Here is a 54,188-nt window from a genome sequence, read left to right as displayed (position 1 = left end):
AGGTGCCAGATCGTCATGCCGTGCCGTGGCAGGCTCCTCCCCGACCTCGCGCCAGTCGAACCCGCGATCGGAGGGGGCGTCGAACGCCTCGGCCCGGCCCGCGTCCACCTTGATCGCGCGCGTCCCGCGCATGACGCGCCGCCCGAAGGCGATCCGCACGCCGCCGCCCGGCATGGTCCGCGCGACATGCAGTGCAAGCGCCAGGTTCGCGGGCGCGTCGCTCTCCTTACCCCCCAAGGGCACCATCGAGCCCGTCAGCACCACGGGTGCTGCAAGGTCGCTCAGCAGGAAGGACAGCGCCGCTCCGGTCCAGGCCAGCGTGTCGCTGCCATGCAGGACGACCACCGCGTCGTAGCCGCCCACCGCCTCCCGCACCGCCGCCGCGATCCGCTGCCAGTCGGCGGGCATCATGGCGGAGCTGTCGAGCAGCGGCGCCAGCTCGCGCCAGCCGAACTCCCCGTTCGGCATCAGCGCGCGCACCCGGTCCTCGAACCCGGCTACGGGCGCGAGGCCCGAAGGCCCCGGCGCCATGCCGATCGTGCCGCCGGTATGGAGGATGCAGACCGAGCGCCCCATGCGCGCCGCCCCGGTGCTCAGCCCTTGTCCTTCAGCGCCATCAGCGCGGCGAAGGGATTGTCGGGATCGACCGGCTTTTCCTTGCGCGGCGGGCGGGCGCTGTGGGTCTGCGGCTTGCCGCCGCCCTTGCGCTCGGCCCGGCCGGGCTTGCCGCCGCCCTTGCCGTTCGGCTTGCCACCGCGCTTGCCGCGGTTCTGGCCGTCGCGCTGCCCATCCTGTTGGCCGCCGCGACCCCGGTTACCTGCATCGCGATTGCCGCGTCCGCGCGGCGCCCAGGTGAAGGTGTAGAACACCTCGACCTCGTCCGCGGCCTTGTCCGGCGTATCGGCGGGGGCCTCCTCGGGCATGTCGCCCGGCGCCTCCTGCGGCGGGGTTACGGGATCGGGGATGTCGGGCTGCGGAGCCTCCTCCGGCGTCGCGGGCGGCGTCTCGTCCGGCAGGTCGGGCTGCGGGGCCTCCGGCACGCCCGGCTGCGGCGCGTCAGGCGCGCCCGGCACACTGTCGGCCACGGCGACGCTCGCCGGATGGGCGTCGGGCGGGATCGCATCCGCCACCGGCTCGGCCGACTGCTCCGCCGGTTCGGCGACCACCGCCGCATCCGGGTCCAGCGCATCGGCGATGCCCTCGGCAGGGGCCACGGCCTTCACCTTGGGCCGCTCGCCCCGCTCCGCCTTGTAACCGAGGCCACCCATCAGATCCGCGAACTGCTCCAACGTCAGGCCGGTGATCGACAGCATGTCCGCCGTCCCCTCGAACCCGGCCCGCGTGTCCTGCCCGCGGATCATGTCGGCCAGCCGTTCCAGCATGTCGATGCGGATCGCCCGTGCGCCCGCCAGCCGGTAGCCGGCCATCGGATAGTACCCTTCGGGCGCATCCGCGACCGCGGGCACCGTCACCAGACCCGGCGGCGGCGCCTCGGGAAACTCGTCGAGCCCCTGCGCCAGGCTCCACAGCACCAGTCGCAGCCGCGTCGGCGCGGGCTTCAGCAGCAGGGGCTGGAACAGCGTGAACTGCCCGAAGCGCACGCCATGCTTGCGCAGCAGCGCCCGCGCGTCCTGCTCCAGCGACTTCACGTCGCCCGCCACTTCGGCGCGCGGCAGCACGCCCATGTTCTCCACGATCCGGTAGGCGATCCCGCGGGCGAGCCCCGTCAGCGCCTCGTCGTCGCGCAGCGCGATCAGCGGCTCGAACAGCGCGGTCACCCGCCGCTCGATCCAGTGGCCGAGACGACGGCGCACCTTCTCGGCGACCTCCGCCCCCGCCTCGTCATCGACGAAGACCTCGACCTGCGGGTTCAGCGCATCCGCGCCCTTCACCAGCTTGCCCACCGCGTGCTCGCCCCACATCAGGCCGCCCTGCTCGGTGACGTCGATCTCCTTGTCGGGGGCGTTGTAGAACCGGTCCGAGGCGAGGTTGTATTGCGGCTGCAGCGCGGCCAGCGCGGCGGAGCGCAGCGTCTTCGCCTCCTCGGCGCTGGCGGTCTGGTCGAGATGGAACCGGAACCCGGCGAGGCGGCCGACGAACTGGCCCTCCACGCTGACTTCACCCTTGTCGTTGACGTCGGCCACGAGGCCCTCCTTCTGCTTCAACCGGCGCATGAGGACACTCGTGCGCCGATCGACGAATCGTTGCGTCAGCGCGGCATGGAGCGCGTCCGACAGGCGGTCTTCTACCGCACGGGTCTCCCCGCGCCAATGCTCGGGATCGCTCACCCAGCCCTTCCGCTGCGCGACATAGGTCCAGGTCCGCACGAAGGCGAGCCGCTTGGACAGCGCGTCGATGTCGCCCTGCACCTTGTCGATGCGGCGCACACGCTGCGCCAGCCAGTCGTCGGGGATCGTCCCGCCCTCGTGCAGGAAGCCGTGCAGCCCCGCCAGCAAACTCGCATGCTCGTTCGGCGCGACCTTGCGGAAATCGGGCACCTGGCACACGTCCCACAGCAGCCGCACCTCCGGCCCGCCGCGCACCCGGTCCTGCATCTCGGGCAGGGCCCACAGCGTGCGCAACGCGATCATGTCGTCCGCCTCGCGCGCGCGCTGAAGGTCGGGAATGTTCGGCGAGACCTCCAGCGACTGGATCAGCTGCGGCACCGATCCGAAGGCGAGGTCGGAGTTGCGCCACTGCAGCCGCCGGATCGGGGCGAAGCGATGCTCCTCGATCGCCTCGGCCACGTCCGGGTCCAGCGGCTCCGCCTCGCCGGTCGTGCCGAAGGTGCCATCGTTGGTATAGCGTCCCGCCCGCCCCGCGATCTGCGCCAGCTCGTTCGGCATCAGATGCCGGAACCGCCGCCCGTCGAACTTCATCGTGCCCGCGAAGGCGACGTGGCTCACGTCGAGGTTCAGCCCCATCCCGATCGCATCCGTCGCGACCAGATGATCCACGTCCCCGTTCTGGTAGAGCGCAACCTGCGCATTGCGCGTGCGCGGGCTTAGCGCGCCCATCACCACCGCCGCCCCGCCCTTCTGACGGCGCAACAGCTCCGCCATCGCGTAGACCCCGTCGACCGAGAACCCGACGATGGCCGAGCGCGGCGGCATCCGGCTCGTTTTCTTCACGCCCACGTAAGTCAGCCGCGACAGCCGCTCGCGCCGGACGAAGCGCGCCTCCGGGATCAGGTTGCGAATGCGCTCGCGCATCGTGTCCGCGCCGAGGAACAGCGTCTCGTGCAGGCCTCGCGCGTTCAGCAGCCGGTCGGTGAACACATAGCCCCGGTCCGGATCGGCGCAGAGCTGGATCTCGTCCACGGCGAGGAAGTCGAGCGCCATGGGCGGCATCGCCTCCACCGTGCAGATCCAGTAGGCCGCGCGCGGCGGCACGATCCGCTCCTCCCCCGTCAGCAGGGCCACGACCGACGGGCCGCGCAGCGCGACGATCCGGTCATAGACCTCCCGCGCCAGCAGGCGCAGCGGGAATCCCATGATCCCGTTGCGATGGCCCAGCATCCGCTCGATCGCGTAATGGGTCTTGCCGGTATTGGTGGGGCCGAGAACGGCCGTCACGGTGCGGTCGCGGGTCATGAATCTCGCCGAGAGAGGAAGGTGTCAGGCTTCGGAGCCCAGGATCCGCGACAGCCGGTCGAGTGCTGCGTCCACAGCAGGCTGGTGCGGGTTGATGGCTTCGGCCATGCGGAAGGCGCGATAGGCGCGCGCCAGGTCGCCGGTCTCCTCGAGAATCAGTCCCAGTCCCGTCAGCGCACCGAAATGCTGCGGGTTCAGCGCCAGCGTGACCCGGATGTCCGCAAGGCTCAACCCGTATTCGCCCTGAACGTACCAGGCGGTCGCGCGCCCGTTCCAGGCTTCTGCGAATTCCGGGGCGTTCTCGATCGCGGCCGAGAAATGCTCGACCGCCCGGCGCGCGTCGCCCATTTCCAGCGCCGATTGTCCGCGCGCGACCAGCAGGTCCATCGACCGGCTGCCGGAGCGCGACCACCGGCGATAGATCTCCGCGACCAGCCCGTCCACGTCGCGCGCCTCGGGCTGCGACAGTTCCGCCAGCAATTCGGGCAGCGTCCGCTCCTGCGCGGCCGCCGGTCCGGCGAGGCCTAACGCCACGGCAAGGCTTGCAAGGGCGATTGATACTCGTCTCATGACCACTAAGGTAACACCGGAAATTTCAAATGCGAGGCCCGCCTCGCTCCCAATATCGAGAGGATAGCCCCATGAGCACCATCACCGACCTGGCCGTCACCGCCCTGCGTGAGAAGATCGGCGAAGACGGCTTTGACGGCGGTTCCGTCAAATTCGTGATCGAGGACGAAGGCGCGATCATGGTCGACGGCGACGGCGTGCGCGAGGAAGACGGCGAAGCGGACTGCACGCTGACCTCGGATGCCGACACCTTCCAGGACATCCTGTCGGGCGAGCTGAACCCGACCTCCGCCTTCATGGGCGGCAAGCTCAAGGTCGATGGCGACATGGGCCTCGCCATGAAGCTCGGCTCGGTCCTCGGCTGATCGCCTTGGAGATAGCGCCCCTTCACGACACGCTCGCCGATGCCCCCGCCGGGGGCATCGCGCAATTCCTGACCGCCCGCGACGGCACGCGCATCCGCGTCGCCCATTGGGAGGGCGGAACCCGCGGCACCGTGCTGCTGATGCCCGGCCGCACCGAATTCATCGAGAAATACGGCCTGACCATCGCCCGCCTGATCGGCATGGGCTTCGCGGTCGTGTGCATCGACTGGCGCGGACAGGGCCTCTCGACCCGCATCCACGGCACGACCGAGCTTGGCCATGTCGAGCATTTCGACGAGTACCAGCAGGACGTCGAGCTGATGATGCAGGTCGCGGCCTCGCTGCCCCGCCCGCTGCACCTCTTCGCCCATTCGATGGGCGGCTGCATCGGCCTGCGGGCGCTGATCCGCGGGTTGCCGGTGATCTCCGCGACCTTCTCCGCCCCGATGTGGGGCCTGCACCTGCCCGCCGTGCAAGGCGCCGTCGCGCCCTTCGCCGTGCGGATGCTGCGCACCTTCGGGCGCGGGCAGGACTATGCTCCCGGCGCGCGCGGGGCCAAGCACGTGAAGCTCGAAAGCTACGAGGGCAACCCGCTGACCACCGACCCCGAGCAATACGCCCGGATGCGAATGCTGGTGCGCGAGGTGCCCGACCTCGATCTCGGCCCGCCCTCCGTCGGCTGGCTCGCCGCCGCCTTCGACGAGATGGCCGCGCTCTACAACGAGGACCTGCCCCCCGTCCCGATGCTCGCCGGCTGCGGCACGGACGAGACGGTCGTGGCCTATTCCGACGTCGTCTCGCAGCTGGAACGCGCACCGGTCGGCGCCTTCCTCCCGCTCGACGGTGCGCGGCACGAGCTCTTCATGGAGACCCCAGCCCTTCAGGACCAGTTCTGGAGCGCCATAGAGACCCATATCCAAAAATGCGAGGCCATCGCCGCGGCTGAGGTCTGAGCCGCGCATCGCGGGGCCGCGGCGCGGCGATCTTCGTTTGGAGCGTGGCACTTTATGTCAGCCAAGTCCGTATGACCGACCCACGTCGCCCCTGCCTCAACCAAATCGCCGCGCCATGGGTGCGGCCCGGCGATGCGCGGCGGCTTCGCCTTGACTTCGCGCGGTCAGCCCGCCGCGTTCAAAACCTCCATCGCCGCCGCATGAACCTCCCGGTTCGCCGCCGCGATCACCCGGCCGCCGCGATGCGCCGGACCACCCTGCCAGTCCGTGACGATTCCGCCCGCCGCCTCGACCACGGCCATCGGCCCCTGGATGTCGTAGGGCTGCAACCCCGCCTCGATCACCAGATCCACTGTCCCCAGCGCCACCAGCCCGTAGGCATAGCAATCGAGCCCGTAGCGCACCAACCGCGCCTGCCGCGCGACCCGCGCGAAGGCCGCGCCCTCCTCCTCCGTGCCGACCTCGGGGAAGGTCGTCATCACGATCGCCTCCGACAGCGCCGAGGTCGCACGCGTCGCGAGAGGCCGCGAGAACCCGCCCTTCTTCAATTCGGCACGTCCCAGTCCGCCGACGAACCGCTCCTCGATATAGGGCTGGTCGATCATCCCGAAGAACGGCGCGCCGCCGTCGTTCAATCCGATCAAGACCCCCCAGCTCGGCGTTCCGGCCAGAAAGGCCCGCGTCCCGTCGATCGGATCGAGCACCCAGGTCAAACCGGACTTCGAGGTGACATTCGCCTCCTCCTCGCCCTCGATCCCGTCCTCGGGGCGGCGCTCGGCGAGCACGGCCCGCATCGCCCGCTCCGCCGCACGGTCGGCCTGCGTGACCGGGTCGAACCCGGCGGCATCCTTGTTGTCGGCGGAAAGGTCTGCACTGCGGAACAGCGGCAGGATCGCCGCGCGCGCCGCATCCGCCATCGCGTGGGCGCAGTCGCGCAGCTCGGCTTTCAGAACGTCGTCCATCGCGTGCAAGTCCCTCCCGGCGCCATCCGTCACGGCGCCGGGATTTCACGCGAGCGGGAATGCGTCAAGCGACGTCGGACAGGACCCGCGCCAGATCGAACAGCCGACGGCGCTGCTCTTCGGGGATCGAGTAGTAGGAGCGGACCAGCTCCTGCGCCTCGCGGTCGACCATCAGGTCGCCCTTGTCCTGCATGCCTTCCATGCCGGCCATCGCCGCCTCGCGCTGATCCTCGTCAAGCCCCTCGAAGAAGAAGCCGATCGACACGTCCATCGCATGCGCGATGTCCCACAGGCGCGAGGCGCTGACGCGGTTCATGCCGGTTTCGTATTTCTGGATCTGCTGGAACTTGATGCCGACCTTGTCGCCCAGCTGCTGCTGGGTCATGCCCACCATCCAGCGACGGTGACGGATGCGTTTGCCGACGTGTACATCTACAGGGTGTTTCATTCTTCTTGTCCCATCTACTCGCGGTTTCCCCAAACCACCCTCGTAGATGCAAGGATCGTGCCAAGCCCGGAATATGGCAAAAAAAGGCAATGTTAAAATTGCGTTAACCTTTTGTACTCAACCTACGCGATCACGCGAGGGTATCCCGCTGCCACACGCACGAGGCGAGCGCACCTTTTCGCCACAATCATTCGCGTTCATATGCGCAATTTGCTTCGCAAAATGCAAACAACCATTGGGTGTTTGCATTTTGCGAAAGCTGCGCGCCTAGGTTGTGCCTCAGCTCGCCGCGCGCGATGCGCGCTTGCGCTCGTGCGGGTCGAGATGACGCTTGCGCAGGCGGATCGCATTCGGCGTCACCTCCACCAGCTCGTCATTGTCGATATAGGCGATCGCCTCTTCCAGGCTCATCCGGACGGGCGGGGTCAGAACGACCGCGTCGTCCTTGCCGCTGGCGCGCACGTTGGTCAGCTTCTTGCCTTTCAGCGGGTTGACCTCCAGATCGTTGTCGCGGCTGTGCTCGCCCAGGATCATGCCCTGATAGACCTTCTCGCCCGACCCGATGAAGAACTTGCCCCGATCCTCCAGGTTGAAGATCGCGTAAGGCACGCTGGTCCCAGTCTCCATCGAGATCAGCACGCCTTGGCGCCGGCCGGGGATCGCACCCTTGAACGGCGCCCAGGAATGGAACACGCGGTTGAGTACGCCCGTCCCGCGCGTATCGGTCAGGAACTCGCCGTGATAGCCGATCAGGCCGCGGCTCGGCACGGTCGCCACGATCCGCGTCTTGCCACCGCCCGCGGTGCGCATTTCCTGCAGCTCGCCCTTGCGCACGGCCAGCTTCTCGACCACGACACCGGAATATTCCTCGTCCACGTCGACGGTGACTTCCTCCACCGGCTCCAGCCGCTGGCCGTCCTCCTCGCGGAACAGCACCTGCGGGCGGCTGACGCTCAGCTCGAAGCCCTCGCGGCGCATGTTCTCGATCAGCACGCCCATCTGCAATTCGCCGCGACCCGCGACCTCGAAGGCCTCGCCGCCCGGCGTGTCCGTTACCTTGATCGCGACGTTGGACTCCGCCTCCTTCATCAGGCGGTCGCGGATGACGCGGCTCTGCACCTTGTCGCCGTCCTGCCCGGCGAGCGGGCTGTCATTGATACCGAAGGTCACGGTGATGGTCGGCGGGTCGATGGGCTGCGCGGGGATCGCGGCGCTGACCGCCGGGTCGCACAGCGTATCGGCCACCGTCGCCTTGCTCATCCCGGCGATGGAGACGATGTCCCCCGCCTGCGCCTCGTCGATCGGCTGTTGCGAGAGGCCACGGAATGCGAGGATCTTCGACACGCGGAACCGCTCGATCTCCTTCCCCTCGCGGCTCAGCGCCTTGATCTGCTGCCCGGTCTTCAGCGTGCCGGTCTCGATCCGGCCCGTCAGGATGCGGCCGAGGAAGCTGTCGCCACCCAGCGTGGTCGCCAGCATGGAAAACGGCTGGTCGCGGTTCTCCAGCACTTTCGGCGCGGGCACGTGCTCGATGATCAGCTCGTAGAGCGCGTCGAGATTCTCGCGCGGGCCGTCCAGGTCCCGATCCGCCCAGCCCGACCGGCCCGAGGCGTACATGACCGGGAAGTCGAGCTGCTCCTCATCCGCGTCGAGATTGGCGAAGAGGTCGAATACCTCGTCCAGCGCCCGGTCCGGCTCCGCATCGGGCTTGTCGACCTTGTTGAGCACCACGATCGGCCGCAGCCCCAGCGCCAGCGCCTTGGAGGTCACGAACTTGGTCTGCGGCATCGGCCCCTCGGCCGCGTCGACCAGCAGCACCACGCCGTCCACCATCGACAGGATCCGCTCCACCTCGCCGCCGAAATCGGCGTGACCGGGGGTGTCGACGATGTTGATCCGCGTGTCCTTCCACTCGACGCTGGTCGCCTTGGCGAGGATGGTGATCCCCCGCTCCCGCTCCAGATCGTTGGAATCCATCGCGCGCTCCGCGACGGCCTGGTTGGCGCGGAAGGCGCCCGATTGCTTGAGGAGTTCGTCGACGAGGGTGGTCTTGCCGTGGTCGACATGCGCGATGATCGCAATATTGCGAAGGTCCATGGGGGGCGTCCGATCGGTGCGGGAAACAGTTGCGCGCGTTCAACATCATTTCCGCACGGAAAGCCACCCCCACGGGCATGGCAGGCGCCATGCAGCCCGCGCAGGGCTCGCCCCGCGCCGCAGCGTCATCGACACCGACCCGCAATCGGCGGCCCCGGCAGCGTCCTGCGATACTCTCGCCCGCCCGGCATCGGCCGCCTTCGCACGGCTCCTTGGCACCCGCGCCCGCCGGTCATCTTCGCACGGCTCTTCGGCACCCGCGCCCTCCGGCCGTCGGACGACCCGGCACCGCTCTTCGGCGTGCAAACCCGCCGGCCATCGGACGACCCCGCACCGCTCTCCTGCGCCCGCGCGCGCCTGTTGTCGCGCCTACGCTTTAGTCCGCTCAGCCGCCACCAACCGCCTTGCCCGCCCTCAGGCACCATGCTGGCGCGCGAGCATCCGTCCCACCCCGTCGCCCAGCCGGTCCGCATAGCCGGGCGCCCGTGGCAACACCGCGATCGCCCCCCTGCCTTGCGGGCCCTCCCGGGCGAGCGTGTCGCGCAGCAGACGCAGCCGGGCCCTGGCGCGCTCGGACCGCGTGGCGCAGGGCAGCGAGACGATCTCGGCCCCGCGGATCGCATCGACCAGCGCGGAGGCTTCGGCACGAAGCCCGGCCCCCCGACCGTGATCGCCAACCGCGATCCCCCGGACATTGCCCAAATCGCCCAGCATCGACAGGAGCGGTTCGGGCGCGACTACCACATCGAAGCGAAAGCCGCCCAGATGCTGCCCGGCGGCGTCGACGCCATCCGCCCAGCGCACCCGGATCCCGGCCGCGCGCAGCGCCCGGCACAGGTCGGTCGCGCGCCGCGCCGAGGGCTCCACCAGCAAGACGTGCATCCGCGTCCCCGCTGCGAGCGCCGGCATGGTAATCTCTCTCACTGTCATGGGGATTCTCCTCCATCCGATGCGACTCACCATCGGCGCCGGAGAAGAACAAACCGTTAACATGCGTACCCGCGGCCGGACTCGAACCGGCAAGCCTCGCGGCGGCGGATTTTGAATCCGCTGCGTCTACCAATTCCGCCACGCGGGCAACGCCCCTTTCGCCTAGCCGCCCGCGCGCGCGCGGTCAACGCGCAATCGCATGGACTTCGCCGCGGCGCGCTGCTACCGCTTCGCCCCATGTTGCGCCGCCTCTACGACTGGACCCTTTCGCTCGCCGAGCATCGCCACGCCCTGTGGGTGCTGGCCGCCGTCGCCTTTGCCGAAAGCTCGTTCTTCCCGATCCCGCCCCATGTGCTCATCATCCCGATGGTGCTGGCCGCACCCTCGCGAGCCTGGCTGATCGCGGGCGTCTGTACGCTCGCCAGCGTGACCGGCGGCGCCTTCGGCTATTTCATCGGCGCGAGCCTTTACGAGAGCGTCGCACTGCCGATCCTCGACTTGTACCACAAGACCGCGCTGTTCGAGGATTTCGCCCGCCGCTACAACGACCAGGGCGCCTGGGCGGTGCTGTTCGCGGGCCTGACGCCCTTCCCCTACAAGATCATCACCATCGCGAGCGGGGCGACCGGCCTCAACTTCGCGACCTTCATGGTCGCCTCGATCATCGCGCGCGGCACGATCTTCTTCGTCATCGCCGGGCTGTTGTGGCAGTTCGGGGAGCCGATCCGCGGCTTCATCGAACGGCGTCTCGCCTGGCTCTTCGTCCTGTTCCTGGTGCTGCTGATCGGCGGCTTCTACGTGTTGAGGTTCCTGTGAGCCGTGCCTTCCTCCTGATCCCGACCCTCGGTTCCATCGCCCTTCTGGGGGGCGCGCTGCTGTTTCAGTATGTCGGCGGTCTCGCGCCTTGCCAGATGTGCCTGTGGCAACGCTGGCCCCACGCCATCGCAATCGGGGCGGGTATCCTGGCGCTGCTCTTTCCCGGTGCGCGTCTTCCGCTCGCGGGCCTCGCGGCACTCGCCATCGCCATCGGCATCGCGATCGCCGTGTTCCACGCGGGCGTCGAATGGGACTGGTGGGAGGGGCTGACCTCCTGCTCCGGCTCGGGCAGCGCGCTGTCGGGCATGACCGGATCGGACCTGCTCAGCCAGGACGGCCCCCTGGGCGTCGTGCGCTGCGACGAGGCTGCGTGGGTCTTCCTCGGCCTGTCGATGGCGGGGTGGAACGCGGTATTCTCGCTGTTCCTCTTCGGCTTCTGGATGCGGGCGGTGCGGACGGCCTGAAGCCGCAACCGGACCGTCAGGCCTCCAGCTCCGCATCCCAGTAGAGAAAGTCCATCCAGCTGTCGTGCAGGAAGTTCGGCGGGAAGCGCCGCCCGACATTCTGCAACTGCTCGGGGCTGGGCTGGCGCGGCGGATGGCGCAGGCGCATCCCTGCCCGCTCCAGCGTCTTCGACCCCTTCTTGAGGTTGCACGGCCCGCACGCCGCCACGACATTCTCCCAAGTCGTGCGCCCGCCCCGCGCGCGCGGGATCACGTGGTCGAACGTCATCTCGCCCCCCCGCCCGCAATACTGGCAGGTGAAGCCGTCGCGCAGGAACAAGTTGAACCGGGTGAAGGCCGCCATCTTGGCGGGCCGCACATAGTCCTTCAGAACCACGACGGAAGGCAGCCGCATCTCCATGCTGGGGCTGTGCGCGACCGCGTCGTATTCCGCGATGATCGACACCCGGTCGAGGAAAGCAGCCTTCACCGCCTCCTGCCAGGGCCACAGCGACAGCGGGAAGTAGCTCAGCGGGCGGTAATCCGCGTTCAGCACCAGCGCGGGGTGATCGCGCAGCGCTGCGGGCGAGCGCACGAAATTGCTGGCGAAGCTCTGGTCCGCATTCATGTCGAGGGTGGTCGTCATCCCGGAAAAAGCCTCCCGTCCCGGCCCGCCTGTCGGCATCGGAGACGGGACCAGCCCGTCCCTTCACATCGACTATATCTGCGCTTCGAGACCGATCAAGCCTCTAGATGCAGAGCGTCGCCCGAAGGGATAGCGGCGGGCCGTGACAGGCGCATGACACCTGTGCCGCGGCAATACCCGAGCCATTCGGTCGCCATACGCATGCCATACGGGGTGCATACGCATCGCAGACACCGGTTTTCAGCCCAGCCAGCCCCGGATCCGGTCGAAGGCGACCTGCAACCCGTCCGGCCCGATCCCGTGCGCGATCCCCTTGCTGGTATGGCTCTTCACCTCGAACCCGGCCGCGGAAAGCGCTCCCTCGGCCTGCGCCATCGAATCGTAGGGCACCACCGGGTCCGCATCGCCGTGGATCAGCTGCACCGGCGGCTTCGTCCTCGCCTCCGCCAGCGCGCCGGGCTGGACGAGCCGTCCGGAAAAGCCAACGATCCCGGCCAGTTGCGCCGCGCGCTGCGGTCCGACCTGAAGACTCATCATCGTGCCTTGGCTGAAGCCGATCAGGACCGTCCGGTCCGCCCCGATGCCTTCTGCCTCCGCCACCTCGTCGAGCCAGCCATGCAGCAGATCGGCCGAACGGGCGAAGCCCTGCCCCATCTCCACCTCGCTCGACCCGTCCATCCAAGGGATCGGAAACCACTGATATCCCATCGGATTAACGCCGCAGCGATCCGGCGCGTTGGGGGCGAGGAAGGTGACATCCGGCAGATGCGGCGCCAGCGGATCGGCCAGCCCGATCAGGTCGTTGCCATCCGCGCCATAGCCATGCAGCAGGATGACCAGCGCATCGGCCTTTCCCGACGCGGCCTCGCGCCGCGGTCCCGTCAGAGTGCTCATCTCAACCCTTCCTTCATCAATTCATGCTATCCCTTCGCGGGACTTCTCGACGTGGTAATAGGCCCACAGCAGCCGCGCCGCCACCGACCGCCAGGGCGACCAGGCGGCCGACATCTCCCGCAGGGCCGTATCCTTCGGGCGTTCGGGCAGGTCGAACAGCATCCGCGCCGCTTCCTGCAGCGCGAGGTCGCCGGGCGCGAAAACGTCCGCGCGGCCCAAAGAGAACATGGCGTAGATCTCGGCCGTCCAGATGCCGATGCCCTTGAGCTCGACCAGCCGCGCCACGACCTCGGCATCGGGCAGGTCGCGCAAGGCGACGTAATCGAGATCGGCCTCGGCCAGCGCACGGGCATAACGGATCTTGGGACGCGACAGGCCACAGCCGCGCAAGGCCTCGTCGTCCATCGCCATCAGCGCCCGCGCATCATGCGCCCCCGCCGCCTCGACCCGCGCCCAGATCCCGCGCGCCGCCGCGACCGACAGCTGCTGCGACACGATCGCCGACAGGAGCGCCTCGAACCCGTCGCCCCGCCTGCGCAGGGGCAGCGGCCCGGTTGCCTCGAGCGCGTGAGCGAAGCGCGGCTCGACCTCGGCCAGCCAGGCCGCGCCCTCCTCCACATCCGCCTCGCAGGTGATGATCCGCCCGACACTCATCGCATCGCCACCAGAACCTGCGGCAAGTCCGCGAGGCAAGTCACTGACGGACCGTCGAAATCCCCGACCCCGATCATCACGCAGGCGATTCCCGCCGCCGCCGCCGCCCGCGCGCCGGTCGCACTGTCCTCGACCACCACGGCGCGATCCGCAATCGCCCCGGTGCGCGCCAGCGCCTCCAGATAGACATCCGGGGCGGGCTTGGGCCGCGCCACATTCTCGCGGCTGACGACCCGGCCCTGGAAATACCGCTCCAGCCCCGTGCGGCGCAGCGTCACCTCCATCTTGCGCACCGGCCCGTTCGAGCCGACGGCGACCGCGATGCCCTCGCGCCCGCACCATTCGAGCAGCGTGTCCGCCCTCGGCATCGCCTCGACCTCGCGTTCCAGAACCGCAAACAGCTCCTCGTAGGTCCGGTCGAGCCAGTCCGGCTCCAGCCGCGCGCCCGCGCGCACCGCCGCCTCGCCGATCCCCGCAAGCGTCCCGCCCAGGAAATTCCGCTCGATATCCGCAACGCTCCACGCCACGCCCCGCGCCGCGAGGTTGTCGCGGATCGCCCGCGTGGTGATCGGCTCGCTGTCCACCAGCACCCCGTCGCAATCGAAGATCACCGCGTCGAGCCAGCCGGGCCGCCTTGTGTCGATACGCATCACGCGTTGATTTCTCCTCGGCAGAGGTCCACACCCGGACCCATGACCGAGATGACCGCCCCCCTTGTCGATGATCGCCGCACGATGCGCAACGTCGCCGTCCTCGTGGCGTCGCAGGGCCTGATGGGCGCGCAGATGCCCGTGGTCTTCGTGCTGGGCGGCCTCGCGGGCCAGATGCTGGCCCCGTCCCCGCTCTACGCCACCGCGCCGATCAGCGTGATCGTGCTGGTCTCGATGTTCTCGGCCCCCGTGCTGTCGCTGCTGATGGGCAAGTTCGGACGGCGCGCGGGCTTCCTCACGGGCGTGATCGCGGGCGGCATCGGCGCGGCGCTCAGCGTCGTGGCTCTCTACCAGGCGAGCTTCGCGCTGCTGATCGCGGGCCACGCGTTGACTGGCATCTATATGAGCGCGCAGGGCTTCTACCGCTTCGCCGCCACCGACACGGCGAGCGAGGCTCTGCGCCCCCGCGCGATCTCCTGGGTCATGGCGGGCGGCCTGATCTCGGCCATCCTCGGGCCGGAGGTCGTCAAGCTCTTCGGCGGCGCGCTCGCGCCCATCCCCTTCGCCGGGGCCTATCTCGCCGTCGTTGCCATCAACGCGCTCGGCGTGATCCTGCTCCTGTTCCTCGACGCGCCGCGCCCGCCGCAGCGCGCACCGGGGGCGAGCACCGGTCGCCCGTTGCGGGTGATCCTCACGCAGCCGCGCGTCTACACCGCGATCCTGTGCGCGATGGTCTCCTACGCGCTGATGAACCTGATGATGACCTCCACGCCGCTCGCCGTGGTCGGCTGCGGCTTCGGCACCGGGGACGCAGCCAACGTGGTGAAATACCACGTGCTCGCGATGTTCGGGCCCAGCTTCTTCACCGGCTCGCTGATCGCCCGGTTCGGAGCCGAGAAGATCGTGGCCATCGGCCTCGCCCTGCTGGGAGCCGCGGGCCTTGTGGCGCTGTCGGGCGTGGCGCTCGGGCAATTCTACGGCGCGCTGATCCTGCTGGGCCTCGGCTGGAATTTCGGATTCATCGGCGCGACCGCGATGCTGACCTCGGCCCATACGGCGGAGGAGCGGGCCAAGGTGCAGGGTCTCAACGACTTCCTCGTCTTCGGCCTCGTCACGGTGGCGAGCTTCTCCTCCGGCCTCCTGATGAACGGGGTCGGCGCGGGCGACGTGCTGCTGGGATGGCACGCGGTGAACTACGCGATGATCCCGTTCCTGGCGATCGCGGGCGGGGTGCTTATCGCCTATATGATCCGCACGCGGCTCAGCGCCCGCGCAGCGTCCTGACCAGAAGCCCGCCCCGCCTGCGGAACTCCGACACGTCCAGCCGGCCGAAGATCGCCGACGGGTCGCGTTGCACGGTGCGCAGGATGCGCGGTGCCTGCCACGCGGCGCGCAGCGCGGCCTTCGCATCCTCTGGCAGATCGCGCGGCACCGGTGCGATCCGGTCGAGCGCCCGCCCGGCCAGATCGCGCAGAACCTTCGCCACCGCGTCGGGCATCTTCCCCGCCAGCACCGCCTGCCGGTCGAGCCCGCCGGGCACCGGCAGCGGATCCCGGCCCGACGACCAGAGCACCGGCAGCGCCCGCATCAGCCCCGCCGCGCCCTGCGCCCAGCCGGTCCCACGCGCGAGGTCCACGGCATCGCCGCCCGTCGACCGCATGGCAAGCTCCATCAATCCGGCCGAGGTCGCGGCGAGATAGGCGTCGAGCGCCGCCGTCCCCACATGACCCGCCTCGTAGATGTCGAAGGCGCGCGCGTCGATCAGCGCGTCGAAGGCGAAGCGCGGCAGGTTCCGCGCTCCGATCACCTCGGCCAGCGGCGTAACGACCTCATGCCGCCGCGGCTCGGCCCCGGCATAGATTTCCCCGATCGCATCGCGCCACCACTGCAACCGGATCTCCGCCAGCCCCGGCTCGGACGTGACCCAGGGCGCCTTCGCCACCTCCGCGTTGAAGGCATAGAGCGGGAACAGCGCCGCCCGGCCCGCCTCGGACGCCGTCATCGCCGACAGGAAGCGGTCGGGATCGGCGCGCTCGACGATCTCGGCGCAGGGCTGCCAGCTCATGCGGGCTCCACGACGAAGACGGCATAGGCATAGGCATCCGAATGCCGGTCGAACAGGTCCACCTCCGCCGCCGCCCCATCCAGCACTTCGCGCAAGCCCGGGTCGGCATCGGGGCGCAAGGCCTCGACCCGTGCCCCGAGCGGCCCGAGATACTGCGTCCAGTCCTCCTTGGGCTGGACGAAATCCGAGACGACGCGGAATCCGGCTTCGGCCACACGTCCGCGCACTCCGTCGCGGTTGGTCATCTGCGGATATTCCATCCAGAACAGCTTGGCCGCCTCGGGCGGTGCCCGCTTGATCCAGACCACCTCGGAAAACACGATCCGGCCGCCCGGTTTCAACAGGTCGCGCCAGCGCCGCAGCCCTTCGGTCACGCCCAGAAAATAGAGCGCCCCTTCGCACAGGATCAGGTCGAGCGATCCGGGCGCGATCCCCGGATCGCCCATATCCGCCACCCGCGTCTCCAGTCGCCGCGACAGCCCTGCCGCATCCGCACGGTGCTGAAGCGTCTCTAGGTAAGGCGCGTGATTGTCCACCGCGATGACCTGCGCCTCGGGCATCGCGCGGAGCGCCACCAGGCTTGCCGCGCCCGGCCCGCAACCCATGTCCGCCAGCGTCACGGGCCCCTCGACCCCGGCCTCGGTCAGTGCGCGCAGCGTCGTCTCGTCCGAGCCCGGAGCCTCGCGCAGCAATCCCGAATGCAGCGTATAGATTGGATGACCGCTCATGGCGCGGACCCTAGCCCGCCAGCCGCCCGACCGTAAGCCCCTTCACTTCCGCCAAATATCCCCGCCGGAGGCATCCCGTCCTCTCAGACCGGCGCGCCATCGCGGATCAGCTTCCAGATCACCGCGTCCGACAACGCCTGGAAGCTTGCGTCCACGATGTTGGGCGAAACGCCGACCGTCGACCAACGACGGCCCTCCGCGTCCTCGCTGTCGATCAGCACGCGGGTCACGGCCTCGGTCCCGCCATTGGTGATGCGCACCTTGAAATCCACCAGCTTCATGTCGTCGATATAGGATTGGTAGCGTCCCAGATCGCGCTGCAGCGCCGCCGACAGCGCATGCACCGGCCCCTGGTCGGCCTCGCTCTCGGCGAAGAAGCTGTCGGCGGCGGAGATGATGCGCTCCCCCCCGATCTGCACCACGACGACGGCCTCGGACACGGTGATCGGCTCGCCGCGCGCGTTGCGGCGCTTCTCCACCGTCACGCGGTAGCGCTCCACCTCGAAGAAGCGGGGCAACTGCCCCAGCACCCGGCGCGCCAGCAGCTCGAACGATCCGCGCGCGCTGTCATAGGCGTAGCCCTGATCCTCGCGCGCCTTGATCTCGTCGAGGATCGCCGCGAGGCGCGGATCGCCCTTCTCCACCGCGATTCCCGCTTCGTCGAGACGGCGGCGCAGGTTGGACTGGCCCGCCTGGTTGCTCATCGGCACGACGCGCTGGTTGCCGACGATCTCGGGCGGGATGTGCTCGTAGGTGGTCGGGTCCTTCAGGATCGCGCTGGCGTGCAGCCCGGCCTTGTGGGTGAAGGCCGACGCCCCGACATAGGCCGCATGCCGGTTCGGCACCCGGTTGAGGATGTCGTCGAGCATCCGGCTGATCCGCGTCAGATCGTGCAGGCTGTCGGTCGCCACCCCGGTCTCGAACCGGCTGGCATAGGGCTCCTTGAGCAGCAGCGTCGGGATCAGCGCGGTCAGGTTGGCATTGCCGCAGCGCTCTCCCAGCCCGTTCAGCGTCCCCTGGATTTGCCGCGCACCCGCATCGACGGCGGCGAGGCTTCCGGCCACCGCGTTCTCGGTGTCGTTATGGGTGTGGATGCCCAGCCGATGCCCCGGCACGCCTGCCGCGATCACCTCGGCCACGATCCGACCGATCTCGCCCGGAAGCGTGCCGCCATTGGTGTCGCAGAGCACGACCCAGCGGCACCCCGCCTCCAGCGCATCGTGCAGGCAGGCGAGCGCGTAATCCGGGTTCGCCTTGTACCCGTCGAAGAAATGCTCTGCATCGAACAGAGCCTCGCGGCCCTGTGCTGTGATATGGGCGAAGCTGTCGCGGATATTCGCCCGGTTCTCCTCAAGTGTGATGCCGAGCGCGGTGTCCACGTGAAAGTCATGCGTCTTGCCCACGAGGCAGACCGCAGGCGTGTTGGCATTCAGCACGGCTGCCAGCACGTCGTCATTGTCGGCCGAACGCCCAGCCCGCTTGGTCATGCCGAAGGCGGTGAAGGTCGCGCGCCCGAAGGCAGGGGCGGCATCGAAGAACTCGCTGTCCGTGGGGTTCGCCCCCGGCCAGCCGCCCTCGACATAGTCGAGCCCCAGCGCATCGAGCGCCGCTGCGATCCGCCGCTTGTCGTCGAGCGAGAAGTCCACGCCATGCGTCTGCTGCCCGTCGCGCAGCGTGGTGTCGAAGAGGGTGAGGCGTTCGCGGGTCATGTGTAAGCCTTCTCAGAGCTGTTCCGCCCGGCGGGCACCGCCGGGCAGCCCCCGACCGCCCCGTCGCACCGGAGGTGCGCTCCTATGGAGCGACGCGGGGGCTTCACCCCCACCCGCGGTCGGGGGCTGCCCTCAGTACGTAGTGCATGGCTCATCCCAGCCCCTCCAGCTTCACAGCGTCGAACTCGGGCGTCAGCTCCCACTCCGCGCCGCCGCCCGTATCCTTCACCACGACACCCGCCGCCGCGAACCCGTCCCGGATAGCATCGGCCCGCACGAAATCCTTGGCCGCCCGCGCCTCCGCCCGCGCGGCGATCAGCGCCTCGATCCGGTCAGCGATCTCCTCCGACACGACGGGCTGGCCGACCCAGCCGCCCATGCCTTCGTCGAGCAGTCCGAGCATCTGCGCCCCCGCCTTCAGCCGCGCCGGGTCGCTCTCCCCGTGCAGCACCGCGATTGCACCCGCCGTGTTCAGGTCGTCCGCCAGCGCCGCGATCACGCCTTCCGGCACCTCGCCCACCGGCGCGCCGTCCGTGCGGGTGTGCCACTTGCGCAGCACCGTCTCCGCCTCCTCGACCGAGCGCTCGGTCCAGTCGAGCGGCGCGCGGTAATGCGTGCCGAGCAGCACCATCCGCGCCACCTCCCCCGGAACGCCGCGATCCAGGAGGTCGCGTACCGTGAAGAAATTGCCGAGGCTCTTGGACATCTTCGCGCCTTCGACCTGCAACATGCCGTTATGCATCCAGATCGAGGCCATCTCCGCCCCGTTGGCGCAGCGGCTCTGCGCGGCCTCGTTCTCGTGATGCGGGAACATCAGGTCGTTGCCGCCGCCGTGTATGTCGAAGCGGTCGCCGAAGGCCGCCTTGGACATGGCCGAGCACTCGATATGCCAGCCGGGCCGCCCCCGGCCCCAGGGGCTGTCCCAGCCGGGCGTGTCCGCATCCGACGGCTTCCAGAGCACGAAATCCATCGCGTCGCGCTTGTAGGGCGCGACCTCGACCCGCGCGCCCGCGATCATGTCCTTCACCTCGCGGTGGCTCAGCGAGCCGTAATCGGGGTCCGAGGAAACCGAGAACAGCACATGCCCCTCGGCGACATAGGCGTGGCCCTTGGCGATCAGTTCCTCGATCATCGCGATCATCTCGCCGATGCTCTCGGTCGCGCGGGGCATCCGGTCGGGCTCCAGCGCGCCGAGGGCCGCCATGTCCGACAGGTACCAGCCGATCGTCTCCTCGGTGATGTCGCGGATCGGCCGCCCGCTCTCCGCCGCGCGCGCGTTGATCTTGTCGTCCACATCCGTGAAGTTGCGCACGTAAGTCACCGCATCGGCACCGTAGACATGCCGCAGCAGGCGGTAGAGCACGTCGAAGCTCACCACCGCCCGCGCGTTGCCCAGATGCGCGCGGTCATAGACCGTCGGCCCGCAGACATACATGTTCACCCGCCCCGGCGTGACGGGGTCGAGCCGCTGCTTGCGCTTGCTCTTGGTGTCGTAGAGGTGGATTTCGGTCATGGTTCAGCCTTGGCAGGGGCGATCCCGCGCGGGCTTATCAGGTCGAGTTGTCTTGGGAAACGACGAAACCGCGCGGACGCTATGTCAGCGGGTAATGATGCACGCGATGTAGATCAGGATCGTCATGTCGGCGACCCTAGGCGCGATCGCGACACCATGCAAGCCTTGCCTTCGCGCGCCCGCGTCTCACTTGCTGCGGCGAGGAGGACAGCGCCCATGACCCCATCCGCCCGGCTGCGTGCCATTCCCGATCCCGCCGGCGACGCCTGGGCCGTGTTCGAGCGGGCCGTGGCGCTGAAAGCGGAGGGCCGCGACGTCACGATGCTTTCCATCGGCGATCACGACACCACCACCCCTCACCCGATCCTCGACGCGATGATCGCCTCGGCACGGGGCGGGCATACCGGCTACGCGGCGATGAGCGGCACACCCGGCCTGCGCGCCGCCATCGCCGAGCGGGCGAGCCTGCGCACCGGCGCCCCGCTCACGCCGGAGGCCGTGCTGGTGCTGCCGGGCGGGCAGTTCGCGCTGTTCGCGGCCCTGATGGCCGTGACCGATCCGGGCGACGCGGTGGTGCTGCTCGACCCCTACTACGCCACCTATCCGCTGACCGTGCGCAGCGCGGGCGCGGTGCCGCGCATCGCCCCCACCCGGCCCGATGCGGGGTTCCTGCCCGATCTCGACACGCTCGATGCAGCGATGTCGGGCGCGCGGGCGCTCATCCTCAATTCGCCCAACAACCCGACCGGCGCCGTCTATCCCCGCGCAGTGATGGAGCGGATCGCCGGGATGGCCATCCGCCACGACTGCACGATCATCTCGGACGAAGTCTATGACGGCCAGGTCTGGGAGGGCACGCATCTCAGCCCCCGCACCCTGCCCGGCATGGCCGAGCGCTGCATCGTCATCGGCTCCCTGTCGAAGAGCCATGTGATGACCGGGGCGCGTCTGGGCTGGCTGGTCGCGCCCGAGGGGACCGCGCTGGCCCTGCGCGACCTCGCGATCTCGACCACCTACGGCGTGCCCGGCTTCATCCAGGACGCCGCCGAATTCGCCCTGCGCGACGGCGACGCGATCGAGGCGGAGGCCGCCGCCCGCTACCGCCGCCGACGCGATCTGGCGGTCGAGGTGCTGGCAGGTTCCCCGGTCCGCGTCTCGCCGCCGCAGGGCGGGATGTACCTGATGCTCGACATCCGGCCCACGGGGTTGAGCGGGATCGACTTCGCCATGCGGCTCCTGGAGGAGACCGGCGTCGCCACCATGCCCGGCGAGGGGTTCGGGAAGGCCGCGGCAGGCCATCTGAGGGTCGCCCTGACGGTGGCGGATGAGAGACTCGCTGACGCATTGCGCAGGCTCGTCACCTTCGCGGGGACTTGTGCCGACTAGGCGAACCTAAGACGGTGAAAACAGGATTGGTGCGAGGCTCCGGACGACCTGCCGGAAGCGCTGGTGTCACCGACCCGAACGCAGCATTTGCCACATGAGGTGGGAAACAGCCCTGCTCAGCTTTCCGCCAGCGATCTGTTCAGGAAATCCATTCTGAACCGAATAGCCGGGCTCTTATCGGTGCTGAGCCGATCGCGAAAAACCATCATCTCGGGCGTCAAACTGTACCGATTGGCGACCAGGTAGTCCGCGGCGGTTCGCCGAACCTGTGCGGACTTGTCATTCATCGCAGCGGTAAGCACGTCCATGACCGGTATGTCGATGGTGACGACGCGACTCTCGAACGTTGGAACGCGGCGGGCCACGCCGAGTGCTTTGTTGACCCACTCCCGGCGGTGCCCGACATGCCACCTTGCACGCTTCGTCAAGAGCGTGTCGGCCGCGATCGCCCGCACGATCGGCGAGTCCGCATCCATCACGAGATCGCGCAGATACCCATCGAAATCAGACCTTCTGAGGATTAGACTCAGGCTTCGCCCGATCTTGCCGCTCCGCGCCGCGAGGAACTGCTCTTTCAATCTCGCGAGCACGTCCTCCCTGTAGATGTTTTCCAGCACGACGGAACGGGACGTGTCGGTCCACCTGCCGAAAAGCGTGGCTTGATGGATCAGGAAGAATGCCGCCTCGCTTATGGTCCGGGCATCCGAACTCGGGAGGAACTTTTTTGCATAGACTCTCGATGCGGCGCGGACGTTCTCGACCCAATCGTTCATCCGGTAGACGACCGCCGCCACCTCGAAGGGACTGTCGGGCGACGTGGGCAACGCCTCCATCGCGGCTTGGCGCAGGTATCCACTGCCATGAAACATGAAGAACCAGCCGAGATCGGGATGCTCCCGGAGAAGGGAGTCCGGCGTCTTGCGGGCGAGGCCGATCATATGCAGGAGTTGCGATTCGGCCCCGGTCGTCTTGGTGTCGAGATGCCAGGCAAACATCTGGCCGACGTCTCGGATTTCCGCTGCCGCGCGCGGCACGGCCTCTGCCGGAACGTCGCGCAACGCGGCTCTGAATGCCGATACCAGCGTCGGCGACACCGTCCGGCTCTGGACTGCCATCCCCAGATCATGCGTCAGCCGCTGCACGGTCTCCGGCAGGACGGACTCGCGCCGATGGGTGAAGAGATCGGGATAGGTGTGAACCCTTTTCATCGGTTTCCTCCGGGCAAGGCCTGCGCCGACGACCAGCCAGTAGTCACCGCCGCTTTTAAGCGCCGGATGCCGATACACGGAGCGGGAACCATCGCCTTCGACGTGGGGTGCTCTGCCGGCTTGCGAAAGAACACGCTCGAACCATGCACGGCCACGAAAGAGATTTACACCCGCTACGTAAGCTCTTTTGCGGCTTGAGCCACCTCGATACGAAAAGGGCGGTGACATTGCACCGCCCTTCCAATCAAGCCGCCTTGGCCTTTGGCCCGCCGCCGCCGCGGCGACGGTTGCGCCGTGGCTTGGCCGCGCCGTCCGGCTTCGGCCCACCGCCGCCACCGCCGCGGCGCCGGTTGCCGCGAGGCTTGGGCTCCTCACCGCGCACTCCGTCTGGCAGCAGACGCTCGCCGGTGATCTTCTCGACCGCGCGCATCTTCTTGACCTCGTCGGGTGCGCAGAGCGTGATCGCCACGCCTTCCGCCCCGTTGCGGGCCGTGCGTCCGATGCGGTGGACGTAGTTCTCGGGCTCGTCGGGCAGGTCGTAGTTCACGACGTGGGAGATGCCCTTCACGTCGATGCCGCGCGCGGCGATATCCGTCGCGACCAGCACCTTCACCACGCCCTGCTTGAACGCGCCGAGCGCGCGCTGGCGCGCGTTCTGCGCCTTGTTGCCGTGGATGGCCTCGGCGCGGATGCCGTCCTTCTCCAGGTTCTGCGCGACCCGGTCAGCACCGCGCTTGGTGCGGGCGAAGACGATGGCCCGCTCGACCTCGTCGGAGGCGACGATCTCGGCCAGACGGCGGCGCTTGGCGGGGCCGTCCATCAGCTCCAGCGACTGCTCGATGCGCTCGACTGTCGTGCTCTGCGGCGCGACCTCGACCCGCACGGGATTGGTCAAGAAGCTCTCGGCTAGTCCCGACACCTCGGAGGGCATCGTGGCGGAGAACAGCGCCGACTGCCGCCGCGGGTGCAGCATCGAGACGATGCGCTTGACCGGCTGGACGAAGCCCATGTCGAGCATCCGGTCCGCCTCGTCGAGCACCACGAACCGCACCTCGTCGAGCCGCACCTTGCGGTCGTCCACCAGGTCGAGCAACCGGCCCGGAGTCGCGATCAGCACATCGACGCCGCGCGACAGGGCGCGGATCTGCCCGCCCTTGCCGACGCCGCCCAGCACCAGGCAGGTCGACAGGCGTGCCCCACCGGCGAAGCGGCGGAACTCGTCCTGGATCTGCACGGCCAGTTCACGCGTGGGCGCGAGGATCAGCGCCCGCGCCGTGCCCGGCGTCGGACGGCCCTGCATGCCGAGGATGTTGTTGAGGATCGGCAGCGCGAAGGCCGCCGTCTTGCCCGTGCCCGTCTGCGCAAGGCCGAGGATGTCGCGCCCTTCGAGCTGCGGCCCGATGGCCTGCGCCTGGATCTCGGTCGGGGTGTCGAACCCGGCGCGTGCCAGAGCTTCGTTCAAGGGTCGTGCCAGCCCGAAGCTGGCGAAAGTCATGTCAGTCATACAAATCCCAAAAGGCCGCGTCGCACGCGGCAAGGCCCGGCCATCTTCGGGCCGGAAGTCATCATAAGCGATGTTCGGATCGATCCGCCCTCCCGGTCACGTCGGGGCCGCGCCAGTGGCGGCAGGGGGCGGACAGGGCTAGATGCCATCGCGCGGGGTCGTCACGTCTGTTCCGTGGAGCCGAACCCACGGCGCAGGCCCACATGGCCCGCGTTACGGTAGGGCTCATCTATGGGATGCGGCAGTGCAGCGCAACCCCCGCATCCGCGTCGCGTCGAGTCGGGGCGAGGATGGAGCCGGGGTTGTGCCCGCCCGCGCGATGCCCGATCTAGAGGCGAGACCCGATGAGAGGACCCGCCATGCAGCCCGACCGCGACACGATCCTGACCGCGCTTTCCGCCATTCCCGACCCCTCGGGCGAGGGCACCCTGGTCGACCGCGACCGGGTGCGCGCGCTCAGCGTCACGAACGGCGCGGTCCGCTTCGTGCTGGAAATGCCGGTGGAGCTGGCACGGCAGGGCGAGCCGACCCGCGCGGCGGCCGAGGCTGCGGTGCGCGCGCTCGACGGCGTGGACGCGGCCTCCGTGATCCTGACTGCCCATGCCGAACCGGGTGCCGCGCCTGCCGCGCCGCCCTCGCTCAAGGTCGGGCGCCACCCCACCCCGCAGGCCGGTCCGCAGAAGCTGGCGGGCATCAACCGCATCATCGCCATCGCCTCGGGCAAGGGCGGCGTGGGCAAGTCCACCGTCTCCTCCAACCTCGCCGTGGCGCTGGCGCGCGAGGGCAAGCGGGTCGGCCTGCTCGACGCCGACGTCTACGGCCCCTCGCAGCCGCGGATGCTGGGCGTGAACGCGCGCCCCGGCACCACCGATGGCCAGACGATCATACCCCTGCGCGCGCATGGCGTCACGGTCATGTCCATCGGCTTCATGCTGGAGGAGGATCAGGCCGTCGTCTGGCGCGGCCCGATGCTGATGGGCGCGCTCCAGCAATTCCTCAACCAGGTCGCGTGGGGCGAGCTCGACGTGCTGCTGGTGGACCTGCCGCCGGGCACCGGCGACGTGCAGCTGACGCTCGCGCAGAAGGCGGAGCTGACCGGCGCGCTCGTCGTCTCCACCCCGCAGGACATCGCGCTGCTAGACGCGCGCAAGGCGCTCGACATGTTCCGCAAGACCAAGACCCCCGTGCTCGGCATGATCGAGAACATGTCCACCTTCATCTGCCCCAAATGCGGCGAGGCGACGGACATCTTCGGCCACGGCGGCGCAAAGGCGGAAGCCGCGCGGCTCGACCTGCCCTTCCTGGGCGAGGTGCCGCTCGACATGGCGATCCGGCTGGCGGGGGACGGGGGCGCGCCGATCGTGGCGTCCGACCCGGACAGCGCGCAGGCGCAGGCCTTCACCGCGATCGCGCGTCGCCTGATCGAGGGCGGCATGGTATAGCTGCAACCTCCGGTTGCCCCACCGAAAGCGCAGTCTCGCCCAAATCATGTCACCTTTGCGACGTACCCCCCTCTCCATGTTCATGGAGTTCAACAGGCAGGATGACGTCTCCGTGCTCGACCGCGAGCGGCGGATCGATTTCGCACGACGCATCCTGAACCTCGCGTCGATCACCATCTCGATCTCGACCTCCGTGATCTGTTTGATGCTGGTCTTCGTGCTGGGCGAGCCGCAGGCGGTTGTCATGCCGATCATGATCGGCTCGCTCGCCTTCCTGTTGATCCCCGTGGCGCTGAGCCGCGGGATGCGCTTCGAGCTGGCGCGCGGCGTGTTCTTCGGCGTGACGCTGGCGGTGATCCTGGGCATCGGGCTGCTGCCCGCCGAGGGCATCGCCTACGGCTTCGTGGGATACCTGCCGGTGTTCATCTGCATCGGCGGCATGGTCTATTCGCGCACCGGGATCGTGGTGTTGACGGGCCTGTCGGTGCTTGTCATCGCGATCATCGCGGGGGTCGAGCTGACCCGCCTGCCCATCGAGCGGGAGATCGTGGCCGCAGGCTCGATCGCCACCATCGCCGTGCGGCACATGATGGTGGTCCTGTTCTCGGGCGTGCTGGTCATCGTTGCGATGGGTCTCTACCTCGACGTGCTCGATCGTTTGCGCGCCGCGCGCGACCAGGCCCGCCGCGCGGCGGAAAGCAAGACGACCTTCCTCGCCAATGTCAGTCACGAGGTGCGCACGCCGCTCTCGGCCATCCTCGGCATGGCCGAGATCCTGCGCGACACCGACCTGACCGATGATCAGCGCAGCAAGGTCGAGACCATCGAGGAAAGCGGCACCACGCTTCTGGAGATGCTCAACGACATCCTCGACATCTCCCGGCTCGAAGCCAACCGGATGCCCATCGTGCAGGCGCGTCAGGATACGTCCGACCTCTTCGCCGGCATCGAGCGGCTCTGGGGTCCGATCGCGGCGGACAAGGGGCTCGACCTGCTGATCGACTACGACATGAGCCTGCCCGAGGCGGTCGAGATCGACGCCCAGCGTTTCCGTCAGTGCATGAACAACCTGATGTCGAACGCGGTGAAGTTCACACCGGAGGGCCAGATCCGCGTCGCCCCCCGCTGGATCGACCGCGAGGGTCAGCCCACGCGGCTGGTCGTCGACGTCCATGACACGGGCATCGGCATGTCAGCGGAAGCGGCGACCCAGCTCTTCACCCCGTTCGGGCAGGCCGATCCGCAGATCGTGCAGGATTTCGGCGGCTCGGGCCTGGGCCTCGTCATCACGCGGCAGCTCGCCCGGATGATGGGGGGCGACCTGACCTTCAAGTCGGTCGAGGGTCAGGGGACGATCTTCACCCTCACCCTCGCCGTCCGCGCCCTGGTGCCCGAGGCTCCGCGCCCGCGCTTCACCGCCAGCGGTCTGCGGGTGCTGGTGGCAGACGACATTCCCACCAATCTGATGATCGCCGCGACCTACATGCGCAGTCTCGGCGCGCAAGTCGAGGAGGCGACAAGCGGCGCTCAGGCGCTCGATCTGATGCGCAACCAGGTCTTCGACCTCGTCGTTCTCGACATGCACATGCCCGACACGAACGGGACCTGGGTGCTCGACCGGGCCCGCGCCCTGCGCCGCCCGGCCCCGCCCATCGTGATGATCACCGCCGGCGCGACCGAAGCGGAGATGGACCGCGCCCGCCAGCTGGGCGCGCGCGACATCCTGCTCAAGCCCCTGACGCCCGCCATGCTCGAATCGCTGCTGTCGCGCTTCGCCGCCTGACGCTTGCACGGGCGGTCGCGCCTTGATACTCCGGCGCGACCCTTCGATTTCTCGCGAGAAAGAGGCCCCGAGCCATGCCCAAGATCAACGGCAACGAAATCCGTCCCGGCAACGTGCTGGAACATAATGGCGGCCTGTGGGTCGCGGTGAAGGTCGCGCATGTCAAGCCCGGCAAGGGCGGCGCCTTTGCGCAGGTCGAGATGAAGAACCTGCGCAACGGCTCCAAGCTCAACGAACGCTTCCGCTCGGCGGACAAGGTCGAGCGCGTGCGGCTGGAGCAGAAGGACCAGCAGTTCCTCTACGAGACCGACGGCATGCTCGTCTTCATGGATAACGAGACCTTCGAGCAGATCGAGATTCCGGCCGACATCCTCGGCGACCGCCGCCCCTTCCTGCAGGACGGCATGACCGTGCAGGTCGAGTATTACGAGAGCGAGGCGCTCAGTGCCTCCCTGCCCGAGCGCGTGACCTGCACCATCGTCGAGACCGAGCCGGTGGTGAAGGGGCAGACCGCCGCCAACTCCTTCAAGCCCGCCACACTCGACAACGGCGTGCGCGTCATGGTCCCACCCTTCGTCGCGCAGGACGAGGCGATCGTCGTCTCGACCGAAACGATGGAATATGTCGAGCGGGCCTGACGTGGTCTGACAAGATGCCTCGCGGGCGCGCGGTCAGGATATCTTCGCGCCCGCACCTGCCTCGATTTGAGTGAAGCAAGGGCACGTGCGACGTAATCCCGTCTAGGCGGGTCGCCGTACGCGTCGGCAAATTCTTCCTGCAGGCATTCCGGCCGCAAGGGTCGTCGGTCCGAGCGATCGACTCCCAAAAGGCCCCTAGAGACTAGCAGTCGCCAATCGCACCCGGCCGGAGCTCACTCGTCGATCGTCGCAGGCGGGACCGGCATTATCAGTTCGAATCGCAACCCGCGCGGGCCGATCTCGCGCCGGACGGTGCCGCGCAGCGTACGGATGCAGTGCTGCATGACGGCGGAGCCGAACCCCTCCCCCCCGTCATTCAAAGGCCGCTCGTCATCGGCCGTCTCGGTCCAGATCAGGATGACCTCATCCTCGCCACGACGCTCGGTATCGACCTCCAGCCGACCGCCCCGCATGCCGAGCGCCCCGTGGCGGGCCGCGTTTGTTGCCAGCTCGTAGAGCAGCATGGCCAACGCCGAGACGTCGCGCGGCGTCACCGCGACATGTTCGTTGCCGGTGATCAGGATCTCGGCGCGCGCGGGCTCCGGCCGGTCTAGCCAAGGCGCAAGCGCGGCGCGCGCCACGCTCAGCATGGGGATCGGCTGATCGGAGTCGCGGTTCGATCGCGCCAGATCGGCCGAAAGCTTGTGGGCGTCCGCCATCGCCTGGACCTGCGCCTTGAGTGTCCCGGCGAAGCTCGTCCCGTCGCCGCTCGTACGCTCGCCCAGGTTTATCAACGCGCGGATCACCGCGAAGGCGTTCTTTACCCGGTGATCCATTTCGCTGGCCAGCGCCGTCAGCTGCGCTTCGGCCGTCTTCTCGACCGTGACGTCGCGGGTCACGCCGATCATGCGCAGCGGCTCACCATCCTCGGACCGGGAGGTGACGCGTCCGCGCCCACCCAGCCAACGTATGACATCGGCGCCGGTGTCGGGATCGCGCCTCACTTCGCGGAACTCCATCGCGAACTCGCCATCGCCCTGCATCGCCTGCTCCAACGCCGCCTGCACGCTCGGCAGGTCATCGGGATGGATCGCCTCGAACACCTTGTCCGAAGGCCAGGGCTGCGCGTCGTAGTCGAGGTCAAACAGATCGGCCAGGAACGGGTCGCCCGTCGTCTCGTTCGCGGCGATGTCCCACTCCCAGCAGCCCAGCCCGCCCGCGTCCAGCGCCAGCATGGCCCGGATCGCGGCCTGCGAGTCGTCGTAATGCGACAGCCGGTCGGACCGGTCTTTACCCCCCGGCTCGTCGACCTTAGACACCCGCGGTTCCCACGGCCCGCGCCTGCGCCCCGTCGACGCCCAGCATCCGTTGCGTCACCGCGTCGACCAGCAGGGTCTCGGGCGCCGGTTTCGACAAGGCAAGCGCCTCGGGGAAACGAGTTTCGATCTCGCTCGTGTTGGCATGGCCCGAATGGAAGATCACCGGGATGCCACGCTTGGTCAGCGCCTCCGCCGCCGGAAAGACCTCGCCATCGGGCAGCCGCACGTCCAGCACCGCGGCACTGAACGCCTGATCGCCCCCGGCGATCTCCATCGCTTCGGCGAGGCTCGCCACACCAGTGACCGACGCCCCCAGTTTCTCGAACATCATGGTCAGGTCGAGAAGGATGAAGAACTCGTCCTCGACAATCAGGATATCGCACCCTGTCAGCCTGCCATCCATTCCGCCCTCGTCCTCTGGTAATTTTTTTGGAAGTCGCACTCAAGCTGCGTACCTAGCACCCGCCATGTGCACGTCCATAGGACTGAGCGATATTAACCTTTTTTAACGCATGCTTACGGGACATCCGGAAGCTTCCGCGCGACCGCAGCACCAGCCGGGGAAGAGGGTCTTCGCCGCGCCTTGTCGGCAAAAAGAAGAACACGCATGAAACTCCCCGCCCGGCCCCGCCGTGGCTCGAACATGAAACAGCATAGAGACCCGGCCCTGCGCCCCTACGAGAAGATCATGGTCGTCGTTGCCGCGGCGCTGCTGATGCTGGCTGCCACCGCCGCCGCCTTCGTCGCCCCGCCACACGAGGGACCCGTGGTCGTCCGCCTGGTCCTGCCGACGCTCATCCAGGGCTCGAACTGAACGGCGCGCGCACCCCGACCCTTGCGCGCACCCTTGCGCTCGGAGGCGCGGCGGGCTACCTCCGCGCCCTGACCGTCCGTATGAGCCAGGGGTGCCCCCGATGTCCGTCGCTTCCGCAAACGTGAACCTGATGATCAAGGCCGCCCGCAAGGCGGCGCGTGGCCTCGTGCGCGATTTCGGCGAGGTCGAGAACCTGCAGGTCTCGATGAAGGGCGCGGGCGATTTCGTCAGCCGCGCCGACATGAAGGCCGAGGAGATCATCCGCACCGAACTGCTCGAAGGGCGCCCCAACTACGGCTACCTGGGCGAGGAGACGGCCGAGGTGAAGGGCACCGATCCCACCCGCCGCTGGATCGTCGATCCGCTCGACGGCACCACCAACTTCCTGCACGGCCTGCCGCACTGGGCGATCTCCATCGCGCTCGAGCACAAGGGAGAGATCGTCGCGGGCGTCGTCTACGACCCGGCCAAGGACGAGATGTTCGTGGCCGAGAAGGGCAATGGCTGCTGGCTCAACGACCGCCGCCTGCGCGTGTCGGCGCGGCGCGACATGATCGAGATGATCTTCGCCACCGGCATCCCCTTCGCCAACAAGGGCGATCTGCCCGAGACGCTGCGCGACCTGGGCCGCCTGATGCCCCACTGCGCGGGCGTGCGTCGTTGGGGCGCCGCCTCGCTCGACCTCGCCTACGTGGCCGCCGGTCGCTATGACGGGTTCTGGGAGCGTCGCCTGCAGCCGTGGGATTTCGCCGCGGGCCTGATCTTGGTCAAGGAAGCAGGCGGCCTGACCGCCAGCATCGACACCGACCGGTCGATCCTCGACTCCGGCTCCCTGATCGCGGCGAACGAGCCGGTCTTCGACCGCTTCGCCAAGGTCATCCGAGGCGCATGATCCGCGCGGGCCTCATCGCCCTCCTGCCCTGCGCGGCGCTCGCGCAGGACCTCGAAAGCGCCGTCTCCGCCTGTGCGGGGCTGCAGGGCCGCCTCGACCGGCTCGATTGCTACGATGCGATCCCGCCCGCCTTCGGCATCCTCGCGCAGGACGGCAATTCCTGGCGGCTCGACACCAGCCCCGATGCGGACGGCACGCCGATGATCGCACTGCGCCTCGCGGCGCTGTCGGGGGCCAGCGCATTCGGCGACCCGGTGGAGCTCGTCGCCCGCTGCCGTGCGAACACTACGCAGATGTTCGTGCGCTGGCACAGCTATCTCGGCACCGACGGGGCGGAGGGCACCACCGCGACCAAGCGCGTGACCCTCGCCCTCGACGATGCCGCCGAAGCCACGCAGGACTGGCCCGTCTCCGCGGATGTCGAGGCGACCTTCACCCCCGAATGGGCCGGGGGCCTGCTGCGGCAGATGGCCGAGGCGGAGCGGCTGCGCATCGCCGTGACGCCCTATGACGGCACGCGCATCACCGCGCTGTTCGACCTTCGCGGGCTGGAGGCGGCCATCGCCCCGCTGACCGAGGCGTGCAACTGGCAGCTCTAGCCGCGCCGCACCACCGCCTCCCCCGCCATCATCTCGCCGCCCGCGCGGTCGAAGCGCAGATAGGCGATCCCCCGCCCCCCGGCCTGCGTATAGAGCGTTCCGGCAGGTTTCTCCCCGGCCATGATCTCGGTGCCCACCGGCGCGGCACCCTCGACCTCCACGCCGACCAGCCCCTTGCGCAGCTCGGTCTTGTGCTTCATCCGCGCCGTGACCTCCTGCCCGACATAGCAGCCCTTGCGGAAATCGACGCCCGACAGCCGCTCGAACCCGGCCTCCACCAGGTAGGTCTCGTTCGGGATCAGCTCGATGCCGGTCTCGGGCACCACGCCCGCCACGCGCCGCCTGTCGTAGTCCGCGCGGTCCATGCCACCGGTCGCGCCGTAATGCCGCCAGCCCATCCCGTCCCAACGCGGATCGGGCATCGCGCCCTCCACGGCGTCGGCGAGCGCCGCGACCGTCATCTCAACCGGCGCGATCTCGACCTTCGCCCGTAGCTTGTACATCTTCAGCCGCTGCAACAGCCCCGCCGCCAGCCCGTTGGCCACGTCGAGGAAGTAGTCCTCGCCTTCCCGCCACAGGAAGAAATCGGCGAGGTACTTGCCCTGCGGCGTCAAGAGCGCGGCATAGGCGAGCCCTTCATCCGCCCGTTTCACATCGTTGGAAATCAACCCCTGCAGGAAGTCGCGCGCCTCCGCGCCGCTCACCTTCAGGATCTGCCGGTCGGCCAGTGCATCCATGATCGCTCTCCTTCCGCCCCTACTTAGCCATCGACGCGGGCGACCGCCACCTGTAGCCAAGGGCCCATGCCCGCGCCGATCTCCATCGTCATCCCCACGCTGAACGCCGCCGAGTCCATCGGCCCGACGCTGGCGAGCCTGACGCCCGGCCTGTTCGAGGGGCTGGTGGCGGAACTGATCCTCGCCGATGGCGGCTCAACCGACGGAATCGAGGCGATCGCGGCGGAGGCAGGCGCGACCCTGATCGAGGCCCCGAAGGGCCGCGGCCAGCAACTCGCCGCGGGGTGCGCCGCGGCGCGCGGCGACTGGCTCATGGTGCTTCATGCCGACACGGTGCTGTCGCCCGAGTGGTGCGATGCGGTCCGCACACATCTGCAAGGCCATGCCGACAGCGCCGGTTATTTCGCGCTGCGCTTCGACGATCCGTCCCTGCCCGCCCGCCTCGTCGCGGGCTGGGCCAACCTGCGCGCGCGCCTGTTCGGCCTGCCCTATGGCGATCAGGGTCTGCTCGTCTCCCGCACCGCCTACCGTGCGGCGGGCGGTTACGCCGCCATCCCGCTGATGGAGGATGTGGCACTGGTCCGCCGCCTGTCCCTGCGCGCCCTGCCCGCAACCGCCACGACCTCCGCCGCGCGCTACCGCCGCGACGGCTGGCTGCGGCGCGGCGCGCGCAACCTCACGACACTGTGCCTGTACTTCGCCGGGGTCGCGCCCGAAAAACTGGCGGATCGCTACGCGAGGAGCCGATGACCCCGACCCTGATCCTCTTCGTCAAGGAACCGCGTCCGGGCCGGGTCAAGACCCGCCTCGGGCGCGACATCGGCCCGACCGCCGCCGCATGGTGGTTCCGGCACCAGACCCGCCGCCTGATCCGCCGCCTGTCGCGCGACCCGCGCTGGAACACAGTGCTGGCCGTCGCCCCCGACCGCGAGGGCATGGAGAGCCGCTGCTGGCCTGCCCATGTGCCCCGCCAGCCCCAGGGGCCGGGGAACCTCGGCGACCGCATGGCCCGCGCGCTTCGGTCCGCCCCGCCCGGTCCCGTCGCGATCATCGGCGCGGACATTCCCGGCATCACGCCCACCCATATCGCCCGCGCGTTCCGTTCGCTCGGGAGCCATGACGCCGTGTTCGGCCCCGCCCCCGATGGCGGCTATTGGCTGATCGGACTCGCCCGCCGCCGTGCCGTGCCGCCTGCCCTCTTCGCGGGCGTCCGGTGGTCGAGCGAGCACGCCCTCGCCGATAGCCGCGCCACCCTGCCCGACCATTCCATCGCCCTGGTCGACACCCTACGCGACGTGGACACCGTGGCCGACCTCGACCGCGTCTAGCTCCAGCGCGCCCAGCGCCCGTGGAAGTCGGCGCGGCCAAGCTCCTCCGATCCGCCTGGGAAGCGCGTCAGCATGACCGAGGCCGACCCCGGCTCCGCATCCGCCTCCATCCGCAGCCAGGCATCGAGCCGCCCGTCCGCACCGGCCTCGCGGATGACAGCTTCCGTCCGCGCCTGCTCCGCCTTCGGCATATACTGCCACATGATCGAGTGCATCACGACGCGCTGCCGCCCCTCGGGCGCCGGTGCGGCCAACCGCTCCGCAAGAAACGCCGCCGCCCCCTGCCGCACGATCTCGGGCCGCGCCTCGGCCACCAAGTCCACCGCTGCGGCGATCCGCGCGCGCCGCGCCGCCTGGTCGGGCCAGATATAGGCCATCAGCCGCCTGCGCTCGGCCCCAACGGCCACGTCGATCGGAGCCAGATCGCACCCCGAACGCGCCGCGACCCGTACCTCCCGGTCCAGCGGAGGCACCTGCCCCGACCAGTCGCAGGCGAGCGCCACCGGCCCGCCGCCCCAGTGCCCGACGCCCAGATCGTAGCCATATCGCTCGGCGTAGAGGTTCAGCCCCGCCGACGCACCGATCTCCAGCAGCTCGAAGTCCCGCCCGTCCGCGAGATGCAGCAAGCCCCCCAGAAGCACGCCCGACCGCCCCACCTCGTTGGTCTGCGGCGCGGAGGCGAGCCAAGGCACGACCCTTGTGCCTTCCTCCGCGATCCAGCCCATCAGCCCGTCGGCGAACTCGGCATCCCCGACCTCTTGCGGCGGCCACAGCGCCTCCAGCCGCGCATCCTCCCAGCTCAACGCCTGCAATCCCCCGCAGACCCGCAGCGCCAGCGCATCCGCCCCCGGATCGCCCTCCCAGCCCAGCACCGCGTCGCCCAGCGGCTCACCCACCTGCAAGCCCTCGCCCAGCACCGCGCAGAGTCGCGCCGTGAAGGACGAGCCGAGCTTGCCGCACGCCTCCCCCTGCCGCGCGAAATGCGCGCGGATCGCCGCTGACGTCGCGTCCCCGCTGGGCATGTCGGCCTGCCTCCCCTACGCTTTCCGCAAAACCAAGGGGAGATTATTCCATGAAGGCCATGCGCGTCCACGAACTCGGCCAGAAGCTGCAACTCGACGAAGTGGAGGCCCCGACCCCCGGTCCCGGTCAGGTCGCCATCGACGTCGCCGCCTGCGGCGTGAACTTCGCCGATACGCTTGTCGTGCAGGGCAAGTACCAGGAAAAGCCCGACCTGCCCTTCGCCCCCGGCGGCGAGATCTGCGGCACCATCCGGGAGGTCGGCGAGGGCGTGAAGCACCTACAGGCCGGAATGCGCGTCGCGGCCCTGACCGGCCACGGTGGCTTCGCCGAAGTCGCCCTCGCCGATGCGCGCGCCTGCATCCCCGTGCCCGATGGCATGCCGGACGCGCATGTCGCGGCCTTCACCATCGCCTACGGCACCAGCCATGTCGCCCTCGACCACCGCGCGAAGCTGAAGGAGGGCGAGACCCTGCTGGTCCTGGGTGCGGCCGGCGGCGTCGGCCTCACCGCCATCCAGATCGGCAAGCTGATGGGCGCGACCGTCATCGCCTGTGCCCGCGGCAAGGAAAAGCTGGAGATCGCCCGCGCCGCCGGGGCCGACCACCTGATCGACAGCGACGACGGCAACCTGCGCGAGGCGGTCAAGGCGCTCGGCGGCGCGGACGTGGTCTACGACCCCGTGGGCGGCGACCTCTTCGACGAGGCCCTGCGCGCCTGCAAGCCCGAGGCGCGGCTGATCCCCCTCGGCTTCGCCTCCGGCAAGATCCCGCAGATCCCCGCCAACATCCTGCTGGTCAAGAACCTGACCGTGATCGGCCTCTACTGGGGCGCCTACCAGAAGTTTCGGCCCGACGTGCTGATGAACAGCGGCCAGCAGCTCTTCACCTGGTACATGGAGGGGAAGCTCAAGCCGCATGTCAGTCACGAGGTGCCTCTGGACCGTGCGGCCGAGGCGCTCGACCTGCTGACCAGCCGCAAGGCGACCGGCAAGGTGGTCGTTACAATCTAGAATTGTATTTAATTAATAAGATCAATATCTTGAAACTTACCCCGAGGAGGCAGCGTTGCTGTGTCGACATTCCGAGGGAGATACTAATGAATAAATTTCATCTTGCCGCGATCAGCGGTCTGATTGTCATGCCGTCCACAGCGATGGCGCAACCGCTGGACCCGGTTGTGATCGCCCAGCGCCTGTGCGAGCCGATGCAGAGCTCGACCATCGCCCTGTGCTGCGCTGCGGAGAACCGGGAGCAGGTGCTGCGCTTCGACGAGATCGAACAGTGCCCGGTCCGCGATGAGGCCAATATCCGCGCGGCCCTGGCCGCGATCGGTCTCGCGCCCGGCCTGTCGGACGAGACCATGATCGTGATCGCCGAGGTGGATCCCGCGCTCGAGGACGAGTTGACCGAGGACAGCCTCGTCGCGTTGACACCGGACGACACCGGCGTTGCGGGCTCCACCGCGACGACGACCCAGCCCGTCGCTCAGCAGCCGGTCGTGGTCGGAGCGGATAACGGCATCGAGACGCCGATCGAATCATCCGAGACGGCGAAGAACAACGATATCGACGCAGTCGCGGGCCAAGGCGGAGATGACGACACCATCGTCGCCGGATCGAATTCCGGCAGCGGCTCCTCGGGTGGCGGCTCGACCGGCGGTTCCTCCAGTGGCGGCTCGACCGGCGGCAGCTCGCCGAGCGATGGGTCGACGACCGGCTCCACGGACGAAGGTTCGACCGGTGGCGGTTCCACCAGCGGTTCTACGGGCGGCGGCTCCAGCAGCGGTTCGACGGGCGGCGGCTCCAGCAGCGGTTCGACGGGCGGTGGTTCGACCGGTGGCTCCGGCAGTGACGGCGCGACCAATGGCGGTTCGACCGGCGGCTCCGGCAATGACGGCGCGACCAATGGTGGCTCGACCGGCGGGTCCGGCGATGACGGCGCGACCAATGGCGGCTCGACTGGCGGCTCCGGCGGTGACGGCGCAACCAATGGTGGCTCGACCGGCGGCTCCGGCGATGACGGCTCGACCGATGGCGGCTCGACCGGCGGCTCCGGCGATGACGGCTCGGAGCCGGGCAACCCCGGCAACGATCAGAACACCGGCGGCGCCGGTGAGCAGCCTGGCAATGGCGGTTTCGGAACCAATGACGATACCGGTCAGTCGGACGACAGCGAAGCGGGCGACGCCGACCGCGACCCCGAAGGGAACGGCAACCAGACCGAGTGACGGCCATTGCGCGGCGGGGTAGACCCGTCGCGCAGTCCCGCTCACCGAGCGGTGGTCGCCCCCTTCAGCTTCCTGCAAATACGCTCGCCCGGCCCGCCATCGCGCGGTGCCGGGCGTTCGTTCACTCGGCGGCCACGGCTCCTTGCGTCGCGCCGTAAGCCCCGCGCACCGCGCGCGCCAGATGCCCGGCCAGCACCGCGTTGGCGCCTTTCGCCACATACATGTTGATGTTGATCTTCGGCAGTTGCGGCAGCATCCCGCCATGCCGGACCGTTTCCATATAGGGCGGCGTGGACCCGGCCACGACCGCGTGCACGGCGAGGTCCGCGCTCACGCTCGCCTCCACCGTCCGGGTCGAATCGCTTTCCACCGCCATCTCCCAGGGGATGTCCTGCCGATCGAGCGCCGCCTGTACGCCCGCACGGAAGATGCAGGCATATTCGAAGGCCAGCCGCAAAGGCCGCTGCTTCCACGCCTGCCCGCCCGGCGCACCCACCCAGTCGAGCCCGTGGGTCGCCAGCGTTTCACCACCGGCATCCACCTCCGACTCGGTGGTCAGGATCAGGTCGACCTCGCCCCGTGCCATCTGCGCCTTCAGCCCGCGCGTGTAGGAGGAGATGAGCTGCACCTTCACCCGAGGATAGTCGACGGCGAAGCGTTGCAGGATCAACGGCACATGCGGGTAGACGATGTCATGCGGCACGCCGAACACGATCTCGCCCTCGTAGGCATGATCGGTCATTCGGCTCCACACCTCGTCGTTCAGCCGCAGGATGCGACGGCCATAGCCCAGCAGCTGCTCGCCCTGCGCGGTCAGCGCGACGCCACGTCCCGAACGGTCGAGCAAGGGTTGGCCCAGCGCCTCCTCCAGCCGCTTGATCTGCATGGAGACGGCGCTTTGCGTGAGGTGGAGCTGGCCCGCCGCGCGGGTGACGCCACCACACTCGGCCACGGTGACGAAGCTGCGCAGGGCGGTCATGTCGAGATTGCGGGGCATCATCGCCTCCCGTGATGGATCAGTTCACATTCATTCGTTTGTGTTACGCGAGGCGCGAGCCTAGATCAATCACCATCAGCGATCGAAGCACGACAGATCATTACGAGTAAAGATGGAGCACGCCATGTACATGACCGCCACCCTGCCCCGCGCCGCCCGCCGCGGCCCGTCCCTGATGGCCCGCCTGATGGGCTGGAGCGCCTGCGCCCGCTCGCGCCGTCGGCTGGCCGAGCTCGACGCGGACCGGCTGGCCGATCTGGGCCTGACCCGCGCCGAGGTCGCGCGCGAATGCGCCAAGCCGTTCTGGGCGTGACCCCTTCCCCGCGGGGAAATGGTCAGAAGGGCTGCCACATAATTTCGGTATGCCGGGCCCCCTCCGGCCGCAGTTCCGACAGATAGAGGCCGAACCCCTCCGCCGCGAAGGGTCCGGCCTTCGTCGTCAGGTTCCGGGCGATCCAACCCGATAGCCGTGCATCGGGCGGCTGCCCCTTCAGCCGCGCCAACGTCACATGCGGCACGAAGCGGCGATGGGAGACCTCCAGCCCCGCCGCACGGGCGGCGCTACGCACCTTTCGCGACAGATCCGCCAAAGGCGCCGGCGGCCCGACCTTCGCATGGAGCAGGCGCGGCCGTTCGCCTCCGAACAGGTCCACCCCCTCGATCCACCACGCGAACGGGTCGACATGGATGCGGGCGAGCTCGTCGGCGAAGTCCTCGGCCATCCGCTCGGGCCACTCTCCCGCGAAATGCAGCGTGATGTGCCACGTCTCCTCGTCCACGCCCGCGACCGGCATGTCCTCGCAGATCCGGGCGAGCGCATCCTCCGCGACCTCGCCCAGCGGCAGTGCCACGAAGAGGCGCATCACTCCTCCGCGCGGTCGATCAGCTCCTGCACCTGCGGGCCGAGCACCGCGACGATGCGCGCCACGCCCTCCGCATTCGGGTGGATGCCGTCGGGCTGCATCAGCGAGGCTGCATCGTCGAGCGCCTCCGCCTCCAGCCCCTCGAAGAAGCTGTCGGCGAGCAGCGCGTCGTATTCCGCGGCCAGTTCGGGATACATGGCGTCGAAGGCGGCCTTGTAGTCCGGCCCGTAATTGCCCGGCGCCTCCATCCCCACCAGCAGTACCGGCAGGTCGCCCGCCGCTTGAAGAATGCCGTCGAGATTGGCGCGGCTGACCTCCGGATCGATCCCGCGCAGCAGGTCGTTGCCGCCGAGTGCGACGATCAGCGCGTCCACCTCGGGCGTCAGCGTCCAGTCGATCCGCGACAGCCCTCCAGCGGTCGTGTCGCCCGAGACGCCGGCGTTGAGAACCTCGACATCCTCGCCCTCGGCCACCAGCCAGGCCTGAAGCTGCGGCACCAGCCCCTCGTCCACCGGCAAGCCGTAGCCCTGCGTCAGCGAATCGCCCAGTGCCGCGATGGTGATCTGCTCCGCCTGTGCAGCCGTAACGGTCCCGAGGGTCACGAAAAGCGCGAGCGCGCCGTTGCGGATGCGCCACGCCCGCCCATATCGAGAGACGACGCCCGAGAGGAGCCTGCCGATGACCGACCCCGTTCTGACCTTGCGCGATGCGCGGCTGACGCTCGACGGCAATGCGGGCCGCGTCGACATCCTGCACGGCATCGACCTCGACGTCGCTCGGGGGGAAACGGTGGGGCTGACGGGGCCGAGTGGCTCTGGCAAATCGTCTCTCCTCATGCTGATGGGCGGGCTGGAGCGCGCCACCTGCGGGACTGTCACGGCGCTGGGTCACGATCTGACCGCGCTGGGGGAGGATGCGCTCGCGCGCTTCCGCCTCTCCCATATGGGGGTGGTGTTCCAGTCGTTCCACCTGATCCCCACGATGACCGCGCTGGAGAATGTCGCCACCCCGCTGGAACTGGCGGGCGCGCGCGACGCCTTCGACCGCGCGGCGGCGGAGCTTGAGGCCGTGGGCCTCGGCCACCGGCTCGATCATTACCCGTCGCAGATGTCGGGGGGCGAGCAGCAGCGTGTGGCGCTGGCCCGTGCCGCCGCCCCGCGGCCCGAGATCCTGCTGGCGGACGAGCCGACGGGCAATCTCGACGGGCCGACGGGCGAGGCGATCGTCGACATGCTGTTCGGCCTTCGCGACCGGCACGGGGCAACGCTGGTGCTGGTTACGCACGCGCCGGAACTCGCCGCCCGCTGCGACCGGCAGGTGCGTCTGCGCGACGGGCGACTGGACGATCTGGCGGAGGCGGCGCAGTGAGCCAGCTCTCTACCGCCTGGCGCATTGCGCGGCGGGAGCTGCGCGGCGGCCTGCGCGGCTTTGTCATCTTCCTGATCTGCCTCGCGCTCGGCGTCGGGGCCATCGCCGCGGTCGGCTCGGTCCGGGCGGGCATCGCGGAGGGCCTCGCACGCGAGGGCGCGGCGATCCTTGGCGGTGACGCGCAGGCGGGGTTCACCTATCGCTTCGCGACGGAGGAGGAGCGTGCCTGGCTCGACGGCGTGGCGGATGCGGTCAGCGAGACGGTCGACTTCCGCTCTATGGCCGTGGCGGGCGACGATCGCACGCTGACGCAGGTGCGCGGGGTGGACGGGCTCTATCCTCTCTATGGCGAGGTCGTGCTCGAGCCGCCGATGGGCATGGCGGAGGCGCTGGCCGATACCGGTCTGCCGGGTGGCGTGATGCAGCCGGTGCTGGCCGCGCGACTGGGGCTGGAGGTGGGCGACCGCTTCACCCTCGGCACACAGGAGTTCGAGCTGCGTGCGCTCTTGGAGCGGGAGCCGGATTCGGCGGGTGCGGGCTTCGGCCTCGGGCCGCGGACCATCGTGTCGCTGAAGGGGCTGGAGGGGTCGGGGCTGATCACGCCCGGCACGCTCTACGAGACCGAATATCGCCTGCGCCTGCCGGAAAGCGCCGATCTCGATGCGCTGGAGGCGGCGGCGGAGGATCGCTTCGCCGATGCGGGGCTGCGCTGGCGCGACAGCCGCAACGGCGCGCCCGGCGTGGCGCGGTTCGTGGACCGGCTGGGGGCGTTCCTGGTGCTCGTGGGTCTGTCGGGCCTCGCCGTGGGCGGGCTGGGGGTAAGTGCGGCGGTGCGCGCCTACCTGGACCGCAAGATCGACACGATCGCGACGTTGAAGACGCTGGGCGCCACGGGGCGCGTGATCTTCGCGACCTATTTCATGCAGATCGGCGTGCTGGCGCTGGCGGGCGTGGCGCTGGGGCTGGTTCTTGGCGCGCTGGTTCCACTTCTGCTCGGACCCGTGATCGAGGCGCGGCTGCCGGTGCCGGCCGTCTTCACCGTCTATCCCGGCCCGCTGGTGGAGGCGGCGCTCTATGGCCTGCTGACGGCGGCGATCTTCGTCATCTGGCCGCTGGCCCGCGCGAGGGACGTGCGCGCGGCGGGGCTGTTCCGCGACATGGGCGGGTCCGGAATGGGCCTGCCGCGGCCGGTCTATCTCGGCGTCATCGTCGGGTTGCTCGTCGCGCTGGTAGCGCTGGCCGTGCTGTTTTCGGGCGCGGTGACGCTGGCACTGGCGGCGGCGGGCGGCATCCTTGCCGCACTGCTCATTCTCGCGGTGATGGCCTGGGGCGTGCGGATGCTGGCGCGGCGCGCGGCCCGGCGCGTGCGCGGACGGCCCGCGCTGCGGCTGGCGCTCGGCGCCATCGGCGGACCGGGGGGCGAGACGGCGTCAGTCGTGCTGTCGCTCGGCCTGGGGCTGACCGTCCTCGCCGCCGTCGGGCAGATCGAGAACAACACGCGCAACGCCATCGCGCAGGACCTGCCGGAGATCGCGCCGGCTTACTTCTTCGTCGATATCCAGAACGCGCAACTGCCCGAGTTCCTCGAAACCGCGCGGGCGGAGGAGCGCGTGGGCCGCATCGACACCGCGCCCATGCTGCGCGGCATCATCACGGGCATCAACGGGCGTCCGGCCGAGGAGGTCGCGGGCGAGCATTGGACCCTGCGCGGCGATCGGGGTGTGACCTATGCGCAGGTCCAGCCCGAGGATGCGGTGCTGACCGAAGGCGGCTGGTGGCCGGAGGACTACGCAGGTCCCCCGCTCGTCAGCTTCGCTGCGGAGGAAGGGGCGGAACTGGGACTGAGCCTCGGCGACCGCATCACCGTCAACATCCTCGGCCGCGACATCGAGGCGGAGATCGCGAATTTCCGCGTGGTCGAGTTCGGCAACATGGGCATCAACTTCATCATGCTGATGAACGAGGGCGCGCTGGCGGGTGCACCCCATACCCATATCGCGACGCTCTATGCCGAGGAGGCGGCGGAGGCGGACCTGCTGCGCACCCTGTCGCGCGCCTTCCCGAACGTCACCGCCATCGGGGTGCGCGACGCCATCGCGCGTGTCAGCGAGGCCTTTAGCGGACTTGCGGCGGCGACATCCTACGGTGCGGCGGCCACGCTCGTGACGGGATTCGTCGTGCTGATCGGTGCGGCGGCGGCGGGCACGCGGGGCCGCGTCTTCGAGGCCGCGGTGCTCAAGACACTCGGCGCGCGCCGGAGCCGGATCCTCGCGAGCTTCGCCTTGCGGGCGGGCATCCTCGGGGCCGCTGCCGGGCTGGTCGCCATCTTGGGCGGAGCGCTCGCGGGCTGGGCCGTCATGGTCTTCGTCATGGAGGCGGATTACGCGTTCGAGCCGGTCTCGGCGTTGGCCATCGTCATCGGGGGTGCGGTGGCGAGCCTGCTGGCAGGGCTTGCATTCGCCTGGCCTCCGCTCGCCGCACGACCGGCGAGGGTTCTGCGCTCGCGCGATTGAGAGGGTATGCGCCGCTCGGCTTGGGTTTGTCAGTTGCGCGGCGTCGGGACGTTATGCGGAGCTGACGACTCGACCCCCCGCCCCCGCCGCGCCACCGGTTTCTCTTGAATCGCACCGCCAGCTTCACGATATTGAACATGAAAAGGCCATCCAGGCCCCATGCCAACCGACAGGAGTTCTTCATGGCACAATCCGATATCCTCCGGCAGCAGACCGCCGCCGGTGTGCGCACGGCGGAAATCGACGCCGGTCTGCGCGCCCACATGAACAAGATCTACGGCACGATGTCCGTGGGTCTGGTCGTCACGGGTTTGGTGGCCTGGGCGCTGGCGGGTCTTGCCGTGACCGAGAGCCCGACGCAGTACATGGTCCGCGACGGCATGTACCTGACTGATCTGGGCTACGCGCTCTACGCCTCGCCGCTGAAGTGGGTGATCATGTTCGCTCCGCTGGCCTTCGTCTTCGGCCTCGGCGCGGGGATCAACCGCCTGTCCACAGGTGCCGCGCAGATGGTGTTCTACGCCTTCGCCGCCGTGATGGGTGCGTCGCTGAGCTCGATCTTCCTCGTCTACACGTCGATGTCGATCGCGCAGGTCTTCTTCGCCACGGCCATCGGCTTCGCCGGGCTGTCGCTGTGGGGCTACACCACGAAGAAGGACATCTCCGGCTGGGGATCGTTCCTGTTCATGGGCGTGATCGGCATCTTCGCCGCGTCGCTCATCAACATCTTCCTGCAGTCCTCGGCGCTGATGTTCGCCGTGTCCGCGATCGGCGTGCTGGTCTTCGCGGGCCTGACCGCCTACGACACGCAGCGGCTGAAGAACGAATACCTGATGGCCGTCGCCCACCCGCAGGGGCAGAGCTATCTGGGCAAGGCCGCGATCATGGGCGCGCTGAGCCTCTACATCAACTTCATCAACATGTTCATGATGCTGCTCTCGCTGTTCGGCAACCGCGAGTAAGCGACCGCACGATCGGAACGTCAGGGGCCGGGGGGAAACCTCCGGCCCCTTTGCTATGCGAGGCTACGTGTCGTTTCGATGGCGGGGAAGGTGATCGCGGGTGCGAGCGGGATGTCGCGCGGAGCGACGACGCCGAAGCCCATCGCCTCGTAGAACGGCACGGCTGTCCGCGTGGACAGGCAGTCGAGCCGTGTGAGCCCCGCCGCTCGCGCTTTAGCGATCACGTGTTCGAGCAGACGGCGCGCGATTCCCCGCCGTAGCCGCTCCGGATCGCTCGCCACATGGCGCACATGCCCGACCGCTGCCGTCGTGACGAGCGCGGGCTGCGCGCGGCTGATGAGCGGCAAGGCGGTGAAGAGGACGGAGGGCGGGTAATCGGCGGCCAGCAGCCGTGGATAGGAGCGCGCCAGCAGCGCATCGATGCCCGGAATGTCGTCGGAGATGGCGGTACGGACCCGCATCGGTCGTCCCTCATTACAAAAGCGAAAGGGGCCGCACCTTGCGGTGCGACCCCTTCGTGAGAACCGTCGAGCGGTGGTCAGATCACTTGATCTTGCCTTCCTTGTACTCGACATGCTTACGCACGACGGGGTCGTACTTCCGTACGGACATCTTCTCCGTCATCGTGCGGCTGTTCTTCTTGGCTACGTAGAAATGGCCCGTTCCCGCGGTGGAGTTCAGGCGGATCTTGATCGTCGTCGGCTTCGCCATGATCCATCTCCTCAAACGGGGCGCGGCCCCATGCGATAGGGGTGGCCTCGGGCCACCCGCGAAAGTCAGGCCTGCTTCCTACACCCTGCCCCGGCGGTGTCAAGCAGTTCGCAACATCCGGAAATGCGATCGGTCGCCATCGTGGCTGAAGAAGGGAACGGGGCGTGATCCGTCCTTCAAGCGCGCGTCGACCTCGGCCAGGACGATCTCTGTGATGAACGGTAGTTCCAGCGCGCGCGCTTCGGCGAGGTCTACCCAGTGCAGGTGGGAAAGCTCGTCACAGGCACGGGAGAAATCGTCCGGATCGGTGGCGAGGTCCGCCGCCTCCGCCAGGAAGAAGCGCGCGTCGAAGCGGCGCGGACGGCCCTCGGGCGTGACGGCGCGGAAGATGAAGTCGAGCGCGCCCGCATCCGGCAGGAAGCCGCGTCCGACGAAATCCGCCCACTCGGCAGGCGGGTTCGGGGCGCCCTGCCCCGGCTGCCCGAGGACGAGACCGGTCTCCTCGTAAAGCTCCCGGATGGCGGCGAGGGCGAGGGGGACGGCGAGGCGGGGATCGGCGTGGAGGCCCAGACGCTCCCGCCCGGCCTCATCCAAGGGACGGGCGAGCGTGAGCTCGGCCCTGTCGGCCGGGTCCAGCGCGCCGCCGGGAAAGACGAATTTCGACGGCATGAACACCGCCTTCGCCCCGCGCTGGCCCATCAGCACGCGCGGCACGGGACCATCGCGGCGGACGAGGATGATGGTGGCGGCGTCGCGGATCGGGGGGGATGCGGTCATGCATCGACTATGGGCCGGGGCGCGGGCGGCGTCCAGACGGCGATCACTCCTGCTCCATCGCGTTCTCCCATTCGGCCAGGAACGTGCGGCGGTTCAACGGATCGAGCGCCACGATCAGGGCCGGGCCGAGGCGGATCGGGCCGAAGCCGGTATCGCTCGCCTCGCCTGCTCCGCGCAGAGGCGGCAACGGCCAGTCGCCCGCCTCCTCGCGCAGTCCGAGCGTGGCGAGCATGTCGATGAACGCTCCCGCGGCCTCCACCTCCTGCGCCTGCGCGGTGACGAGCGCGGTGCGCAGCATGACATTGGCGAAATCGGCGAGCCGGACGATCCGCAAGTCGGGGTCGGCCATGCCTTCGAGCCGATTGGCCGCGTAGCTGCCGAGCACGTTGTAGGCAAGCGCCAGTTCCCCCTTCGCGATGTCGTCGATCATCTGGCCCGAGCAGCAGTAGAGCTGCGGCCCCACGCGGCCCATCACCTCGGACAGGCGCCAATAGGCGTCGGTGGCGCGGGCGTCCTGCGTGGCGAACAGGTAGCCAAGGCCGCTTTCACGGACATCATAGGTCCCCACGGCCCCGGCGAAACGCTCGGGGCTGTCGCGCAGCAACGCCAGCAGATCCTGCCGCGTCCGGGGCATCGGCAGCCCTTCCATCTGCGACGCCGACAGCACCACCACCGCGGGCTCGGCGGTGAAGGCGAAGATCAGGTCACGCCAGCGCGCCCAGTCGGGCAGCGAGGCGGTCACGTCCGTGCGCAGCGGCTGGGCGAAGCCATCGTTGGCCAGCAGGAACTGCAAATCCATCGCCGAGGACAGCGCGAGGTCGAATTCCGCCCCGTCGCGCACCATCCGGTTCACGTCGACGGACGAGGCTACGGCGTAGTCCACCGTGATCTCCGGGTAGCGCTCGCCGAAGGCGCGCAGATAGGGATCGAACACGTCGAGATCGGCGGTCGAGACGATGCGCAGCACCCGCTCGCCCGTGCCGGGATAGCTGCGCCGATCCTCGATGACCTGGGCGGGCGCGATGGCGGCCCAGAGGCTCAGCCCGATGGCAAGACAAGCGAGACGCATGTTCCGGTCCCTCCCTCGTTGCAGTCCAGTTCGAGGCGTCCGCCGTGGGCGCGCATCACCTCATCCGCGATCGTTAGCCCGAGACCCGATCCGACGATGCCCTCGGTGCCGGGGCCCCGGCGGAACCGTTCGGTCAGTTCCATGACCGGCCCGTCGCCGAGACCCGGCCCCTCGTCCGTGACGGTCACGAGGGCGAGGCCATCCGTCGTCGCGGTCCTGAGCGTCACGGTCGTGTCCTCCGGCGAGTACTTCACCGCGTTGTCGAGCACGTTGCGCAGCGCGTTGTCGAGCAGCACGGCGTCACCCCGCACGGTGGCAGGGGCGGTTTCGAGCGTGATCGCGATGTCCTTCATGGCGGCAGTGGGATCGAGCGCCGCGGCGGCGCGGCTTGCGAGCGCGGCGAGATCCACCTCGTCCCGCGCCAGATGCTCGGCCCGGTAGGCGACGGTCGCATGGTCGAGGAGCTGACCCGCCGAGCGCGAGCTTTCGTCCACCGCCCGGATGATACGCCGCAGGCGGGTGCGGTCCTCGGGATCGTCCGTCGCACGCAGGGCAATCTCTGCCTGGGTGCGAACGGTGGCGAGCGGGGTGCGCACCCGGTGCGCGGCCTCGGCGATGAAATCCTCCGAGCGGCGGATCGACTGGCCCAACCGTTCCATCAAGCGGTTGAGCGACAGGACCAGCGGGGCGAGCTCCGTCGGGGCGGCGCGGCGCAGCGGGCGCAGATCGGTCGGCCCGCGCCGCGCGACGGCCTGCGCCACGTCGTTGAGCGGACGCAGCGAGGCCCGCGCGGCGACCGAGGACAGCACGACCGCCACGATGAAGAAGGCGACCGACAGGCCCGCGGCAAGGCGCGAGATCTCGCCCGCAATGGCCGCGACCCCGCCGCGGGTCTGCGCGACCGTCACCGTCACGCGCGTCGCGCGCGACCCGGTGAGGACCGGCCGGGTGACGGATGCGAGCCGCAGCTCCGATCCGCGATAGCTGCCCGTGTCGAAGACCGGCACGCCGGTCCGTGCGCCTTCGGTCGCGGGCTGCGGCAGGTCGGCATAGCCGGTCAGCATCGCGCCATCCGCCGTGACCTTGTAGAACACCCGATCCTGGCTGATCGCGCCCAGCATCGAGAAGGCGGAATAGGGCAGTTCCAGCCGGACCTCGCCCCCTTCCGAACGCAGGGTCTCGGCGATCGTCGTGGCGGAGGCGGCCAGGACGTTGTCCTGCGCGCGACCCGCGGCCTGCCGCGCGAGGCCGGTCACCATGCTCCAGCTCATGATCGACAGCAGCGCCGCGACGGCGGCGAGCAGGATGACGAGGCGTCGCCCGATGGCGCCGCGGCCGATCATGCCGCCGCGATCTCCATGCGGTAGCCCAGGCCGCGCACCGTCTCGATGCTCAGCCCCGTGCCCGCGATCCGGCGGCGCAGGCGGCCGACACAGACCTCGATGGCGTTCTCCGTCACCTCCGCGTCGTAGGAGAAGAGGCGGTCCATCAGTTGCGGCTTGGACAGGATCTGGCCGGGATGACGGGCGAAGATCTCCAGCAGCCGGATCTCCCGGTTGCGCAGCGCGGTGGAGCGGCCCTGATGGCTGAGCGTTCCCGAGAGCGGGTCGAACGTCGCCGCGCCCAGCGCGATCTGGTTGCGGGCACTGCCCCCGCGCCTGCGCAGGACGGCGCGACAGCGGGCCTCCAGCTCGACGAAGTCGAAGGGCTTGGTGAGGTAGTCGTCCGCCCCGCCATCGAGCGCGTCCACCCGATCGGAGACCTGCGAGCGGGCGGTCAGCACGATGACGGGGGTTTCGAGATGCACCCGGCTGCTGGCGAGGAACTCGCGCCCGTCGCCATCGGGCAGCATCACGTCGAGAAGGATCAGGTCGTAATCCGCCGCCGCCAGGCAATCGCGCGCTGTGGCGAGGTCGGGCGCATGATCGACCGCGTGACCGTCGAGCATCAGCCGTCGCAGGACGGCCTCGGCCAGCTCGGCATTGTCCTCGACCAGCAGGTATCGCACCTCAGGCCCCCTCCCCCGATAAGCGGCCCTTTTGTCAGGCTCGTGTCAGCTTCGTGTGATTTCAAGCCGAGCATGGGCGGCGCAAGTCCGCCTGTCAAATGGGAGGAAAGACATGACATTCACCATGACCCGCCGGGCCGTGATGGCCGCGGCCGTCGCGACCACCGCGCTGACCGGCACCGCCTTCGCGGATGCGCACCAGCAGCTCGACCAGCTGCACTTCATCATTCCCGGCGGCGCGGGCGGCGGCTGGGACGGCACCGCGCGCGGCACGGGCGAAGCCCTGACCGAAAGCGGCCTCGTCGGATCGGCCAGCTACGAGAACATGTCGGGCGGCGGCGGCGGCGTCGCGATCGCGCACATGATCGAGAACGCCGACAGCCTCGACAACACACTGATGGTCAACTCCACGCCCATCGTCATCCGCTCGCTGACGGGCGTGTTCCCGCAAAGCTTCCGCGACCTGACGCTGGTGGCCGGCACGATCGGCGATTACGCGGCCCTCGTCGTCCCGGCGGATAGCGAGATCGAGGACATGGCCGGCCTGCTCGAAGCCTATGGCGAGCAGGGCGACGATTTCGCCGTGGGCGGCGGCTCGGTTCCGGGCGGCATGGACCACCTCGTCGCCGCGATGGCGATGCAGGCGGCGGGCGAGGATCCCACCATGCTCAACTACATTCCTTACGATGCGGGTGGCGAGGCGATGGCGGGCCTGCTGTCGGGCGAGATCGACGCACTGTCCACCGGCTTCTCCGAGGCGATTGCGCTGGCAGACCAGGGCGAGGTTCGCATCCTGGGCGTGACCGCGCCCGAGCGTGTGGCCGCCTATGACAGCGCGCCCACGATGATGGAGCAGGACCTCGACGTCGAGTTCGTCAACTGGCGCGGCTTCTTCGCCGCACCGGGCACCGAGCAGGAGAAGGTAGACCAGTATATCGCCGCCCTCGAGGCGATGTACGAGACGGACGCTTGGGAAGAGGTCCGCTCGCGCAACGGATGGGTCAACATCTGGAATCCGGGCGACGAGTTCGAGAGCTATCTCGAAGGTCAGGAGCAGCAGATCGGCGACCTGATGCGGACGCTGGGCTTCCTCTGATTCGCTGACATGGACGGGCCGCGGGGGACATCCTCGCGGCCCTTTCCAATCCCGCGCGCCCTTCGAGCGGCGACGCGACCCGTTCACCTTTCAGACAGGAGGGCCCGTCATGGCGCTCGACCGCTGGATCGCGTTGATCTTCATCGCGTTTTGCTGTGCCTACGGCTATCTCGCCTTCTTCACGATGGACGGTCTGCTACCGCCCTTCATGCAGCGCAACCCCGTCTGGCCCTCGACCTTCCCCAAGGTGCTGTCCGTCATGGGCGTCATCGTCGGCTTCGTCGTCCTGCTGGGGCTCGAGAAGCCCGCGAACGATGCCGAGCCCTCGGCGATGGACATCAATTATCGCCGCCTGCACGAGTACAAACTGGGTCAGGCGCTGCTGCTCTTGGCATTGATGGTGGTCTACGCGCTGGCCCTTCGGCCCGCTGGCTTCCTGCTGTCTACGTCGCTCTTCCTGGTGCTCGGCAGCGCCATCCTGGGAGAGCGGCGCTGGCTGGTGATGATCGGCGTCGCCGCCGCCGCCACCGGGTTCGTCTGGTATCTGGTGCAGCAGGTGCTCGACATCTTCCTGCGTCCGTTTCCGTTTTTCATGGGGGTCTGAGAGATGCTCGAAGGTATCCTGATCGGCCTGGGGGCCGCATTCTCCGTCCAGAACCTGCTGATGGTCGTCGCCGGCTGCCTGATCGGCACCTTTATCGGCATGCTGCCGGGTCTGGGGCCGATGTCGATCATCGCGATCATGATCCCGGTCGCCATCACGCTGGGCGATCCGACCGCGGCGCTGATCCTTCTTGCGGGCGTCTACTATGGCGCGATCTTCGGGGGCTCGACCTCCTCGATCCTGCTGAACGCGCCGGGGGTCGCGGGCACGGTCGCGACGAGCTTCGACGGCTACCCGATGGCGCGCAAGGGCCAGGCGGGCAAGGCGCTGACCATCGCCGCCGTCTCCAGCTTCGCGGGCGGCACGATCGGGGCAATCCTGCTTGCCATCTTCGCCCCCGCGCTGTCGAGCGTGGCGCTCCTGTTCCATTCGGCGGAATATTTCGCATTGATGGTCGTGGGCCTGTCGGCCATCGCGGCCTTCGCGGGCACAGGCCAGGTCGCGAAGGCGCTGATGATGACGCTGCTCGGCCTGATCCTCGCCACCGTCGGCGAAGGCGCTCTCTTCAACATGCCGCGCTTCACGCTGGGCATGATGGACCTGCAATCGGGCATCAGCTTCATCACGCTCGCCATGGCGATGTTCGCCCTGCCCGAGGCGATCTTCCTGGTGCTCGATCCCAAACGCTCCAGCCGGGGCGAGGACTCGGGCGGTTCGGGCAAGATCTCGGACCTGCGCTTCTCCCGCGCCGAGGGCCGCGCGATCCTGCCGGTGATCGGTCGGCAGTCGGTGCAGGGCTTCTTCATCGGTGTGCTGCCGGGCGCGGGTGCGACGATCGCGTCCTTCCTCGGCTACGCGGTGGAGCGCAACATCGCGCCCGAGCATGAGCAGAAGGAGTTCGGCAAGGGCTCGGTGAAGGGTCTCGCCGCGCCCGAAACGGCGAACAACGCGGCCTGCACCGGCTCCTTCGTGCCGCTGCTGACGCTGGGCATTCCCGGATCGGGCACCACGGCGATCCTGCTCGGCGCCCTGATCGCCCTGAATGTCACGCCGGGTCCGCGTCTGATGACGGACGATCCGCAGATCTTCTGGGCGGTCATCATCTCGATGTATATCGGCAACCTGGTGCTGCTGATCCTCAACCTGCCGCTGATTCCCTATATCGCGAAGATCCTCGCGATCCCGCGCAACTACCTGATCCCGTTCATCTTCTTCTTCACGCTGATGGGGGCGTATATCGGGCAGAACAACTCGACCGAGCTGCTGATGCTGGTGGGCCTCGGAGTGGTGGCGACCATCCTCCGCTTCGCCGACTATCCGCTGGCGCCGCTGTTGATCGGATTCATCCTCGGCACGATGCTGGAGAACAACTTCGCGCGCTCGATGCAGCTCTATCGCGGGTTGGACTTCATCTGGGAGCGGCCGATGACGCTGGGCCTGCTGATCCTCGCGGCGCTGCTGGTCCTGCTGCCGAGCTTCCGCACATGGCGCGCGCGCAAGCGGGCCCAGGGCGTTGCCGATGGCAGCTGAGGCGCCGCTTGCGGGCACCCGCGTCCTCGACCTGACGAACGTGCTGGCGGGCCCCTTCGCCTGCCACCAGCTCGCCCATCTGGGAGCGGAGGTCATCAAGGTCGAGGCCGTCGGGCGCGGTGACCTCGCCCGTCAACTGGGGGCCGACCCGGAGCTGTCGGCCAAGGGGATGGGCGTCAGCTTCCTCGCCCAGAACGCGGGCAAGGCGTCGATGACGCTGAACCTCAAGGATCCGCGCGGCAAGGAGGCGCTGCGTGCGCTCGTCACCCGCGCGGACGTGCTGGTCGAGAACTTCCGCCCCGGCGTGATGGATCGGCTGGGACTGGGGCACGAGATCCTGCGCGGCGACAATCCGCAGCTGATCTACTGCGCGATCTCGGGCTTCGGCCAGACCGGGCCGTGGGCGGGGCGGCCCGCCTACGACCAGATCGTGCAGGGGGCTGCCGGCGTCATGGACGTGACCGGCACCGAGAACGGCGGGCCACAGCGGGTCGGCTACCCGCTCGCCGACACGGTTGGCGGTCTGACCGCGGCGATGGCGATCTGCGCCGCGCTCAACGCGCCCGAGCGGGGTGCCTTCATCGACGTCTCGATGCTCGACTCCGTGTTGGCGACGATGGGCTGGGTGGTCTCTAACCACCTGATCGGAGGGGTGACCCCCACCCGCAACGGCAACGAGAACCCGACCTCCGCCCCCTCCGGGGCCTTCCAATGCGCGGACGGGCTCATCAACATCGCCGCGAACGAGGAGCGTCAATGGCAGGCTCTCGCCCGTCACCTGGGCCGCGACGAGCTGCTCGACGGCGCGGAATTCGCCACCCGCGAGGATCGCAAGGCCAACCGGCTGCGCTTGAAGGCGGAACTGGAAACGGTGCTGACTACCCGAAACGCGCGCGACTGGGCGCGGGAGCTGAACGCGGCGGGCGTTCCGGCAGGCGCGGTGATGTCGGTGCCAGATATCCTGACCCATCCGCAGGTGGCCGGGCGCGACCTGCTCGCGCGGTTCGAGGACGTGCCCGGCCTCGACCGCGCGATCGACCTGATGCGCGTCGGCGCGTCGATCGACGGGGCGCGGCCGTCGGTGGCGGCCCCGCCACCCGCCCTCGGCGCCGATACGGACCGTATCCTGACCGAACTCGGCTATCCGCCGAAGGAGATCGCAACCCTGCGCGAGGAGGGCGTGATATGAGCGACGTCGCGGACTGGTGGCGCACGGCCATCATCGACATGGAGCCGGGTCGCATTGCCCTGCGCGGCCAGCCGGTCGAGGAACTGATCGGGCGGACCGGCTTCGCCGAGATGATCTGGCTGATGGTGACGGGAGAGCGCATCGACGGCCCCAGGGCGCGCCTGTTCGAGGCGGCGCTCGTCGCGGCGGTCGATCACGGGCCCCAGGCGCCCTCCATCGCCGCCGCGCGCATGGCCGCGACCTGCGGCGTAGGCCTGCAATCGGCGATGGCGAGCGGGATCAACATGCTCGGCGACGTGCATGGCGGCGCGGGGGAGCAGGCGGTCGCGCTCTACCGCGCGGTCGCGACTGCGGGGATCGACCGGCTGGGCGAGACGCTCGACACATGGCGGGGCGAGCACGGCAAATACCTGCCCGGCTTCGGCCACCGCTTCCACAAGCCGGTCGATCCGCGCGCGCCGCGCCTGCTGCAGCTGGTCGACGAGGCCGCCGAAACCGGGGCCGTGGCGGGCGACGTGGCGACGATCGCCCGTGCGATCGAAACACATCTCGCCGCAGAACGTGGCGCGCCGGTGCCGATGAACATCGACGGCGCGACCGCGGTCATCTACGCGGAACTCGGGTGCCCCCCGCCGCTGGCCCGCGGTTTCTTCGTCCTGTCCCGCTCCGTCGGTATCCTGGCGCATGTATGGGAGCAGACGGAACAGGGCGGCCGCAACAAGGGGCCGACCCCGCCCGCCCATCGCTGGACCTACGACGCCGGCTAGTCGCCGTCCGAGCCGAAGCCATGCATCCGCTTGGCCCATTGGAAGGCCACGAAGACGCCCTTGATGCGCGGCAGGAACCACAGCGACAGCAGCACGATACCCAGCGAGAACCCCACCGCCATCACCCAGGGCTCGGGGCGGAACAGCTCGTAAACGATGATCATCGCGGGGGCGAGCACATGTCCCGTCAGCACCATCGTCGCCCAGGCCGGTCCGTCATCGGCGCGGTGGTGGTAGAGCTCCTGCTCGCAGACCGGGCAATCGTGCCGTACGGTCAGATAGCCGTCGAACATCGGTCCGGACCCGCAATTCGGGCATTTGCGCTGCCAGCCCAGCCGCACGGCGGGGCCGACGGGCCGCTCCAGCGAGGAGGTATCGATCTGGCGCTCGGTGTCTTTCATGAAACCTCCGTATCGCAACGTCCCGCCACCCGCACTCGGACAAGCTGCCCCGCGACCGCGTGTCGCGCAGGATTTTTTTTGCGTCAAGTGCGACGGACCGGCCGCCCTCCGCCCGTATCAGGGGCAGAACGGCGGCGGATCGCCCCGTTCGTGTTCCACGAGAGGATGACGACATGAGTTCGACGATCAAGACCGGATTTGCCGCCCTGCTGGTCACGATGACGCTTGCCGGGACCGCGAGCGCGCAGCCCTTCGACTTCGACAGCCTCGATGCGGACGGCAATGGCGAGATCACGCAGGCCGAGCTGGACGCCCACCGCGCCGCGCGGTTCGCCGAAGCCGATACCAACGGTGACGGGGAGCTGGATGCGGCCGAACTGGCCGCGATGGCCGAGGCG

57 protein-coding genes and 1 tRNA gene (2 of these 58 only partly in view) are annotated in these 54,188 nt (G+C 68.9%); 26 read left to right on the top strand and 32 right to left on the bottom strand.

Annotated features, from left to right (window positions below; genetic code table 11):
* The 3 genes in view from RX333_RS07285 to RX333_RS07275 are tightly spaced (at most 24 nt apart) and all read right to left on the bottom strand, a layout consistent with a single transcriptional unit that may run on beyond the window.
* Positions 1 to 576, bottom strand: the 5' portion of a protein-coding gene (locus RX333_RS07285; protein WP_316014264.1) for an asparaginase. It extends 375 nt beyond the left edge of the window; the window shows 576 of its 951 coding nt (coding positions 1–576); the start codon lies at positions 574 to 576; its stop codon lies beyond the left edge, outside the window.
* 17 nt (positions 577 to 593) lie between these two features.
* A complete protein-coding gene (locus tag RX333_RS07280) occupies positions 594 to 3,593 on the bottom strand; it encodes a helicase-related protein (protein ID WP_316014263.1) in 3,000 nt (999 codons plus the stop codon).
* Positions 3,594 to 3,617: 24 nt separating this feature from the next.
* On the bottom strand, positions 3,618 to 4,163 hold the full coding sequence (locus tag RX333_RS07275; RefSeq protein ID WP_316014262.1) for a tetratricopeptide repeat protein: 546 nt from the start codon (positions 4,161 to 4,163) through the stop codon (positions 3,618 to 3,620).
* Positions 4,164 to 4,234: 71 nt separating this feature from the next.
* Between RX333_RS07275 and RX333_RS07270 the strand changes: the two genes are divergently transcribed.
* Both RX333_RS07270 and RX333_RS07265 read left to right on the top strand, forming a co-directional pair.
* Positions 4,235 to 4,528 (top strand): SCP2 sterol-binding domain-containing protein, encoded by a 294-nt coding sequence (locus tag RX333_RS07270; RefSeq protein WP_316014261.1) that lies wholly within the window; start codon positions 4,235 to 4,237, stop codon positions 4,526 to 4,528.
* 5 nt (positions 4,529 to 4,533) lie between these two features.
* Positions 4,534 to 5,481: an alpha/beta hydrolase gene (locus RX333_RS07265; RefSeq protein WP_316014260.1), complete on the top strand. Its 948-nt coding sequence runs from the start codon at positions 4,534 to 4,536 to the stop codon at positions 5,479 to 5,481.
* Between the two features lie 164 nt (positions 5,482 to 5,645).
* Here RX333_RS07265 and hisN read toward each other — a convergent pair whose 3' ends face one another.
* From hisN to RX333_RS07240, 5 genes are all read right to left on the bottom strand, one after another.
* A complete protein-coding gene (gene hisN / locus RX333_RS07260; RefSeq protein ID WP_316014259.1) occupies positions 5,646 to 6,443 on the bottom strand; it encodes a histidinol-phosphatase in 798 nt (265 codons plus the stop codon).
* Between the two features lie 64 nt (positions 6,444 to 6,507).
* Entirely contained in the window at positions 6,508 to 6,891 is a 384-nt protein-coding gene (locus RX333_RS07255) for a helix-turn-helix transcriptional regulator (protein ID WP_316014258.1), read from the bottom strand.
* Positions 6,892 to 7,170: 279 nt separating this feature from the next.
* Positions 7,171 to 8,988, bottom strand: coding sequence for a translational GTPase TypA (typA, locus tag RX333_RS07250; RefSeq protein WP_316014257.1), 1,818 nt, complete (start codon positions 8,986 to 8,988; stop codon positions 7,171 to 7,173).
* A gap of 414 nt (positions 8,989 to 9,402) precedes the next feature.
* Positions 9,403 to 9,918, bottom strand: a complete 516-nt coding sequence (locus RX333_RS07245; protein WP_316014256.1) for a hypothetical protein — start codon at positions 9,916 to 9,918, stop codon at positions 9,403 to 9,405.
* A 66-nt stretch (positions 9,919 to 9,984) separates the two neighbouring features.
* Positions 9,985 to 10,066, bottom strand: a tRNA-Leu gene (locus RX333_RS07240).
* Between the two features lie 89 nt (positions 10,067 to 10,155).
* Here RX333_RS07240 and RX333_RS07235 point away from each other — a divergent pair.
* Both RX333_RS07235 and RX333_RS07230 read left to right on the top strand, forming a co-directional pair.
* Positions 10,156 to 10,734 (top strand): YqaA family protein, encoded by a 579-nt coding sequence (locus RX333_RS07235; RefSeq protein WP_316014255.1) that lies wholly within the window; start codon positions 10,156 to 10,158, stop codon positions 10,732 to 10,734.
* Positions 10,731 to 11,198 (top strand): disulfide bond formation protein B, encoded by a 468-nt coding sequence (locus tag RX333_RS07230; protein ID WP_316014254.1) that lies wholly within the window; start codon positions 10,731 to 10,733, stop codon positions 11,196 to 11,198. Before RX333_RS07235 ends, RX333_RS07230 begins: the two co-directional genes overlap by 4 nt.
* A gap of 16 nt (positions 11,199 to 11,214) precedes the next feature.
* Here the strand turns inward: RX333_RS07230 and RX333_RS07225 are convergent, their stop codons facing one another.
* The 4 genes from RX333_RS07225 to RX333_RS07210 form a co-directional block, all read right to left on the bottom strand.
* Complete coding sequence (locus RX333_RS07225; protein WP_316014253.1) at positions 11,215 to 11,823, bottom strand: HNH endonuclease; 609 nt, start codon at positions 11,821 to 11,823, stop codon at positions 11,215 to 11,217.
* 240 nt (positions 11,824 to 12,063) lie between these two features.
* Complete coding sequence (locus tag RX333_RS07220) at positions 12,064 to 12,717, bottom strand: alpha/beta hydrolase (protein ID WP_316014252.1); 654 nt, start codon at positions 12,715 to 12,717, stop codon at positions 12,064 to 12,066.
* 21 nt (positions 12,718 to 12,738) lie between these two features.
* A complete protein-coding gene (locus RX333_RS07215; RefSeq protein ID WP_316014251.1) occupies positions 12,739 to 13,371 on the bottom strand; it encodes a DNA-3-methyladenine glycosylase 2 family protein in 633 nt (210 codons plus the stop codon).
* Positions 13,368 to 14,021, bottom strand: coding sequence for an HAD family phosphatase (locus tag RX333_RS07210; protein ID WP_316014250.1), 654 nt, complete (start codon positions 14,019 to 14,021; stop codon positions 13,368 to 13,370). Before RX333_RS07210 ends, RX333_RS07215 begins: the two co-directional genes overlap by 4 nt.
* 42 nt (positions 14,022 to 14,063) lie before the next feature.
* On the opposite strand from RX333_RS07210, the gene RX333_RS07205 reads away from it, so the two are divergent.
* Positions 14,064 to 15,305 carry an MFS transporter gene (locus RX333_RS07205; protein ID WP_316014249.1) on the top strand — a complete coding sequence of 414 codons (1,242 nt, stop codon included), beginning with the start codon at positions 14,064 to 14,066 and terminating at the stop codon, positions 15,303 to 15,305.
* Here RX333_RS07205 and RX333_RS07200 read toward each other — a convergent pair.
* The 4 genes from RX333_RS07200 to cysS all read right to left on the bottom strand — a co-directional run bounded on the left by RX333_RS07200 (position 15,283) and on the right by cysS (position 20,036).
* A complete protein-coding gene (locus RX333_RS07200; RefSeq protein ID WP_316014248.1) occupies positions 15,283 to 16,086 on the bottom strand; it encodes a phytoene/squalene synthase family protein in 804 nt (267 codons plus the stop codon). The two genes, RX333_RS07205 and RX333_RS07200, sit on opposite strands and share 23 nt — an antisense overlap.
* The gene (locus RX333_RS07195; protein ID WP_316014247.1) at positions 16,083 to 16,814 is read right to left on the bottom strand and encodes a class I SAM-dependent methyltransferase; all 732 of its coding nucleotides are present in this window, start codon (positions 16,812 to 16,814) and stop codon (positions 16,083 to 16,085) included. Before RX333_RS07195 ends, RX333_RS07200 begins: the two co-directional genes overlap by 4 nt.
* Positions 16,815 to 16,897: 83 nt before the next feature.
* A complete protein-coding gene (cimA, locus tag RX333_RS07190; RefSeq protein ID WP_316014246.1) occupies positions 16,898 to 18,523 on the bottom strand; it encodes a citramalate synthase in 1,626 nt (541 codons plus the stop codon).
* Between the two features lie 151 nt (positions 18,524 to 18,674).
* Entirely contained in the window at positions 18,675 to 20,036 is a 1,362-nt protein-coding gene (cysS, locus tag RX333_RS07185; protein ID WP_316014245.1) for a cysteine--tRNA ligase, read from the bottom strand.
* A gap of 216 nt (positions 20,037 to 20,252) precedes the next feature.
* Here cysS and RX333_RS07180 point away from each other — a divergent pair, with 216 nt between their 5' ends.
* Complete coding sequence (locus RX333_RS07180) at positions 20,253 to 21,422, top strand: pyridoxal phosphate-dependent aminotransferase (RefSeq protein ID WP_316014244.1); 1,170 nt, start codon at positions 20,253 to 20,255, stop codon at positions 21,420 to 21,422.
* Positions 21,423 to 21,538: 116 nt separating this feature from the next.
* Here RX333_RS07180 and RX333_RS07175 read toward each other — a convergent pair whose 3' ends face one another.
* Together RX333_RS07175 and RX333_RS07170 are read right to left on the bottom strand one after the other, a co-directional pair.
* Complete coding sequence (locus tag RX333_RS07175; protein ID WP_316014243.1) at positions 21,539 to 22,630, bottom strand: hypothetical protein; 1,092 nt, start codon at positions 22,628 to 22,630, stop codon at positions 21,539 to 21,541.
* Between the two features lie 244 nt (positions 22,631 to 22,874).
* A complete protein-coding gene (locus tag RX333_RS07170; RefSeq protein ID WP_316014242.1) occupies positions 22,875 to 24,134 on the bottom strand; it encodes a DEAD/DEAH box helicase in 1,260 nt (419 codons plus the stop codon).
* Between the two features lie 359 nt (positions 24,135 to 24,493).
* Between RX333_RS07170 and RX333_RS07165 the strand changes: the two genes are divergently transcribed.
* From RX333_RS07165 to efp, 3 genes are all read left to right on the top strand, one after another.
* Entirely contained in the window at positions 24,494 to 25,576 is a 1,083-nt protein-coding gene (locus RX333_RS07165) for an Mrp/NBP35 family ATP-binding protein (protein ID WP_316014275.1), read from the top strand.
* A gap of 82 nt (positions 25,577 to 25,658) precedes the next feature.
* Positions 25,659 to 27,359: an ATP-binding protein gene (locus tag RX333_RS07160; protein ID WP_316014241.1), complete on the top strand. Its 1,701-nt coding sequence runs from the start codon at positions 25,659 to 25,661 to the stop codon at positions 27,357 to 27,359.
* A gap of 74 nt (positions 27,360 to 27,433) precedes the next feature.
* On the top strand, positions 27,434 to 27,997 hold the full coding sequence (gene efp, locus RX333_RS07155; protein ID WP_316014240.1) for an elongation factor P: 564 nt from the start codon (positions 27,434 to 27,436) through the stop codon (positions 27,995 to 27,997).
* Between the two features lie 233 nt (positions 27,998 to 28,230).
* Here efp and RX333_RS07150 read toward each other — a convergent pair whose 3' ends face one another.
* Both RX333_RS07150 and RX333_RS07145 read right to left on the bottom strand, forming a co-directional pair.
* Complete coding sequence (locus RX333_RS07150) at positions 28,231 to 29,316, bottom strand: sensor histidine kinase (RefSeq protein WP_316014239.1); 1,086 nt, start codon at positions 29,314 to 29,316, stop codon at positions 28,231 to 28,233.
* The gene (locus RX333_RS07145; protein ID WP_316014238.1) at positions 29,309 to 29,719 is read right to left on the bottom strand and encodes a response regulator; all 411 of its coding nucleotides are present in this window, start codon (positions 29,717 to 29,719) and stop codon (positions 29,309 to 29,311) included. Before RX333_RS07145 ends, RX333_RS07150 begins: the two co-directional genes overlap by 8 nt.
* Before the next feature lie 240 nt (positions 29,720 to 29,959).
* Here RX333_RS07145 and RX333_RS07140 point away from each other — a divergent pair, with 240 nt between their 5' ends.
* The 3 genes from RX333_RS07140 to RX333_RS07130 all read left to right on the top strand — a co-directional run bounded on the left by RX333_RS07140 (position 29,960) and on the right by RX333_RS07130 (position 31,621).
* Entirely contained in the window at positions 29,960 to 30,130 is a 171-nt protein-coding gene (locus tag RX333_RS07140) for a hypothetical protein (RefSeq protein ID WP_316014237.1), read from the top strand.
* Between the two features lie 100 nt (positions 30,131 to 30,230).
* Positions 30,231 to 31,022: an inositol monophosphatase family protein gene (locus tag RX333_RS07135; RefSeq protein WP_316014236.1), complete on the top strand. Its 792-nt coding sequence runs from the start codon at positions 30,231 to 30,233 to the stop codon at positions 31,020 to 31,022.
* On the top strand, positions 31,019 to 31,621 hold the full coding sequence (locus RX333_RS07130; RefSeq protein ID WP_316014235.1) for a type VI secretion system-associated protein TagO: 603 nt from the start codon (positions 31,019 to 31,021) through the stop codon (positions 31,619 to 31,621). The genes RX333_RS07135 and RX333_RS07130 overlap by 4 nt, the downstream gene beginning before the upstream one ends.
* Here RX333_RS07130 and RX333_RS07125 read toward each other — a convergent pair.
* Complete coding sequence (locus RX333_RS07125) at positions 31,618 to 32,349, bottom strand: folate-binding protein (protein ID WP_316014274.1); 732 nt, start codon at positions 32,347 to 32,349, stop codon at positions 31,618 to 31,620. The genes RX333_RS07130 and RX333_RS07125 overlap by 4 nt on opposite strands.
* 75 nt (positions 32,350 to 32,424) lie before the next feature.
* Here RX333_RS07125 and RX333_RS07120 point away from each other — a divergent pair, with 75 nt between their 5' ends.
* The gene (locus RX333_RS07120) at positions 32,425 to 33,108 is read left to right on the top strand and encodes a TIGR04283 family arsenosugar biosynthesis glycosyltransferase (RefSeq protein ID WP_316014234.1); all 684 of its coding nucleotides are present in this window, start codon (positions 32,425 to 32,427) and stop codon (positions 33,106 to 33,108) included.
* The gene (locus RX333_RS07115) at positions 33,105 to 33,686 is read left to right on the top strand and encodes a TIGR04282 family arsenosugar biosynthesis glycosyltransferase (protein WP_316014233.1); all 582 of its coding nucleotides are present in this window, start codon (positions 33,105 to 33,107) and stop codon (positions 33,684 to 33,686) included. Before RX333_RS07120 ends, RX333_RS07115 begins: the two co-directional genes overlap by 4 nt.
* Here the strand turns inward: RX333_RS07115 and RX333_RS07110 are convergent.
* Complete coding sequence (locus RX333_RS07110; RefSeq protein ID WP_316014232.1) at positions 33,683 to 34,708, bottom strand: DUF2332 domain-containing protein; 1,026 nt, start codon at positions 34,706 to 34,708, stop codon at positions 33,683 to 33,685. The two genes, RX333_RS07115 and RX333_RS07110, sit on opposite strands and share 4 nt — an antisense overlap.
* A gap of 50 nt (positions 34,709 to 34,758) precedes the next feature.
* Here RX333_RS07110 and RX333_RS07105 point away from each other — a divergent pair, with 50 nt between their 5' ends.
* Together RX333_RS07105 and RX333_RS07100 are read left to right on the top strand one after the other, a co-directional pair.
* Positions 34,759 to 35,718 carry an NADPH:quinone oxidoreductase family protein gene (locus tag RX333_RS07105; RefSeq protein WP_316014231.1) on the top strand — a complete coding sequence of 320 codons (960 nt, stop codon included), beginning with the start codon at positions 34,759 to 34,761 and terminating at the stop codon, positions 35,716 to 35,718.
* Positions 35,719 to 35,804: 86 nt separating this feature from the next.
* On the top strand, positions 35,805 to 36,935 hold the full coding sequence (locus RX333_RS07100; RefSeq protein ID WP_316014230.1) for a hypothetical protein: 1,131 nt from the start codon (positions 35,805 to 35,807) through the stop codon (positions 36,933 to 36,935).
* Between the two features lie 121 nt (positions 36,936 to 37,056).
* Here RX333_RS07100 and RX333_RS07095 read toward each other — a convergent pair whose 3' ends face one another.
* The gene (locus RX333_RS07095; protein WP_316014229.1) at positions 37,057 to 37,932 is read right to left on the bottom strand and encodes a LysR family transcriptional regulator; all 876 of its coding nucleotides are present in this window, start codon (positions 37,930 to 37,932) and stop codon (positions 37,057 to 37,059) included.
* A 124-nt stretch (positions 37,933 to 38,056) separates the two neighbouring features.
* Here RX333_RS07095 and RX333_RS07090 point away from each other — a divergent pair, with 124 nt between their 5' ends.
* On the top strand, positions 38,057 to 38,245 hold the full coding sequence (locus tag RX333_RS07090; protein WP_316014228.1) for a DUF1127 domain-containing protein: 189 nt from the start codon (positions 38,057 to 38,059) through the stop codon (positions 38,243 to 38,245).
* 22 nt (positions 38,246 to 38,267) lie between these two features.
* Here RX333_RS07090 and thpR read toward each other — a convergent pair whose 3' ends face one another.
* Together thpR and RX333_RS07080 are read right to left on the bottom strand one after the other, a co-directional pair.
* On the bottom strand, positions 38,268 to 38,795 hold the full coding sequence (gene thpR, locus RX333_RS07085; RefSeq protein ID WP_316014227.1) for an RNA 2',3'-cyclic phosphodiesterase: 528 nt from the start codon (positions 38,793 to 38,795) through the stop codon (positions 38,268 to 38,270).
* Positions 38,795 to 39,397 (bottom strand): arylesterase, encoded by a 603-nt coding sequence (locus RX333_RS07080; RefSeq protein WP_316014226.1) that lies wholly within the window; start codon positions 39,395 to 39,397, stop codon positions 38,795 to 38,797. The genes thpR and RX333_RS07080 overlap by 1 nt, the downstream gene beginning before the upstream one ends.
* Positions 39,398 to 39,473: 76 nt before the next feature.
* Between RX333_RS07080 and RX333_RS07075 the strand changes: the two genes are divergently transcribed.
* The 3 genes from RX333_RS07075 (at position 39,474) to RX333_RS07065 (ending at position 43,638) form a co-directional block, all read left to right on the top strand.
* Positions 39,474 to 40,163 carry an ABC transporter ATP-binding protein gene (locus RX333_RS07075; RefSeq protein WP_316014225.1) on the top strand — a complete coding sequence of 230 codons (690 nt, stop codon included), beginning with the start codon at positions 39,474 to 39,476 and terminating at the stop codon, positions 40,161 to 40,163.
* Positions 40,160 to 42,676, top strand: a complete 2,517-nt coding sequence (locus RX333_RS07070) for an ABC transporter permease (protein ID WP_316014224.1) — start codon at positions 40,160 to 40,162, stop codon at positions 42,674 to 42,676. Before RX333_RS07075 ends, RX333_RS07070 begins: the two co-directional genes overlap by 4 nt.
* Positions 42,677 to 42,858: 182 nt before the next feature.
* Positions 42,859 to 43,638, top strand: a complete 780-nt coding sequence (locus RX333_RS07065) for a Bax inhibitor-1/YccA family protein (protein ID WP_316014223.1) — start codon at positions 42,859 to 42,861, stop codon at positions 43,636 to 43,638.
* 53 nt (positions 43,639 to 43,691) lie between these two features.
* On the opposite strand, the gene RX333_RS07060 is transcribed toward RX333_RS07065, so the two are convergent.
* The 6 genes from RX333_RS07060 to RX333_RS07035 form a co-directional block, all read right to left on the bottom strand.
* A complete protein-coding gene (locus RX333_RS07060; RefSeq protein ID WP_316014222.1) occupies positions 43,692 to 44,099 on the bottom strand; it encodes a GNAT family N-acetyltransferase in 408 nt (135 codons plus the stop codon).
* Between the two features lie 82 nt (positions 44,100 to 44,181).
* Complete coding sequence (rpmG, locus tag RX333_RS07055) at positions 44,182 to 44,349, bottom strand: 50S ribosomal protein L33 (protein ID WP_316014221.1); 168 nt, start codon at positions 44,347 to 44,349, stop codon at positions 44,182 to 44,184.
* A gap of 99 nt (positions 44,350 to 44,448) precedes the next feature.
* Positions 44,449 to 45,126 (bottom strand): NUDIX hydrolase, encoded by a 678-nt coding sequence (locus RX333_RS07050; protein WP_316014220.1) that lies wholly within the window; start codon positions 45,124 to 45,126, stop codon positions 44,449 to 44,451.
* Between the two features lie 43 nt (positions 45,127 to 45,169).
* On the bottom strand, positions 45,170 to 46,195 hold the full coding sequence (locus RX333_RS07045; RefSeq protein WP_316014219.1) for an ABC transporter substrate-binding protein: 1,026 nt from the start codon (positions 46,193 to 46,195) through the stop codon (positions 45,170 to 45,172).
* Positions 46,165 to 47,538, bottom strand: a complete 1,374-nt coding sequence (locus RX333_RS07040; protein WP_316014218.1) for a sensor histidine kinase — start codon at positions 47,536 to 47,538, stop codon at positions 46,165 to 46,167. The genes RX333_RS07045 and RX333_RS07040 overlap by 31 nt, the downstream gene beginning before the upstream one ends.
* Positions 47,535 to 48,203: a response regulator transcription factor gene (locus tag RX333_RS07035; protein ID WP_316014217.1), complete on the bottom strand. Its 669-nt coding sequence runs from the start codon at positions 48,201 to 48,203 to the stop codon at positions 47,535 to 47,537. The genes RX333_RS07040 and RX333_RS07035 overlap by 4 nt, the downstream gene beginning before the upstream one ends.
* Positions 48,204 to 48,315: 112 nt before the next feature.
* Here RX333_RS07035 and RX333_RS07030 point away from each other — a divergent pair, with 112 nt between their 5' ends.
* The 5 genes from RX333_RS07030 (at position 48,316) to RX333_RS07010 (ending at position 53,389) form a co-directional block, all read left to right on the top strand.
* On the top strand, positions 48,316 to 49,299 hold the full coding sequence (locus tag RX333_RS07030) for a tripartite tricarboxylate transporter substrate binding protein (protein ID WP_316014216.1): 984 nt from the start codon (positions 48,316 to 48,318) through the stop codon (positions 49,297 to 49,299).
* Between the two features lie 109 nt (positions 49,300 to 49,408).
* Positions 49,409 to 49,903 (top strand): tripartite tricarboxylate transporter TctB family protein, encoded by a 495-nt coding sequence (locus tag RX333_RS07025; RefSeq protein WP_316014215.1) that lies wholly within the window; start codon positions 49,409 to 49,411, stop codon positions 49,901 to 49,903.
* A 3-nt stretch (positions 49,904 to 49,906) separates the two neighbouring features.
* Positions 49,907 to 51,433: a tripartite tricarboxylate transporter permease gene (locus tag RX333_RS07020; RefSeq protein WP_316014214.1), complete on the top strand. Its 1,527-nt coding sequence runs from the start codon at positions 49,907 to 49,909 to the stop codon at positions 51,431 to 51,433.
* The gene (locus RX333_RS07015) at positions 51,423 to 52,622 is read left to right on the top strand and encodes a CoA transferase (RefSeq protein ID WP_316014213.1); all 1,200 of its coding nucleotides are present in this window, start codon (positions 51,423 to 51,425) and stop codon (positions 52,620 to 52,622) included. The genes RX333_RS07020 and RX333_RS07015 overlap by 11 nt, the downstream gene beginning before the upstream one ends.
* Entirely contained in the window at positions 52,619 to 53,389 is a 771-nt protein-coding gene (locus RX333_RS07010) for a citryl-CoA lyase (RefSeq protein ID WP_316014212.1), read from the top strand. Before RX333_RS07015 ends, RX333_RS07010 begins: the two co-directional genes overlap by 4 nt.
* Here RX333_RS07010 and RX333_RS07005 read toward each other — a convergent pair.
* A complete protein-coding gene (locus tag RX333_RS07005) occupies positions 53,386 to 53,790 on the bottom strand; it encodes a DUF983 domain-containing protein (protein WP_316014211.1) in 405 nt (134 codons plus the stop codon). The two genes, RX333_RS07010 and RX333_RS07005, sit on opposite strands and share 4 nt — an antisense overlap.
* A 173-nt stretch (positions 53,791 to 53,963) precedes the next feature.
* Between RX333_RS07005 and RX333_RS07000 the strand changes: the two genes are divergently transcribed.
* Positions 53,964 to 54,188, top strand: partial view of a calcium-binding protein gene (locus tag RX333_RS07000; protein ID WP_316014210.1) — the 5' portion only. Its footprint extends 213 nt past the window's final position; the window shows 225 of its 438 coding nt (coding positions 1–225); it begins with the start codon at positions 53,964 to 53,966; its stop codon lies beyond the right edge, outside the window.

Source organism: Roseobacter sp. HKCCA0434 (genome assembly GCF_032464675.1).
Lineage (GTDB): Bacteria > Pseudomonadota > Alphaproteobacteria > Rhodobacterales > Rhodobacteraceae > Pontivivens.
The sequence above is the reverse complement of the archived record's forward strand: the minus strand, read 5'-3'. Positions and strand labels throughout refer to the sequence as shown.

What these genes read in the sequence shown, in the direction of transcription:
- RX333_RS07280 (WP_316014263.1), bottom strand. Translation starts at nt 3,593, where the DNA reads ATGACCCGCGACCGCACCGTGACGGCCGTTCTCGGCCCCACCAATACC.
- RX333_RS07275 (WP_316014262.1), bottom strand. Translation starts at nt 4,163, where the DNA reads ATGAGACGAGTATCAATCGCCCTTGCAAGCCTTGCCGTGGCGTTAGGC.
- RX333_RS07270 (WP_316014261.1), top strand. Translation starts at nt 4,235, where the DNA reads ATGAGCACCATCACCGACCTGGCCGTCACCGCCCTGCGTGAGAAGATC.
- hisN (WP_316014259.1), bottom strand. Translation starts at nt 6,443, where the DNA reads ATGGACGACGTTCTGAAAGCCGAGCTGCGCGACTGCGCCCACGCGATG.
- RX333_RS07255 (WP_316014258.1), bottom strand. Translation starts at nt 6,891, where the DNA reads ATGAAACACCCTGTAGATGTACACGTCGGCAAACGCATCCGTCACCGT.
- typA (WP_316014257.1), bottom strand. Translation starts at nt 8,988, where the DNA reads ATGGACCTTCGCAATATTGCGATCATCGCGCATGTCGACCACGGCAAG.
- RX333_RS07245 (WP_316014256.1), bottom strand. Translation starts at nt 9,918, where the DNA reads ATGACAGTGAGAGAGATTACCATGCCGGCGCTCGCAGCGGGGACGCGG.
- RX333_RS07235 (WP_316014255.1), top strand. Translation starts at nt 10,156, where the DNA reads ATGTTGCGCCGCCTCTACGACTGGACCCTTTCGCTCGCCGAGCATCGC.
- RX333_RS07225 (WP_316014253.1), bottom strand. Translation starts at nt 11,823, where the DNA reads ATGACGACCACCCTCGACATGAATGCGGACCAGAGCTTCGCCAGCAAT.
- RX333_RS07220 (WP_316014252.1), bottom strand. Translation starts at nt 12,717, where the DNA reads ATGAGCACTCTGACGGGACCGCGGCGCGAGGCCGCGTCGGGAAAGGCC.
- RX333_RS07215 (WP_316014251.1), bottom strand. Translation starts at nt 13,371, where the DNA reads ATGAGTGTCGGGCGGATCATCACCTGCGAGGCGGATGTGGAGGAGGGC.
- RX333_RS07210 (WP_316014250.1), bottom strand. Translation starts at nt 14,021, where the DNA reads ATGCGTATCGACACAAGGCGGCCCGGCTGGCTCGACGCGGTGATCTTC.
- RX333_RS07205 (WP_316014249.1), top strand. Translation starts at nt 14,064, where the DNA reads ATGACCGAGATGACCGCCCCCCTTGTCGATGATCGCCGCACGATGCGC.
- RX333_RS07200 (WP_316014248.1), bottom strand. Translation starts at nt 16,086, where the DNA reads ATGAGCTGGCAGCCCTGCGCCGAGATCGTCGAGCGCGCCGATCCCGAC.
- RX333_RS07195 (WP_316014247.1), bottom strand. Translation starts at nt 16,814, where the DNA reads ATGAGCGGTCATCCAATCTATACGCTGCATTCGGGATTGCTGCGCGAG.
- cimA (WP_316014246.1), bottom strand. Translation starts at nt 18,523, where the DNA reads ATGACCCGCGAACGCCTCACCCTCTTCGACACCACGCTGCGCGACGGG.
- cysS (WP_316014245.1), bottom strand. Translation starts at nt 20,036, where the DNA reads ATGACCGAAATCCACCTCTACGACACCAAGAGCAAGCGCAAGCAGCGG.
- RX333_RS07180 (WP_316014244.1), top strand. Translation starts at nt 20,253, where the DNA reads ATGACCCCATCCGCCCGGCTGCGTGCCATTCCCGATCCCGCCGGCGAC.
- RX333_RS07175 (WP_316014243.1), bottom strand. Translation starts at nt 22,630, where the DNA reads ATGAAAAGGGTTCACACCTATCCCGATCTCTTCACCCATCGGCGCGAG.
- RX333_RS07170 (WP_316014242.1), bottom strand. Translation starts at nt 24,134, where the DNA reads ATGACTGACATGACTTTCGCCAGCTTCGGGCTGGCACGACCCTTGAAC.
- RX333_RS07165 (WP_316014275.1), top strand. Translation starts at nt 24,494, where the DNA reads ATGCAGCCCGACCGCGACACGATCCTGACCGCGCTTTCCGCCATTCCC.
- RX333_RS07160 (WP_316014241.1), top strand. Translation starts at nt 25,659, where the DNA reads ATGGAGTTCAACAGGCAGGATGACGTCTCCGTGCTCGACCGCGAGCGG.
- efp (WP_316014240.1), top strand. Translation starts at nt 27,434, where the DNA reads ATGCCCAAGATCAACGGCAACGAAATCCGTCCCGGCAACGTGCTGGAA.
- RX333_RS07145 (WP_316014238.1), bottom strand. Translation starts at nt 29,719, where the DNA reads ATGGATGGCAGGCTGACAGGGTGCGATATCCTGATTGTCGAGGACGAG.
- RX333_RS07140 (WP_316014237.1), top strand. Translation starts at nt 29,960, where the DNA reads ATGAAACAGCATAGAGACCCGGCCCTGCGCCCCTACGAGAAGATCATG.
- RX333_RS07135 (WP_316014236.1), top strand. Translation starts at nt 30,231, where the DNA reads ATGTCCGTCGCTTCCGCAAACGTGAACCTGATGATCAAGGCCGCCCGC.
- RX333_RS07130 (WP_316014235.1), top strand. Translation starts at nt 31,019, where the DNA reads ATGATCCGCGCGGGCCTCATCGCCCTCCTGCCCTGCGCGGCGCTCGCG.
- RX333_RS07120 (WP_316014234.1), top strand. Translation starts at nt 32,425, where the DNA reads ATGCCCGCGCCGATCTCCATCGTCATCCCCACGCTGAACGCCGCCGAG.
- RX333_RS07115 (WP_316014233.1), top strand. Translation starts at nt 33,105, where the DNA reads ATGACCCCGACCCTGATCCTCTTCGTCAAGGAACCGCGTCCGGGCCGG.
- RX333_RS07110 (WP_316014232.1), bottom strand. Translation starts at nt 34,708, where the DNA reads ATGCCCAGCGGGGACGCGACGTCAGCGGCGATCCGCGCGCATTTCGCG.
- RX333_RS07105 (WP_316014231.1), top strand. Translation starts at nt 34,759, where the DNA reads ATGAAGGCCATGCGCGTCCACGAACTCGGCCAGAAGCTGCAACTCGAC.
- RX333_RS07100 (WP_316014230.1), top strand. Translation starts at nt 35,805, where the DNA reads ATGAATAAATTTCATCTTGCCGCGATCAGCGGTCTGATTGTCATGCCG.
- RX333_RS07095 (WP_316014229.1), bottom strand. Translation starts at nt 37,932, where the DNA reads ATGCCCCGCAATCTCGACATGACCGCCCTGCGCAGCTTCGTCACCGTG.
- RX333_RS07090 (WP_316014228.1), top strand. Translation starts at nt 38,057, where the DNA reads ATGTACATGACCGCCACCCTGCCCCGCGCCGCCCGCCGCGGCCCGTCC.
- thpR (WP_316014227.1), bottom strand. Translation starts at nt 38,795, where the DNA reads ATGCGCCTCTTCGTGGCACTGCCGCTGGGCGAGGTCGCGGAGGATGCG.
- RX333_RS07075 (WP_316014225.1), top strand. Translation starts at nt 39,474, where the DNA reads ATGACCGACCCCGTTCTGACCTTGCGCGATGCGCGGCTGACGCTCGAC.
- RX333_RS07065 (WP_316014223.1), top strand. Translation starts at nt 42,859, where the DNA reads ATGGCACAATCCGATATCCTCCGGCAGCAGACCGCCGCCGGTGTGCGC.
- RX333_RS07060 (WP_316014222.1), bottom strand. Translation starts at nt 44,099, where the DNA reads ATGCGGGTCCGTACCGCCATCTCCGACGACATTCCGGGCATCGATGCG.
- rpmG (WP_316014221.1), bottom strand. Translation starts at nt 44,349, where the DNA reads ATGGCGAAGCCGACGACGATCAAGATCCGCCTGAACTCCACCGCGGGA.
- RX333_RS07050 (WP_316014220.1), bottom strand. Translation starts at nt 45,126, where the DNA reads ATGACCGCATCCCCCCCGATCCGCGACGCCGCCACCATCATCCTCGTC.
- RX333_RS07045 (WP_316014219.1), bottom strand. Translation starts at nt 46,195, where the DNA reads ATGCGTCTCGCTTGTCTTGCCATCGGGCTGAGCCTCTGGGCCGCCATC.
- RX333_RS07040 (WP_316014218.1), bottom strand. Translation starts at nt 47,538, where the DNA reads ATGATCGGCCGCGGCGCCATCGGGCGACGCCTCGTCATCCTGCTCGCC.
- RX333_RS07030 (WP_316014216.1), top strand. Translation starts at nt 48,316, where the DNA reads ATGACATTCACCATGACCCGCCGGGCCGTGATGGCCGCGGCCGTCGCG.
- RX333_RS07025 (WP_316014215.1), top strand. Translation starts at nt 49,409, where the DNA reads ATGGCGCTCGACCGCTGGATCGCGTTGATCTTCATCGCGTTTTGCTGT.
- RX333_RS07020 (WP_316014214.1), top strand. Translation starts at nt 49,907, where the DNA reads ATGCTCGAAGGTATCCTGATCGGCCTGGGGGCCGCATTCTCCGTCCAG.
- RX333_RS07015 (WP_316014213.1), top strand. Translation starts at nt 51,423, where the DNA reads ATGGCAGCTGAGGCGCCGCTTGCGGGCACCCGCGTCCTCGACCTGACG.
- RX333_RS07010 (WP_316014212.1), top strand. Translation starts at nt 52,619, where the DNA reads ATGAGCGACGTCGCGGACTGGTGGCGCACGGCCATCATCGACATGGAG.
- RX333_RS07005 (WP_316014211.1), bottom strand. Translation starts at nt 53,790, where the DNA reads ATGAAAGACACCGAGCGCCAGATCGATACCTCCTCGCTGGAGCGGCCC.